This is a genomic window from Streptomyces sp. NPDC054047, from assembly GCF_055585065.1.
This window is the reverse complement of sequence record NZ_JBVJKV010000002.1, coordinates 964,106-1,019,702: the sequence shown is the minus strand read 5'-3', so window position 1 is coordinate 1,019,702 and position 55,597 is coordinate 964,106. Positions and strand designations below refer to the sequence as shown.

53 protein-coding genes, 1 tRNA gene and 3 pseudogenes (1 of these 57 only partly in view) are annotated in these 55,597 nt (G+C 70.3%); 26 read left to right on the top strand and 31 right to left on the bottom strand.

Features of this window, described 5'->3' with window-relative positions; genetic code table 11:
• Together ACZ6ZP_RS11075 and ACZ6ZP_RS11070 are read left to right on the top strand one after the other, a co-directional pair.
• A protein-coding gene (locus tag ACZ6ZP_RS11075) for an acyl-CoA synthetase (RefSeq protein WP_469406420.1) crosses the window boundary here: on the top strand, positions 1-885 show its 3' portion. 591 nt of this gene lie to the left of the window's left edge; only the last 885 of its 1,476 coding nucleotides appear in the window; its start codon lies beyond the left edge, outside the window; it ends in the stop codon at positions 883-885.
• Positions 878-2,248: a carboxyl transferase domain-containing protein gene (locus ACZ6ZP_RS11070; RefSeq protein WP_469406419.1), complete on the top strand. Its 1,371-nt coding sequence runs from the start codon at positions 878-880 to the stop codon at positions 2,246-2,248. Before ACZ6ZP_RS11075 ends, ACZ6ZP_RS11070 begins: the two co-directional genes overlap by 8 nt.
• 374 nt (positions 2,249-2,622) lie before the next feature.
• Here the strand turns inward: ACZ6ZP_RS11070 and ACZ6ZP_RS11065 are convergent, their stop codons facing one another.
• Positions 2,623-3,039, bottom strand: a complete 417-nt coding sequence (locus ACZ6ZP_RS11065) for a hypothetical protein (RefSeq protein ID WP_361461237.1) — start codon at positions 3,037-3,039, stop codon at positions 2,623-2,625.
• A gap of 26 nt (positions 3,040-3,065) precedes the next feature.
• Complete coding sequence (locus ACZ6ZP_RS11060) at positions 3,066-3,470, bottom strand: STAS domain-containing protein (protein WP_351161708.1); 405 nt, start codon at positions 3,468-3,470, stop codon at positions 3,066-3,068.
• 202 nt (positions 3,471-3,672) lie between these two features.
• Between ACZ6ZP_RS11060 and ACZ6ZP_RS11055 the strand changes: the two genes are divergently transcribed.
• On the top strand, positions 3,673-4,722 hold the full coding sequence (locus ACZ6ZP_RS11055; RefSeq protein ID WP_383823424.1) for an NAD-dependent epimerase/dehydratase family protein: 1,050 nt from the start codon (positions 3,673-3,675) through the stop codon (positions 4,720-4,722).
• A gap of 42 nt (positions 4,723-4,764) precedes the next feature.
• Here ACZ6ZP_RS11055 and ACZ6ZP_RS11050 read toward each other — a convergent pair whose 3' ends face one another.
• A complete protein-coding gene (locus ACZ6ZP_RS11050) occupies positions 4,765-5,877 on the bottom strand; it encodes a sensor histidine kinase (RefSeq protein WP_469406417.1) in 1,113 nt (370 codons plus the stop codon).
• 5 nt (positions 5,878-5,882) lie between these two features.
• Positions 5,883-6,737 carry a response regulator transcription factor gene (locus ACZ6ZP_RS11045; RefSeq protein WP_469406416.1) on the bottom strand — a complete coding sequence of 285 codons (855 nt, stop codon included), beginning with the start codon at positions 6,735-6,737 and terminating at the stop codon, positions 5,883-5,885.
• A 171-nt stretch (positions 6,738-6,908) separates the two neighbouring features.
• Here ACZ6ZP_RS11045 and ACZ6ZP_RS11040 point away from each other — a divergent pair, with 171 nt between their 5' ends.
• From ACZ6ZP_RS11040 to ACZ6ZP_RS11030, 3 genes are read left to right on the top strand one after another with little or no spacing between them, the layout of a single operon-like run.
• A complete protein-coding gene (locus ACZ6ZP_RS11040; protein ID WP_399974073.1) occupies positions 6,909-7,670 on the top strand; it encodes a glycosyltransferase family 2 protein in 762 nt (253 codons plus the stop codon).
• Positions 7,667-8,332 (top strand): TIGR04282 family arsenosugar biosynthesis glycosyltransferase, encoded by a 666-nt coding sequence (locus ACZ6ZP_RS11035; protein WP_469406415.1) that lies wholly within the window; start codon positions 7,667-7,669, stop codon positions 8,330-8,332. The genes ACZ6ZP_RS11040 and ACZ6ZP_RS11035 overlap by 4 nt, the downstream gene beginning before the upstream one ends.
• Positions 8,329-9,021 carry a class I SAM-dependent methyltransferase gene (locus ACZ6ZP_RS11030; RefSeq protein WP_361461255.1) on the top strand — a complete coding sequence of 231 codons (693 nt, stop codon included), beginning with the start codon at positions 8,329-8,331 and terminating at the stop codon, positions 9,019-9,021. The genes ACZ6ZP_RS11035 and ACZ6ZP_RS11030 overlap by 4 nt, the downstream gene beginning before the upstream one ends.
• Here the strand turns inward: ACZ6ZP_RS11030 and ACZ6ZP_RS11025 are convergent.
• The gene (locus tag ACZ6ZP_RS11025) at positions 8,964-9,449 is read right to left on the bottom strand and encodes a hypothetical protein (RefSeq protein ID WP_351161375.1); all 486 of its coding nucleotides are present in this window, start codon (positions 9,447-9,449) and stop codon (positions 8,964-8,966) included. The genes ACZ6ZP_RS11030 and ACZ6ZP_RS11025 overlap by 58 nt on opposite strands.
• Positions 9,449-10,747 (bottom strand): molybdopterin-dependent oxidoreductase, encoded by a 1,299-nt coding sequence (locus ACZ6ZP_RS11020; protein ID WP_469406414.1) that lies wholly within the window; start codon positions 10,745-10,747, stop codon positions 9,449-9,451. Before ACZ6ZP_RS11020 ends, ACZ6ZP_RS11025 begins: the two co-directional genes overlap by 1 nt.
• A 113-nt stretch (positions 10,748-10,860) precedes the next feature.
• On the opposite strand from ACZ6ZP_RS11020, the gene ACZ6ZP_RS11015 reads away from it, so the two are divergent.
• On the top strand, positions 10,861-12,219 hold the full coding sequence (locus tag ACZ6ZP_RS11015; protein WP_469406412.1) for a hypothetical protein: 1,359 nt from the start codon (positions 10,861-10,863) through the stop codon (positions 12,217-12,219).
• Positions 12,220-12,246: 27 nt separating this feature from the next.
• Here the strand turns inward: ACZ6ZP_RS11015 and ACZ6ZP_RS11010 are convergent, their stop codons facing one another.
• Both ACZ6ZP_RS11010 and ACZ6ZP_RS11005 read right to left on the bottom strand, forming a co-directional pair.
• The gene (locus tag ACZ6ZP_RS11010; protein WP_351161366.1) at positions 12,247-13,173 is read right to left on the bottom strand and encodes a hypothetical protein; all 927 of its coding nucleotides are present in this window, start codon (positions 13,171-13,173) and stop codon (positions 12,247-12,249) included.
• Between the two features lie 22 nt (positions 13,174-13,195).
• A complete protein-coding gene (locus tag ACZ6ZP_RS11005) occupies positions 13,196-13,588 on the bottom strand; it encodes a hypothetical protein (RefSeq protein WP_383823402.1) in 393 nt (130 codons plus the stop codon).
• 81 nt (positions 13,589-13,669) lie between these two features.
• On the opposite strand from ACZ6ZP_RS11005, the gene ACZ6ZP_RS11000 reads away from it, so the two are divergent.
• The gene (locus ACZ6ZP_RS11000) at positions 13,670-17,485 is read left to right on the top strand and encodes a CHAT domain-containing tetratricopeptide repeat protein (RefSeq protein WP_469406411.1); all 3,816 of its coding nucleotides are present in this window, start codon (positions 13,670-13,672) and stop codon (positions 17,483-17,485) included.
• 372 nt (positions 17,486-17,857) lie between these two features.
• On the opposite strand, the pseudogene ACZ6ZP_RS10995 reads toward ACZ6ZP_RS11000, so the two are convergent.
• The 3 genes and pseudogenes from ACZ6ZP_RS10995 to ACZ6ZP_RS10985 all read right to left on the bottom strand — a co-directional run bounded on the left by ACZ6ZP_RS10995 (position 17,858) and on the right by ACZ6ZP_RS10985 (position 20,660).
• A pseudogene (locus ACZ6ZP_RS10995) lies at positions 17,858-18,557 on the bottom strand (response regulator).
• 73 nt (positions 18,558-18,630) lie between these two features.
• A complete protein-coding gene (locus ACZ6ZP_RS10990) occupies positions 18,631-19,857 on the bottom strand; it encodes a sensor histidine kinase (RefSeq protein WP_469406409.1) in 1,227 nt (408 codons plus the stop codon).
• Positions 19,854-20,660 carry a hypothetical protein gene (locus ACZ6ZP_RS10985; protein WP_469406407.1) on the bottom strand — a complete coding sequence of 269 codons (807 nt, stop codon included), beginning with the start codon at positions 20,658-20,660 and terminating at the stop codon, positions 19,854-19,856. Before ACZ6ZP_RS10985 ends, ACZ6ZP_RS10990 begins: the two co-directional genes overlap by 4 nt.
• A 156-nt stretch (positions 20,661-20,816) precedes the next feature.
• On the opposite strand from ACZ6ZP_RS10985, the gene ACZ6ZP_RS10980 reads away from it, so the two are divergent.
• On the top strand, positions 20,817-21,155 hold the full coding sequence (locus ACZ6ZP_RS10980; protein WP_351161351.1) for a hypothetical protein: 339 nt from the start codon (positions 20,817-20,819) through the stop codon (positions 21,153-21,155).
• 119 nt (positions 21,156-21,274) lie between these two features.
• On the opposite strand, the gene ACZ6ZP_RS10975 is transcribed toward ACZ6ZP_RS10980, so the two are convergent.
• Positions 21,275-22,045 carry an NPP1 family protein gene (locus tag ACZ6ZP_RS10975; protein ID WP_399974046.1) on the bottom strand — a complete coding sequence of 257 codons (771 nt, stop codon included), beginning with the start codon at positions 22,043-22,045 and terminating at the stop codon, positions 21,275-21,277.
• Positions 22,046-23,136: 1,091 nt separating this feature from the next.
• Here ACZ6ZP_RS10975 and ACZ6ZP_RS10970 point away from each other — a divergent pair.
• From ACZ6ZP_RS10970 to ACZ6ZP_RS10950, 5 genes are all read left to right on the top strand, one after another.
• Complete coding sequence (locus tag ACZ6ZP_RS10970) at positions 23,137-23,466, top strand: hypothetical protein (RefSeq protein WP_351161621.1); 330 nt, start codon at positions 23,137-23,139, stop codon at positions 23,464-23,466.
• A 58-nt stretch (positions 23,467-23,524) separates the two neighbouring features.
• Positions 23,525-23,836 (top strand): pore-forming ESAT-6 family protein, encoded by a 312-nt coding sequence (locus ACZ6ZP_RS10965; RefSeq protein WP_190084597.1) that lies wholly within the window; start codon positions 23,525-23,527, stop codon positions 23,834-23,836.
• A gap of 165 nt (positions 23,837-24,001) precedes the next feature.
• Complete coding sequence (locus ACZ6ZP_RS10960) at positions 24,002-24,298, top strand: DUF6507 family protein (protein WP_469406404.1); 297 nt, start codon at positions 24,002-24,004, stop codon at positions 24,296-24,298.
• A complete protein-coding gene (locus ACZ6ZP_RS10955) occupies positions 24,295-26,772 on the top strand; it encodes a hypothetical protein (RefSeq protein WP_469406403.1) in 2,478 nt (825 codons plus the stop codon). Before ACZ6ZP_RS10960 ends, ACZ6ZP_RS10955 begins: the two co-directional genes overlap by 4 nt.
• 44 nt (positions 26,773-26,816) lie before the next feature.
• Complete coding sequence (locus ACZ6ZP_RS10950; protein WP_383823381.1) at positions 26,817-27,143, top strand: toxin-antitoxin system YwqK family antitoxin; 327 nt, start codon at positions 26,817-26,819, stop codon at positions 27,141-27,143.
• A gap of 1,050 nt (positions 27,144-28,193) precedes the next feature.
• On the opposite strand, the gene ACZ6ZP_RS10945 is transcribed toward ACZ6ZP_RS10950, so the two are convergent.
• On the bottom strand, positions 28,194-28,403 hold the full coding sequence (locus ACZ6ZP_RS10945; RefSeq protein ID WP_383823626.1) for an EF-hand domain-containing protein: 210 nt from the start codon (positions 28,401-28,403) through the stop codon (positions 28,194-28,196).
• 200 nt (positions 28,404-28,603) lie between these two features.
• Here ACZ6ZP_RS10945 and ACZ6ZP_RS10940 point away from each other — a divergent pair, with 200 nt between their 5' ends.
• On the top strand, positions 28,604-29,683 hold the full coding sequence (locus ACZ6ZP_RS10940; protein ID WP_361461285.1) for an integrase core domain-containing protein: 1,080 nt from the start codon (positions 28,604-28,606) through the stop codon (positions 29,681-29,683).
• Between the two features lie 73 nt (positions 29,684-29,756).
• Positions 29,757-29,927, top strand: a complete 171-nt coding sequence (locus ACZ6ZP_RS10935; RefSeq protein ID WP_351161346.1) for a hypothetical protein — start codon at positions 29,757-29,759, stop codon at positions 29,925-29,927.
• Between the two features lie 181 nt (positions 29,928-30,108).
• On the opposite strand, the gene ACZ6ZP_RS10930 is transcribed toward ACZ6ZP_RS10935, so the two are convergent.
• From ACZ6ZP_RS10930 to ACZ6ZP_RS10920, 3 genes are read right to left on the bottom strand one after another with little or no spacing between them, the layout of a single operon-like run.
• Positions 30,109-30,315, bottom strand: coding sequence for a hypothetical protein (locus ACZ6ZP_RS10930; protein ID WP_351161344.1), 207 nt, complete (start codon positions 30,313-30,315; stop codon positions 30,109-30,111).
• A 15-nt stretch (positions 30,316-30,330) separates the two neighbouring features.
• Complete coding sequence (locus ACZ6ZP_RS10925) at positions 30,331-30,480, bottom strand: hypothetical protein (RefSeq protein WP_351161341.1); 150 nt, start codon at positions 30,478-30,480, stop codon at positions 30,331-30,333.
• Positions 30,477-30,686 (bottom strand): hypothetical protein, encoded by a 210-nt coding sequence (locus ACZ6ZP_RS10920; RefSeq protein ID WP_351161339.1) that lies wholly within the window; start codon positions 30,684-30,686, stop codon positions 30,477-30,479. Before ACZ6ZP_RS10920 ends, ACZ6ZP_RS10925 begins: the two co-directional genes overlap by 4 nt.
• A gap of 405 nt (positions 30,687-31,091) precedes the next feature.
• Between ACZ6ZP_RS10920 and ACZ6ZP_RS10915 the strand changes: the two genes are divergently transcribed.
• Positions 31,092-31,475, top strand: coding sequence for a nuclear transport factor 2 family protein (locus ACZ6ZP_RS10915; RefSeq protein WP_361461290.1), 384 nt, complete (start codon positions 31,092-31,094; stop codon positions 31,473-31,475).
• 20 nt (positions 31,476-31,495) lie between these two features.
• Here the strand turns inward: ACZ6ZP_RS10915 and ACZ6ZP_RS10910 are convergent, their stop codons facing one another.
• Entirely contained in the window at positions 31,496-31,861 is a 366-nt protein-coding gene (locus ACZ6ZP_RS10910; protein ID WP_351161333.1) for a PH domain-containing protein, read from the bottom strand.
• A gap of 177 nt (positions 31,862-32,038) precedes the next feature.
• Here ACZ6ZP_RS10910 and ACZ6ZP_RS10905 point away from each other — a divergent pair, with 177 nt between their 5' ends.
• The 4 genes from ACZ6ZP_RS10905 (at position 32,039) to ACZ6ZP_RS10890 (ending at position 34,730) form a co-directional block, all read left to right on the top strand.
• Positions 32,039-33,538 (top strand): FG-GAP-like repeat-containing protein, encoded by a 1,500-nt coding sequence (locus ACZ6ZP_RS10905; protein ID WP_469406400.1) that lies wholly within the window; start codon positions 32,039-32,041, stop codon positions 33,536-33,538.
• A 33-nt stretch (positions 33,539-33,571) separates the two neighbouring features.
• Positions 33,572-33,964 (top strand): hypothetical protein, encoded by a 393-nt coding sequence (locus tag ACZ6ZP_RS10900; RefSeq protein WP_351161328.1) that lies wholly within the window; start codon positions 33,572-33,574, stop codon positions 33,962-33,964.
• A gap of 152 nt (positions 33,965-34,116) precedes the next feature.
• Positions 34,117-34,341 carry a hypothetical protein gene (locus ACZ6ZP_RS10895; RefSeq protein WP_351161326.1) on the top strand — a complete coding sequence of 75 codons (225 nt, stop codon included), beginning with the start codon at positions 34,117-34,119 and terminating at the stop codon, positions 34,339-34,341.
• Positions 34,341-34,730, top strand: a complete 390-nt coding sequence (locus tag ACZ6ZP_RS10890) for a hypothetical protein (RefSeq protein WP_351161323.1) — start codon at positions 34,341-34,343, stop codon at positions 34,728-34,730. Before ACZ6ZP_RS10895 ends, ACZ6ZP_RS10890 begins: the two co-directional genes overlap by 1 nt.
• A gap of 70 nt (positions 34,731-34,800) precedes the next feature.
• Here ACZ6ZP_RS10890 and ACZ6ZP_RS10885 read toward each other — a convergent pair whose 3' ends face one another.
• On the bottom strand, positions 34,801-35,610 hold the full coding sequence (locus ACZ6ZP_RS10885; RefSeq protein WP_469406399.1) for a hypothetical protein: 810 nt from the start codon (positions 35,608-35,610) through the stop codon (positions 34,801-34,803).
• 140 nt (positions 35,611-35,750) lie between these two features.
• On the opposite strand from ACZ6ZP_RS10885, the pseudogene ACZ6ZP_RS10880 reads away from it, so the two are divergent.
• A pseudogene (locus ACZ6ZP_RS10880) lies at positions 35,751-36,837 on the top strand (integrase core domain-containing protein).
• 332 nt (positions 36,838-37,169) lie between these two features.
• On the opposite strand, the gene ACZ6ZP_RS10875 reads toward ACZ6ZP_RS10880, so the two are convergent.
• From ACZ6ZP_RS10875 to ACZ6ZP_RS10860, 4 genes and pseudogenes are all read right to left on the bottom strand, one after another.
• Positions 37,170-37,243: transfer RNA gene (locus tag ACZ6ZP_RS10875), tRNA-Pro, on the bottom strand.
• A gap of 414 nt (positions 37,244-37,657) precedes the next feature.
• Positions 37,658-38,095 (bottom strand): annotated as a pseudogene (locus ACZ6ZP_RS10870) (transposase); the annotation flags it as partial.
• Positions 38,096-38,169: 74 nt separating this feature from the next.
• Positions 38,170-38,826: a class I SAM-dependent DNA methyltransferase gene (locus ACZ6ZP_RS10865; protein ID WP_469406398.1), complete on the bottom strand. Its 657-nt coding sequence runs from the start codon at positions 38,824-38,826 to the stop codon at positions 38,170-38,172.
• 66 nt (positions 38,827-38,892) lie between these two features.
• Positions 38,893-39,405, bottom strand: coding sequence for a hypothetical protein (locus ACZ6ZP_RS10860; RefSeq protein WP_351161310.1), 513 nt, complete (start codon positions 39,403-39,405; stop codon positions 38,893-38,895).
• 991 nt (positions 39,406-40,396) lie between these two features.
• Between ACZ6ZP_RS10860 and ACZ6ZP_RS10855 the strand changes: the two genes are divergently transcribed.
• Positions 40,397-41,149 carry a DUF6879 family protein gene (locus tag ACZ6ZP_RS10855; protein ID WP_469406397.1) on the top strand — a complete coding sequence of 251 codons (753 nt, stop codon included), beginning with the start codon at positions 40,397-40,399 and terminating at the stop codon, positions 41,147-41,149.
• 15 nt (positions 41,150-41,164) lie between these two features.
• Positions 41,165-42,016 carry a helix-turn-helix domain-containing protein gene (locus tag ACZ6ZP_RS10850; protein ID WP_469406396.1) on the top strand — a complete coding sequence of 284 codons (852 nt, stop codon included), beginning with the start codon at positions 41,165-41,167 and terminating at the stop codon, positions 42,014-42,016.
• Between the two features lie 2 nt (positions 42,017-42,018).
• On the opposite strand, the gene ACZ6ZP_RS10845 is transcribed toward ACZ6ZP_RS10850, so the two are convergent.
• From ACZ6ZP_RS10845 to ACZ6ZP_RS10830, 4 genes are all read right to left on the bottom strand, one after another.
• Entirely contained in the window at positions 42,019-42,171 is a 153-nt protein-coding gene (locus ACZ6ZP_RS10845; protein ID WP_366462841.1) for a bromodomain-containing protein, read from the bottom strand.
• Positions 42,172-42,418: 247 nt separating this feature from the next.
• The gene (locus ACZ6ZP_RS10840; protein WP_366462842.1) at positions 42,419-43,765 is read right to left on the bottom strand and encodes an MFS transporter; all 1,347 of its coding nucleotides are present in this window, start codon (positions 43,763-43,765) and stop codon (positions 42,419-42,421) included.
• A gap of 433 nt (positions 43,766-44,198) precedes the next feature.
• The gene (locus tag ACZ6ZP_RS10835; protein WP_351161293.1) at positions 44,199-44,579 is read right to left on the bottom strand and encodes an MmcQ/YjbR family DNA-binding protein; all 381 of its coding nucleotides are present in this window, start codon (positions 44,577-44,579) and stop codon (positions 44,199-44,201) included.
• A gap of 573 nt (positions 44,580-45,152) precedes the next feature.
• Positions 45,153-46,139, bottom strand: a complete 987-nt coding sequence (locus ACZ6ZP_RS10830) for an alpha/beta fold hydrolase (RefSeq protein WP_469406394.1) — start codon at positions 46,137-46,139, stop codon at positions 45,153-45,155.
• 376 nt (positions 46,140-46,515) lie between these two features.
• Between ACZ6ZP_RS10830 and ACZ6ZP_RS10825 the strand changes: the two genes are divergently transcribed.
• Together ACZ6ZP_RS10825 and ACZ6ZP_RS10820 are read left to right on the top strand one after the other, a co-directional pair.
• Complete coding sequence (locus ACZ6ZP_RS10825) at positions 46,516-50,028, top strand: ThuA domain-containing protein (RefSeq protein ID WP_469406392.1); 3,513 nt, start codon at positions 46,516-46,518, stop codon at positions 50,026-50,028.
• Between the two features lie 82 nt (positions 50,029-50,110).
• The gene (locus ACZ6ZP_RS10820) at positions 50,111-50,929 is read left to right on the top strand and encodes a sugar phosphate isomerase/epimerase family protein (RefSeq protein WP_469406391.1); all 819 of its coding nucleotides are present in this window, start codon (positions 50,111-50,113) and stop codon (positions 50,927-50,929) included.
• On the opposite strand, the gene ACZ6ZP_RS10815 is transcribed toward ACZ6ZP_RS10820, so the two are convergent.
• The 5 genes from ACZ6ZP_RS10815 to ACZ6ZP_RS10795 all read right to left on the bottom strand — a co-directional run bounded on the left by ACZ6ZP_RS10815 (position 50,905) and on the right by ACZ6ZP_RS10795 (position 54,962).
• Positions 50,905-51,495, bottom strand: coding sequence for a GNAT family N-acetyltransferase (locus tag ACZ6ZP_RS10815; RefSeq protein ID WP_469406390.1), 591 nt, complete (start codon positions 51,493-51,495; stop codon positions 50,905-50,907). The two genes, ACZ6ZP_RS10820 and ACZ6ZP_RS10815, sit on opposite strands and share 25 nt — an antisense overlap.
• Positions 51,492-52,055, bottom strand: coding sequence for a helix-turn-helix domain-containing protein (locus tag ACZ6ZP_RS10810; RefSeq protein ID WP_469406389.1), 564 nt, complete (start codon positions 52,053-52,055; stop codon positions 51,492-51,494). Before ACZ6ZP_RS10810 ends, ACZ6ZP_RS10815 begins: the two co-directional genes overlap by 4 nt.
• A 61-nt stretch (positions 52,056-52,116) precedes the next feature.
• Entirely contained in the window at positions 52,117-52,926 is an 810-nt protein-coding gene (locus tag ACZ6ZP_RS10805; protein ID WP_469406386.1) for an ABC transporter ATP-binding protein, read from the bottom strand.
• Between the two features lie 38 nt (positions 52,927-52,964).
• Positions 52,965-53,993 (bottom strand): ABC transporter substrate-binding protein, encoded by a 1,029-nt coding sequence (locus tag ACZ6ZP_RS10800; RefSeq protein ID WP_351161704.1) that lies wholly within the window; start codon positions 53,991-53,993, stop codon positions 52,965-52,967.
• A gap of 87 nt (positions 53,994-54,080) precedes the next feature.
• Positions 54,081-54,962, bottom strand: a complete 882-nt coding sequence (locus tag ACZ6ZP_RS10795; RefSeq protein WP_361461332.1) for an ABC transporter permease — start codon at positions 54,960-54,962, stop codon at positions 54,081-54,083.
• Between the last annotated feature and the right edge of the window lie 635 nt (positions 54,963-55,597).

Genomic DNA, 55,597 nt, shown 5'->3' with positions numbered 1-55,597 from the left:
CACGGGCTCATCCTCGGCATCCTCGGGCCGCTGCGCCGTGGCGGTTCGGTACGGCATCTGGGGCGGTTCTCCATCGAGGGCGTACGGCAGGAACTGGCCGACGGGGCCACGATGCTGTTCGGCGTGCCCACCATGTACCACCGCATCGCGGAGGCGCTGCCCACCGACCCGGGGCTCGCCAAGGCCCTGTCCGGCGCGCGGCTCCTGGTCTCCGGGTCGGCCGCGCTGCCCGTGCACGACCACGAGCGGATCGCGGCGGCCACCGGGCGCCGGGTGATCGAGCGGTACGGCATGACGGAGACCCTGATGAACACGAGCGTGCGGGCCGACGGCGAACCGCGCGCCGGAACCGTCGGGGTGCCGCTGGGCGGTGTGGAGCTGCGGCTCGTGGACGAGGCGGGCGCAGAGACCTCGGACCGCCAGGAGGTCGGCGAGATCGAGGTGCGCGGCCCGAACCTGTTCACCGAGTATCTGAACCGGCCCGACGCCACCGCCGCGGCCTTCACCGCCGACGGGTGGTTCCGCACCGGCGACATGGCGGTGCGCGACGAGGACGGCTACGTACGCATCGTCGGCCGCAAGGCCACCGACCTCATCAAGAGCGGCGGATACAAGATCGGCGCGGGCGAGATCGAGAACGCCCTGCTGGAGCACCCGGGGGTGCGGGAGGCAGCGGTCACCGGCGAGCCGGACGACGACCTGGGCGAGCGCATCGTCGCCTGGATCGTGCCGTCCGACCCCGCACAGCCGCCGCCGCAGGCCGACTTGGCGGACCACGTGGCCGCCCAGCTCGCCCCGCACAAGCGGCCACGGACCGTGCACTATCTGTCGGAGCTCCCCCGCAACGACATGGGGAAGATCATGAAGCGGTCCCTCCATGCCTGAGTCCGCACCCGCTCGCCCGTCCGCCCGCCAGTCCGCCCGCGCGGCCATCGCCTCCGTGGCCGACCAGGACAGCTTCCGCGAACTCGCCCTTCCAGAACAGGGGTTGAGGGAGGAGCGGCTGGACGGCCCGCTCGCCTGGCAGGGGTACGCCGATTCCCGCGCCCGGGCCGAGGCACGCACCGGCGAGCGGGAATCGGTGGTGTGCGGCACCGCCACCGTCGGCGGGACCCGGGCGGTGATCGCCTCTTTCGAGTTCGGCTTCCTGGGCGGCTCCCTCGGTGAGCGCACCGGGGACCGTCTGGAGGCCGCGCACCGGCACGCCCGGGAACACCGGCTGCCCTTCGTCTCGCTGATCGCGACGGGCGGCAGCCGTATGCAGGAAGGCATGCGCGCCCTGGTCCAACTACAGCGCGTGGCACGGCAGTCCGAGCTCACGGGCGCCGCGGGCCTCCCCCGGATCGCGGTCCTGCGCGATCCGACCACGGGCGGCGGCTGGGCCACCCTGGGAGCGGGCGCCGACCTGATCCTGGCGCTGCCCGGCAGCCAGGTCGGCTTCGCCGGGTCCCGGGTGCGCCCGGCGGACTCGGACCCGGCGGCGTACACCGCCGAGGCGCAGCTGGCGGCGGGCGCGATCGACGACGTCGTAAGCCCCGAGGAGTTGCGCGACGCGCTGGGGCTGCGCCTCAGGCTGCTGTCCGCGCCCGCTTCGACGACCACACCGCCCGAGCCCCCCGCCGCCCTCGGCCGCACCGACCTGCCGGCCACCGGCTGGGAAGCCGTGAGCCGCGCCCGCGCCCCCGAACGACCGCGGGCCGCCGCCTACTTGGACGCCCACTTCACGGAGCGCGCACCCCTGCGCGGCGACCGGTGCGGGGGCACGGACCCGGGGATGCTCTGCGGGTTCGGGCTGCGCCAGGGGCGTACGGTCGCGTACGCGGCGCAGTGCGGGACGGCGACGACGCCAGCCGGGTACCGCACCGCGGCCCGCCTCGTCCGGCTCGCGGGGCGGCTCGGTCTTCCCGTGCTCACGCTCGTGGACACGCCGGGGGCCGCGAACGGGGCGGAGGCCGAACGGGCGGGAGCCGGTGCGGCGATCGCCGATCTCTTCGCCGCCGTCGCCTCCGCGCCGGTGCCGGTCACCTCGCTGGTCATCGGCGAGGGCGGCTCCGGCGGCGCACTCGCTCTCGCGGCGCCGGGCAACCTCTGGGCGACACCGGACAGCTACTTCTCGGTGATCGCCCCTGAGCTGGCCACCGCGATCCTCAAACGGGGCGGCGACGAGACCCGGTCGACGGCGGAGCAGCTGCGACTGCGCCCCCAGGATCTGGTCGAACTCGGCGTCGCACGCGGCATGGTGACCTGACGTCACCTCATGGGACACAGGAGTGGGTCAGCCCCTGTTCCGATCAACCCGGCACGCTCCTACCATCCAAACGAGGCAGCAGGACGCGAGCCGTGGTCCGCATGAGCTCTCCGGCCGCTGCCCTCCCCGTCCGAGGGTGGGGTACTCCCGCGACCCCACTGCCGGGGAGGGCATCCCGCGCGCGGGGGCGATGACGGGGAACCTCGCCCCTCGCGCGCCCGACGGCCGCCGCCCTTGTGAGCAGGCGGCGGCCGTCCCTCGCGCACGAGCGCACGAGGGACGGGGCGGGAGGGACAGCGCCGAGGCCGCCCGGCAACTCGCATATCCGGCGCACTCGTTGCCGTCAGGCCCCGGCATCCATCGCCTCGACACGGTCAGGACCCGGCATCCGTCCCCTCGACGACCTGAGCGGCCATGCGCAGACAGATCTCGGGGAGCTCCGGGGCGCTTCGGATCCAGTCCTCGGTGTCGATGCCGGCGACGACGCCCGCTGTCCACAAGGTGGCGAGCAGACGGGTCGCCAGGTCACGCTCCGCACCCCTGGCCTCGGGAGCCGCACGGCGGACGGCGACCGTCGCCCGCTCGATCAGGGACGGTTCGAGCAGCCAGCGAATCCCCGCTCCGGCCTCCACGAGGAAGCCGGAATAGATCGCCATGAAGATCCGCGCGGTCTCGGTCTCCTTCTCCAGGCCGACCCGCGCCTGCTCGGTGAACTGGGTGATCAGACCCAGGTGGTCGCCCAGATGACTCGACGGGGTCCCGTGGCTTCGCCGACGTTCGCCATTCGTCATGTCCGCACCCTCCCGTCCGCCCCCGGTCAGGAACTCTTCCCCATCTCGGGCCGGCCCCGTCCTTCACCAGAGGCTTTGCCGGCGGTCAGTGCCTGTTCCACGGTGTCGTGGATCGCCAGCACGTCGGCCAGCCCCACGATGCGCAGCACCGCACGCACCACTCTGCGCGAGGCCACCACCCGCACCACGACTCCGCGTTCGACCAGACGCTGCCGGAGGTCGTCGAGGACGGCCACCCCGGCCATGGTCAGGAAGGGAGCGGCGGCCCAGTCCACGACCACTGCCGACACCCCGTCGCGCGCGGCGCGGTCCAGCCGGGTCCGGCACATCTCACCCAGCTCCCACCGCAGCGGTTCGGCATTGCCGATATCCACTTCCGGGGGCATTTCCACCACCAGGCAGCCCTGCCTGACGGATGTATGAAGCATCATCCAGACCACCCCCATAGGGCCGTCTCGACTACAGAAGGGGTCGCTTCAACTCACAGCAGAAGTATGCCAATCCACTGTCCGGACTTCAGCCGGGTCAGCTCAAAGCTTCAGGGTGAATCCTTCTCCGCACGGTTCTTACGGACCCGTGACGAAGCCCCGTCGGTGATCGTCACCCCGGCTCGGCGCGCCTAGCGTGGGCCGCATGCGCGTACTTGTCACCGGCGGCGCCGGGTTCATCGGATCGCACGTGGTCGAAGCCCTCACGGAACGCGGGCACGAAGTGGCGGTGCTCGACGCCCTGTTGCCCTCCGCCCACGCCGTACCACCGCGGCCACCCGCCGGACAGCGCTGGACCGTCGCCGACGTCCGGGACCGGGACGCCGTGCGGGACGCGTTGCACGGGGTGGACGCGGTCTGCCATCAGGCGGCGATGGTGGGGCTCGGCAAGGATTTCGCGGACGCCCCCGAGTACGTCGGCTGCAACGACCTGGGCACGGCCGTCCTGCTCGCCGCGATGGCCGAGACCGGGGTACGGGATCTGGTGCTCGCCGGTTCGATGGTGGTGTACGGGGAGGGGCGGTACGAGTGCGTACACCACGGGGTGGTCCGGCCGGGTCCGCGCGCGGCGGACGACCTGGACGCCGGGCGCTTCGAGCCGCTCTGCCCCGACTGCGCGGCCGAGTTGGCCCCCGGCCTGGTGGGGGAGGACGCACCCGCCGATCCCCGCAATGTGTACGCGTCGACCAAACTGGCGCAGGAGCATCTGGCCGCCGCCTGGGCGCGGGCAGGCGGCGGCCGCGCCGTGTCGTTGCGCTACCACAACGTGTACGGTCCCGGCATGCCCCGCGACACCCCGTACGCGGGTGTGGCCTCGTTCTTCCGTTCCTCGCTGGAGCGGGGCGAGGCGCCCCAGGTCTTCGAGGACGGCCGTCAGCGGCGGGACTTCGTGCATGTACACGATGTGGCGGCGGCCAACGTGATGGCGCTGGAGGCGGTGCGCGAGCGTGAGGCGGGGGCGTTCACGGCGTACAACACCGGCAGCGGGGAGCCGCACACCGTCGGTGAGATGGCCCGCGAGCTGGCGCGGGCGTTCGGCGGCCCGGCCCCGGCGGTGACGGGTGAGTACCGCCTTGGGGACGTACGGCATGTCACGGCGGACTCAAGGCGGTTGCGGGCGGAGCTGGGGTGGCGTGCCGAGATGGGCTTCGCCGAGGGGATGGCTTCCTTCGCGAAGGCTCCGCTGCGGGGGTAGCCCGGCCGGAAGCTTCAGACGAAGGCCTCAGTGCGAGGGCCGCTACGCCCGCGCCGTCGGCAGCGTGACCTCGAAGCAGCAGCCGCCCGCCACGTTGCGGACGGCCGCCCGGCCTTGGTGGGCCTCGACGATGCCGCGCACGATCGCGAGGCCGAGCCCCGCGCCCGCCGGGGGTGTGCGGGACTGGCTGCCGCGCCAGCCGGTGTCGAAGACGCGGGACAGGTCCTCCTCGGGGATGCCGCCGCACCCGTCGGTCACGGACAGGACCACGCCGTCGGGGGAGCGCTCCGCGGCCACCGCGACGGTTCCGTCGGCGGGTGTACGGCGAATCGCGTTGATCAGGAGATTGCCCAGGACGCGGCTCATCTCCTTGCTGTCGACCACCACCGGGACGGCATCGACGCGGTCGCCGACGAGACGCACTCGGTGCTCGCGGGCGAGGGGGTCGACGCCCGCGAGCGCGTCGCCCACCAGGTCGTAGACGGAGATCCGCGCCGGAGACAGCGCCAGCGCGCCTGCGTGGATGCGGGAGAGCTCGAAGAGGTCGCCGACCATGGAGTTGAGGCGTTCGACCTCGGTGCGGATCTGGCGCAGATAGCGGTCGGGATCGGCCGCCATGCCGTCCTCGAGCGCCTCGGACATGGCCCGCAGGCCTGCCAGCGGGGTGCGCAGGTCGTGCGAGATCCAGGCGACCAGTTCGCGGCGTGAGCGCTCAAGGGCCCGCTCGCGCTCGCGGGACTCGGAGAGCTTGGCGCTGGTCGACTCCAATTCCCTGGTGAGTGACGCGAGTTCGGCGCTCACGGGCTCGGGAGGGGCGGCGAAGCTGCCGCCGTCGCCGAACGAACGGGCCGCCAGGGTCAGTGCCTTGCTGCGGGCGACCACCCAGCGGCCGAGCAGCAGCGCGGTGGCGAGCGAGACCACGGCGGCCATCGCCACGACGATGGTCACCACCTTCAGGTCGTGCGGTGACAGGAACATCTCCCAGGCCACCGCGAGCGTCCCGGCCAGCATCGCGAGCACCGCGACGGCCGCCACGACGCTCATCGCCACCGTGACGGAGCGGTGGCGCAGCAGGCGCAGCGTCAGGGCGCCGAGGAGCCCCGCGCTCGCGGCACCGAGGAAGGCGAACAGGGCGATGACGAGGATGTCCCGCATGGAGGTCAGCCTTCGGCTCGGGGCGGCACGCGCCCGCCCTGGGGGTCCAGGGGATCGTGAACGGAGGGCACGGTGCGGACGGCCGGGTCACCGGCGCCGCTCGCCGCCTCTTCCTCGTCCTGTACATCGAGCTCGTCCGGTACGTCCGGTACGTCCGGTACGTCGAGACGGTACCCCACACCCCACACCGTCTGGATCAGTCGCGGTGCGGCCGGGTCGTCCTCGACCTTGCCGCGGAGTCTGCGGATGTGGACCGTGACCGTGGACAGGTCGCCGAACTCCCAGCCCCACACCTCCCGCATCAGCTCCTCCCGCCCGAACGCCTGCCCCGGATGGCGCAGCAGGAAGGCGAGGAGGTCGAACTCGCGGAGAGTCAGGGCAAGTTCGACCCCGCCCTTCGTCGCCCTGCGTGCCGCCGGGTCCACCCACAGGCCCGCGGCCGCCAGTGTGGCGACGGCCCCGGGGGCGCGGGCGGCGCGGCTGCGCCGCAGTACCGACTCCACCCGCAGGACCAGTTCGCGCGGACTGAACGGCTTGGTGACGTAGTCGTCGGCCCCCACCTCAAGGCCCATGATCCGGTCGTCCTCGTCGCCACGGGCGGTGAGCATGATGACGGGCACCGGGCCCTTGGCACGCAGACGGCGGCACACCTCCAGACCGTCCATGCCGGGCAGCATGAGATCGAGGACGACCAGGTCGGGCCGGAGAGCCCCGGCGCGCTCCAGGGCTCCGGGGCCGTCTCCTGCGCGGTCGACCGTGTAGCCGCCGCGCTCCAGGTAGCCCGCGACGACCTCGGCGACGGTCGGATCGTCGTCGACGACGAGCACCCTGGATGCGTGATCCTGCGGTGGTGGCTGCATACCGCCAGCCTCGCACCCGCGGGGCCAGAACCTGCCGGTCGAGCCTGCTCCCGGTCGCCGACGTTCCCGTTTCGTAAGACTCTGCCGTCCCCGTTCGCAAGACTCCGACGTCCCCGTTTCGTAAGAACCTGAAGTCCGATATGCCGGGTTCGGATTCATAGGGTGAACCACATGACCCCCTCCCCCTCCGCCGAACCCGACGCGCCGGACACACCCGATGCGCGCACCGTTCGGGTCGATGTCGTCCTGCCCTGCCTCGACGAGGCCGCCGCACTGCCCTGGGTCCTGGAACGCGTCCCCGAGGACTGGCGGGCCGTCGTCGTCGACAACGGCTCCACCGACGGCTCGCCGGACATCGCCCGCGCCCTGGGCGCCACCGTCGTGCACGAGCCGCGGCGCGGCTTCGGCGCCGCCTGCCATGCGGGCCTCACGGCGTCCGACGCCGACATCGTGTGCTTCTGCGACTGCGACGCATCCCTCGACCCAGGGCTGCTGCGGACCTTCGTACGCCGGGTGGCGGACGGCGAAGCCGATCTGGTCGTCGGACGGCGGCGCCCCCAGGGACGCGGCGCCTGGCCGCCGCACGCGCGCGCGGGCAACCTGGCGCTCGCCCGGATGCTGCGGCGGCGGACCGGCGTACGCCTGCACGACCTGGGCCCGATGCGTGCGGCGCGGCGCGAGGGGCTGCTCGGGCTCGACATGACCGACCGGCGCAGCGGCTACCCGCTGCAGATGGTCGTGCGGGCGGCCGACGCCGGATGGCGGATCGAGGAGCGGGACGTGCCGTATCTGCCGCGCGCCGGGAAGTCGAAGGTCACGGGGACGTGGCGCGGGACGTGGCACGCCGTGCGCGACATGCGGGCCGTGCTCGCGGAGCCACCGCGGGCCGCCTCCGTCGGCCACGCAGGGCGAGCGTCGGGTGGTGCCCGGTGACCGCGTGTGCGACGACCCTGCTCGTCATCGCCAAGGAGCCCCTGCCGGGACGGGTGAAGACCCGCCTCACTCCGCCCTACACCCCCAAGGAGGCAGCCGAGCTGGCCGCGGCCTCCCTCGCCGACACCCTCGACGCCGTGCTCGCGGCGCCCGCACGCCGACGCGTCCTGGTGCTCGATGGCCGGCCGGGCCCCTGGCTGCCTTCCGGCATCGAGGTGGTGCCGCAGTGCGCGGGCGACCTGGACGAACGGCTCGCCGCGGCATTCGCCGCCTGCTCGGGGCCGGCCCTCCTGGTCGGCATGGACACTCCCCAGATCACCCCCGGGCTCCTCGCCCCCGCGCTCGGCCCCGACGCCTGGCAGGACTGCGACGCCTGGTTCGGCCCCGCCGTCGACGGCGGCTTCTGGGCGCTCGGCCTGGCCGAGCCCGATCCGCGGCTGCTGCGCGGCGTCCCCATGTCGAGGCCCGACACCGGCGCCCTGCAGCGGGCCCGGCTCGCCGACGCCGGCCTGACGGTGCGCGACCTGCCGCCGCTGCGTGACGTCGACACGGCCGACGACGCGGGGAAGGTCGCCGGCACCGCACCGGAGAGCCGGTTCGCCGCCACGCTCGCACGCCTCGCGACGGCGGCCGGCCACGCGGGACCGGGCGGTGGCCGATGAGCACAGCGCCGCCGGACACCGCCCAGCGCAGGACCGGCCCAGGAGCCACGCCCTGGCGTGCGGATCCGTACACCAACGCCCTGCGCAACGGCCACGGCCCGCTGTTCCTGCGCCGCAGCGACGGCTGGCTGCTGCCCCTGGACGTCGAGCGCTGGTGCGCGGGTGCCGACGCCGCGGACCTCTCCGCGCTGCGCCGCTGCGAGGGCAGTGTCCTCGACATCGGCTGCGGCCCCGGCCGCCTGGTGGCCGGGGCCGCGGCCCGGGGCCATCGAGTCCTGGGGGTCGACGTCAGCCAGGCAGCCGTCGACCACACACTCCGGCTCGGCGGCACCGCGCTGCTGCGCTCCGTCTTCGACGCGCTGCCGGGCGAGGGGCGCTGGGGGACCGCCCTGCTCATCGACGGCAATGTGGGGATCGGCGGCGACCCCACCGCACTGCTCCGGCGTGTTGCCCAACTCCTCTCCCCCGGCGGCCTGTTGATCGCGGAGACGGTCCAGTTGGATGTCGACGAACGCGTCGAGGTGCACGTCGACGACGGGCGCGGCGCACCGGGCGAGCTGTTCCCCTGGGCCCGTCTCGGCACCCCCGCCCTGCTGCGTCACGCCCGTCCGCTCGGCTGGCAAGCCGCCGATCAGTGGAGCAGCGGCGGCCGTTCCTTCCTGGCGCTGCGCCGCGCGCGGCGCACCTGAAGCACCCGGCACCCGGCGGCTCCCGCGAACAGCACGGCCGTGACGGCCAGCCAGCGGGCGAGGAAGACGCCGGCGTGCAGCCCGGTGGCGGACTCATAGCGTTCCGCCCGGCCGGTGACGAGCGGGAACCACACCAGCAGCAACAGTCCGGACAGGAAAGCCGGAACGCGCACGTAGTTGATCCACTCCCGACGGCCCCACCGCCCCACGCCAGCCCGCAGCGTCCGGTCGGCCAGCGCGTACGCGGGCACGAACAGCAGGTCGTGCACCAGCGCCGCACCGACGAACCAGCCGGCGATCAGCAGCCACCGGCCGTCCAGGAGGCGCATCCCCGCATACCCGGCGAGCGCGAACGAGGCCAGCAGCACGAGAAGCTGGAATGGGCCCTCGCCGTACCACCGGCCCAAGCGGTGCGTGAAACCGGTCATCACAGCTCCCCGAAGGTCAGACGGGACACCCACTTGGTGTTGAGCACGCCGGGAGCGGCCGGAACGATGATCCGTGCCGGGTAGCCGTGGTCCGGCGACAGGTCCTCCCCGTTGACGTGCAGCGCGAGGAGGGATCGCGGGTCGCGGACCTGGTTGTCGCGCAACGCCGCCCTACGGAAGGCCCCGTGCCGCTGCAGGGATTCCACCAGGACGCCCGGAGGATCAGCGTCGAACCCGGCAAGGGCCGCGAGGTCGCGCAGCCGCACGCCGCGCCAATACTGATCCGACGTCGACCAGCCCTCCACGCAGGCGATCGGCAACGCGGCACTGTGCGAGGGGAGTTGGAGCAGCTCACCCCGGGACAGCCTGACGTCTCCCCGTGGGCCGCTGATGACCAGCCGCCACGCCTCACCGGTGTCGCGCGGCTCGACGCCCACCTTCCCGGCCGTCTTGTTGATCTGAAAGCCGTTCGGCCCGCTCCCCGGATCGCCACCGCCGTGCGGGGCGAACAACGCGGTGCGGCGCAGTGGCCCGTCCACGGTCTGCCCCGCCGTCGTCACGAACAGCAGGGCGGAGCCCGCGCCGACCATGCCGAGCGCTCCCCGCCGCGAAACGGTCGGCTCCGCGGGCCGTCTCGCCACGAGCCCCGCCTCGTCGGCTTCACCGGCTTCGTCGGCCTCGTCGGCCGGTTCGGGGCGCGGGTCCCGCAGCCGCTCGCGCCATCCCCGCTTCCGCAGGAGGCGGACGACCTGGGGCAGGCGCAGCACGACATGGGTCACGAACGCGCCGAAGAACACCCAGGCTCCGTAGAAGTGCAGTGGATAGAACGAGCCGGGAAAGAGGTACTCCAGCTGGACGTTGAGGACCCCGGTGACGAACTCGAACAGCGCACCGCCGACCAGCAGGAGCAGCGAGACCCGTTCCAGGGCGTGCCCGGGCGACCTCGCCGGAGGGAGCGTGAAGAGCTTCGGGATCACCGACCACAGCTTCGCGAGCAGCACCGGGATCAGCGTGATGCCGACGGTGACGTGCAGGCCCTGGTTGAGGCGGTAGAGCCAGTGCGGGTCGGTCGGCCAGTCGAAGAGGTAGAAGCCGAGGAGACCCTTGTCCGGTGTCTTGTCGTTGACGGGCGACAGGTTCGGGTTGTACGCGGCGTACGACAGCAGGCCGGTCACGAACAGCACCGTGACACCGGCCAGCAGAACGACGCCGAGAACCGAGGTGAGCCATGGTCCGCGCAGCGGGCTGCGCCAGAATCCGGGGTCGACAGGAGAGGTCACACGTGGTGCGGGGGGCATGGACCGACCGTATGCCGGGCCCTGCCCCGGGCGGGGTCCACGACTCATGACGAAACGCTGACGTCGCCCCTCGGACCCGCGTCGCCCGCTCCACCTGTGCCTACCGTGCAGACGTGAGCACCACAGACCACACCGGGCACCGCCGTGACCTGGCCGCGGCCTGCGGCGCGGCGCTGCTCGTCGCCGCGGCCGTCGTCGTCGGCGCCTCGATCGAGCACGCGGACGGCACGCTGCACCTCAACTGGCCACCCCTGTATGCCCAATGGGACCCGCACATCGGACCGGGCTCCCCCGCCGCGCTCGCGGTCGCCGTCGCCGTGATCGCGTACGCCCCCGCCCTCACCGCCCGGCTCTCCTGGCGGCCCCTGCTCCTCACCGCGTGGGCCGCTTCCATGGCCTGGATCTGGTCGCTCGCGCTGATCGACGGCCCGCAACGGGGCGTGGCGCGGCGGCTCACCACCAAGTACGAATACCTCCAGGTCATCGACCGCTTCGAGGACATCCCCGCGGCGTTGCGGGACTTCACCCGGCACATCCTGATCGACTCCCCCGGCCACTGGCCCGCCCACACCGCGGGCCATCCACCGGGCGCCACCCTCACCTTCGTCCTGCTCGACCGCGTCGGCCTGGGCGGCGGTGCCTGGGCCGGGGCCTTCTGCATCACCGCGGGCAGCACCGCCGTGGCTGCCGTCCTGATCACCCTGCGCGCGCTGGCCGACGAGGCGAGCGCCCGCCGGGCCGCGCCCTTCCTCGTCCTGGCCCCGGCCGCGATCTGGGTCGGCGCCTCCGCCGACGGCTACTTCGCCGCCGTCACGGCCTGGATGATCGCCCTGCTCGCGCTGGCGGCGACGCGCACGGTCCGCTTCCCCGCCGCCGCGGCCCTCGGCTCAGGCCTGCTGTTCGGCCTCACCTGCTACCTCTCGTACGGCCTGACCCTGTTCGCGCTCGTCGCCGCCGCCGTCCTGCTGATCACCCGTACCCGGCGCCCGCTCCCGCTGTTCCTTGCCGGTGCGGTCGTCGTCCCGCTCGTCTTCACCCTGGCGGGCTTCAACTGGTGGGAGGCGTACCGCCTGCTCGTCGAGCGCTACCACCAGGGGGCGGGCGGCATCAGACCGTACGGCTACTTCGTCTGGGCCAACCTCGCCTGCACGGTGCTGGTCGTCGGCCTCGCCACGGTGGCCGGCCTGCGCAGGACGGCGTCGGCCGCCCCCGGCGCGATCGGCCGCCTGCGCACCGGGCGGACGACACCCGCCGACCGCCTGACGGTCCTGGTCCTGACCGCCCTGCTCGCGCTGCTCGCCGCCGACCTGTCCGGGATGAGCAAGGCGGAGACGGAGCGCATCTGGCTGCCGTTCGCCACGTTCCTGCCGATGGCGACGGCGTTCCTGCCGACGGCGGGGCGGCGCCACTGGCTCACCGCACAGGCCGTACTCGCGCTCGCCGTCAATCACTTGCTGTTGACGGGGTGGTGAGGGTCTCCGAGGTGCTGAGGGACGCCATCAGTCGGCCTTGCGGAACACCTCCGACATCCCGTCCCCCGTGTCCTGGGCCAGCAGCCCCGTCGCGTCCGGCCCGAGCAGGCCGACGCGCGTGGCCAGTTCCCGTACGTGGACGTCGACGGCCGCCTCGGTGAGGCCCGCCAACGCGTCGAGCGCGGCCCGGGAACGGGAGCGGGCCACGGCCCCGCAGCCGACGGCGACCAGCGCGGCCGGCCACCACCAGCAGGCGAGCAGGGCATAGCCCACGGCCCAGGCGGCGAGACGGGCCGCGGCGCTGAAGGAGTCACGGGCCGCCTGGACCTGCCGCACGGCGGGTTCGGGGAGGATCAGCCACAGGCGTGGCCACAGGGCGGCGAGGTCCACGCCGTAGGCGCCCTCGACGCGGTCGGCGGTCGCCTGCATGCGGTCGCCGTACCAGGTGGGGCGGGTCGGCGCGCACAGCGAGATGCGGTCCCGGGCCTCGTTGCGTGCCTGGATCAGCGCCCACGCGCTCCTCGGGACCGTCACCGCGCCGTCCGCCCCGGCGCCGGTCGGGGTGGCGTGCGCGACGGCGTCCGCGAGCCTCGCGTCCGCTTCCCGCCAGCGCCGTTCGCGCCGTGCGGTGAGGGCACGCGAGAGCGGGTCCCGGCCGAAGCGCAGCCAGTGGTTCTCGATCGCGCCGCCGAGGAACTGCGCGGCCAGTGAGGCCGCGGCCGCGGTGAGCAGGGCGAGCGCCACCAGGAGTGCGGCGGTGCCGGTCCTGTCGAGCGCGGGGCGTGCGGCCAGGTCGTCCAGGGTGGCGCGCAGCCGGTCGGCGTCGTGCCAGTGGCGGTGCCCCAGCTCGACGCCGACGGCCGTGACGGCGAGGAAGAGCGCGCCGGGCAGCACCAGCAGGTTCAGCCAGCGTTCGGTGAGCTTGCCGCCCAGGGTGGCGAGGAGGGGGTTCATGAGGCCGGGAGCCCGGAGGCGGTCACTGCCCGGGGCCCAGTCGGGCCTTGCGCATGCGTGCGCCGTTGACCGCGCACTGGGGGGCGGGCAGCAGGTCCCTGGCCCGCTCGAGCCGGCTGCAGCGGGCCGGGCCCGGGCACACGGCCACCCTGATGTGCGGCGCGAGGCCGGGCGTCGTGGCGCCCCGGGAGCCGTTGACCAGACCGCCCGCGGCCCCGGCCCGGCGCAGCGCGTCGTCGAGGGACTCGTAGCACTCCGCGATCTCGTCGGCGCCCGCGCCGGACCGCAGCAGCTCCCTCGCCCGCTCGGCCGGCTCCCGGACACCGGGCTCCGCCATGTCGTCCGGCGAGCCGAGCAGCGAACACAACGCCGCTGTGCCGGAGGCGAGTTCGGGATGGTCGGGCGATACGGTCATGCTCCAAGTGTGCCGGAAAGCAGGCAGAGTCGATGGTGGATCGTCGTGCTGCCGGAGTCGACCACAGGGGGGAGACACGAGGTGAGGGACGACCGGGACCGGCTCGTACAGGCGATCCGCGCGCGCGTCGCACGGGCCGGGACCCCGGACGGGGGTGTGCACAGGGACGTGGTGTGCGGTCCCGAGGCCGATGCCGAACTCCGGGGCCTGCTCCGGAGCACCGACACCAGGGTCGACCTGGAGGCCCGGCACGTGGCCGGCTGGCTCTGCGCCGCCCGCGCGGCGGCCTCCTGCGACGCGCAGGGCAGTGTGCACGGCGCCATGGCCGGCACGCTGCTCTTCCCTGTGTGGGTGGCCGATCCCGGTCTCGTGCCACCGCAGTTGGCGGCCGGTTACGAAGCCACCGACCCCGCGGATCGCCCCGACCCGGCGAACGCGGACGGCCCCGCCGAGTGGTCGGCCGAGTGCGCCGCGGCCGTGATCGCGGCCGAGGGCCGACAGCACCGCCCGCCGCCGGACGCCACCAAGGACGACCTCCGGCTGTACGAACTGGCCGTACGGGTGGGCTCATCGGTACCCACCCGTGAGGTGCTGGTGGGCCTCGCGGTCGCGATGGCCGGCCTCGCCGTCCTCGCGACGCCGGAGCACGACCCCGCGTACGCGACCCGGGTCGCCGATCTGGCCTACGCGCAGTCCCTGGCCGGACGGCACCCGGGCACCGACGAAGGCCCGGACGCGGCGCTGTGTCTCACCCACCGCACCCTCAAGCGCCTTCCTGCCGAGGCCCCTGAACGGCTGCTCACGCTCAGCAACCTGGGCGTCCAGTTCCTGGAGCGGTACCAGCGGTCGTACGACGTGGACGACCTGCACGAGGCGGTCGGCACGGCCCGTGACGTGCTGGCCCAACTGCCCCCGCACAGCCAGCATCTGGCCCACTGCCTCAGCACCCTGGGCGGCGCGCTGCTGGCGCTGCGGCAGCGGGAGGGCAGTACGCCCGAGGAGTGCGACGAGGTGGTGGACCTGTTCCGCCGTGCCGCTCCCGGCGATCCGAAGGGCCCGGCGGCGGCAGGCATCAACCTGGGCCTCGGGCTGATCCTGCGCCACCAACGCAGCGGCAGGCCGCACGACCTGCACGAGGCGGTCGACGTACTGACCGGGGCGCTGGAGGCGTCACAGGACCCGGACCAGCGCACCGGCGTCCGCGGCGTCCTGGGCAACGCGCTGCGCGCCCGGTACGCGCTCACCGGCGATCCCGCCGACCTGGACGCGGCGATCACCCACCTGTCCGCCGTGGTGGCCGCGTCCGGCGAGCCGACGCCCCGCACCGCGGTGCGGCTGATCGCCCCCGCGATGGCCCTGCACGCGCGGTACGGCCTCGACCCGGAGGCCAACAGCGCGGACCTCGCCGAAGCCCTGCGGCTCCTGCGCCGGGCCGAGAAGCTCCTGCCGCCGGGCCACCCGGAGCGGCCCGTGACCCTCAGCGACCTCGGGATGGTCCTGAGCACCGGCTACCAGCACACCGGAAACCCGGCGGAGTTGAACGATGCCATCCAGGCCCTCCGGGAGGCGGTGGCGCTCACCTCCGAGGCGCACGAGATCCTCGGCGTACGGCTGCTCAACCTCGGCATGGCCCTGGGCCTGCGCCACCGCCTCACCGAGGACGGCGAGGACCTGCGGGAGGCCCAGGAGTGCCGGCGCCGGGCCGCGCAGCTGCCCGGCCTGGGGCCCGCGCACCGGGCCGCGCTGGTCGGCTCGACGGCGATCAGCCGGCTGTCGGGATACGAGCGTGCCGCCGACCCGCCCGCCCAACTCGACGAGGCGATCGGGCTCTTCAGGCAGGCCCTCGCCCTCACCCCGGCGGACGATCCCCGGTTGCCGCACCGGCGCCACAACCTGGCCATGGCCCTGATGACCCGCTGCCGGGCGGCACACCAGCTCGGCGACGCGCGGGAGGCACGCGCTCTGGCCGACGCGGTGATCGCCGCGCTGCCCGCGGACTCCCCCGAGCTTCCCGGCGCCCTTGCGGTGGCCGCCGGCGCCCGCCTCTCCAGCCTGGGCGCCCTGATGTCGTCGACGCTCAGGAACGAGGCGATCGCGCTGTTCCGCCGCGCGGTCGAGGTCACCCCGCCCGGCCACGCGCGGCGCACGCTGCGCCTGACGAACCTCGGCAACGCCCTGCGGGACCAGGCGGCCCGCCGCGACCGCCGGGCGGCTGTCGCCGAGGCGGCCGACGTGTTCCGGGCCGCGGCCCTGGAGGAGCAGTGCGCGCCCTCCGAGCGCCTGGACGCCGCACGGTCCTGGGGCGACGCCTGGGCGGAGCTCGGTGTCTGGGACCGCGCCCTCGACGGGTACGTGGTGGCGGTCGACCTGCTGCATTCCGTCGCCCCGCGCCATCTGGTCCGCGACGACCAGGAGTTCCTGCTGAGCCGGACCATCGGGTTGGGTGCCGCCGCGGCGGCGTGCGCCGTGCGCTGCGGCCGTCCCCAGCTGGCGGTGGGGCTCCTCGAACAAGCCAGAGGCGTGCTGCTGTCCCACGCCTTCGACGCCGACAGCGATCTGACCCGGCTCCGGGAGGCCGCCCCGGACCTCGCCGACCGCTTCGAGGAACTGCGCGAGGCCCTCGACACGGCGACCGGCGGCGGGCAGTCGCTCAGCGCCGAACCGCTGGGCCAGGCCCCCGTGGCCGCGCGGGCGTCCGCCGCCCGAGCCGACCGACGCCAGCAACTGGCCGCCGAATGGCGGGAGCTCACCATCCAGATCCGTGCCGCGCACCCCGAGCTCGGCCTGCTGCGCCCGGTGCGGGAGTGGCACGAGCACGAACTGCGCGCGACCGCCTCCGCGGGACCGGTGGTCCTGGTCAACGTGTCCCCGTACGGCAGCGACGCGCTGGTCGTCGGCGAGCACTCCATAGCCGCCGTACCGCTCCCGGGACTCGATCCGGGGACGACGACCGCACGCCGGACGGCCTTTCAGGACGCGCTGCACCGCATCGACGCACCCGACACTTCCCGAAAGCAGTCGCAGCGCGCCCAGCAGGTCGTACGGGAAACGCTCGGCTGGCTGTGGCAGGCGGTGGTCGCCCCCGTCCTGGGCAGCTTGGCAATCGATGCCTTGCCCGCCGACCGGCTCCCCCGGGTCTGGTGGTCCCCCGCCGGAGCCCTGGGCACGATGCCGCTGCACGCGGCCGCCCCCGCCGACGGCGCGTCCGGCGCGCTGGACCGGGTCATCTCCTCGTACACGCCGACCCTGCGGGCGCTGCACCACGCCAGGCAGCGGGCCGCGCGCCCGGCGGGCACCGGTGCGCTCGTCGTCGCCGTCGGCGAGGCCGCGGACTTCGCACCGCTGCCCGCCGCGCACCGCGAGGCCGAACACCTGGCACGGCTGCTGCCCGCCCCCGAGGTGCTCACCGGCGCGTCGGCCACCCACTCGGCGGTGGTCTCCGCCCTGCACCGGCACGCGTACGCGCACTTCGCCTGCCATGCCGTGGGAGATCTCGACCGGCCGTCCGGCAGCCGACTCGTCCTGCACGACCACACCGAACGCCCGCTGACCGTACGCGACCTCGCCCGGCTCCGGCTGCCATCGGTGCGGCTCGTCTACCTCTCGGCCTGCGACACCCTGCGGACCAGCCCCGAACTGGCCGACGAGGCCGTCCACATCGTCAGCGCCTTCCAGATCGCAGGCTTCCCCCATGTCGTCGGCTCGCTGTGGCACGTCGACGACACGATCGGCGCGCGGGTCGCCCAGGGCGTGTACGAGGCCTTGAGCACGGGTGACGACGGCACCCTGGCAGTCGACCGAACAGCCGAGGCCCTGCACTCAACCGTGCGAGCACTGCGCGACACGTATCCCCAGACCCCAAGCCTGTGGGCCTGCCAGGTGCATGCGGGGCCCTAGGGCCGACTGCGGTGCGGGTTGGACTGGTGCGGGCCGGGCCGGGTGCGGAATGGGCCGGGTGCGGAATGGGCTGGTGCGGGCCGGGCCGGGTGCGGAATGGGCCGGGTGCGGGCCGGGCGTGTCCGGCGCAGGCCGACGCGGTGCGGGATGGCGCGGTGCGGGCTGGGCCCGTTCGGGCTGGTGCGGCGCGGTCCGCGCAGGCGTAAGCCGATGCGGCGCGGGATGGCTCGGTGGGGGATGGCTCGGTGGGGCGTCGCTCGGTGGGGGATGGCTCGGTGGGGCGTAGCTCGGCACGGGGCAGCGCGACTCGGGACAGGGCAGCGTGGCCCGGGACAGACCAGCGCGGGCCCGGCACAGGGCAGCCCGCCCTCATCAGGGCAGCGGCGGGGAGGAGCCCGGTGCGACGAGCCCGCTCTGGTAGGCGGCGGCGATCGCCTGGGCCCGGTCGCGCATTCCCAGCTTCAGGAGAATCCGCCCGAGGTGTGTCTTGACCGTCGCCTCGCCGATGAACAGATGGGCGGCGATCTCGGCGTTGGAGAATCCGTGCGCGACCAGGACGAGGACCTCGCGCTCCCGGCCGGTGAGCGCCGCCAGTTCCTCCGGGGCCGGTCTGATCCTCTCCGGCCTCGCGGCGAACTCGGCCAGCAGGTCAGCGATCACGGCCGGATCCAACCAGCCATCCCCCGCCGCCAACGCCCGTACTGCCCCGGCCAGTTCGCCGGGAGCCGCGTCCTTGAGCAGAAAGCCGGAGGCCCCGGCGCGCAGCGCCTGGTAGACGGCCTCACTGACGTTGTACGTCGTCAGCACGAGCACCCGCGCCTCGCCGGGAAAGGCGTCGGCGGTGATCTGCCGGGTCGGCGGTGATCTGCCGGGTCGCGTCGACGCCGTCCATGCCGGGCATGCGCACATCCATGACGACGACGGTGGGGCGCAGTTCGGCCGCGAGGGCCACGGCCTCGACCCCGTCGGCGGCCTCGCCCACCACCTCGATGCCGTCCTCGCCGGTGAGCAGCATGGCGAGCGCGGAGCGCACCATGGCCTGGTCGTCCGCGAGCAGCACCCGGATCACCACGCTCCTCCTGCCCCGGTGCGACCGTTAGTGACGCGAGTCGTGACCCGACTCATGACGCATCTCATGACGCATCTCATGACGCGGCCTCCTGCCGAAAGTGTTCCTCCGCGGGCAAGGTGGCGGCGACCCGGAAGCCACCCTCCCTGATGGGACCGGCGTCGAACGTGCCGCCGCAGACGGCCACCCGCTCGCGGAGCCCGATCAGGCCGTGCCCGGTGGACAGTTCGGAGCCGGCTGCGGCCGGGGTGCCCCGCCCGTCGTCGGCGACCTCGACCCTCAGCCGCCCGTCGGCCCGGGACCAGTCGAGGCGTACGACCGTGGCGGCTCCGGGGCCCGCGTGCTTGGCCGCGTTGGTCAGCGCCTCCTGCACCAGCCGGTAAGCGGTCAGGTCGACGCTCCTGGCGAGCGCGGCGGGGGCACCGGTCACCTCCAGGCGGGCGCGCAGGCCTGCCTGGCGGGCCCCGTTCAGAAGCGGGTCCAGATCGGCGAGCCCGAAGCTCGACCCCTCGGCGGCGAGCCGCTCGCCGTCGGTGCGCAGCACCAGGAGCATGTGCCGCAGCTCGGCGACGGCGGTCTTGCCGCTGGACTCGATCTGGTCGAGCGCGTGCTCGACCCGGTCCGGGTCGGCCCGCAGCACATGGCGGGCACCCCCGGCCTGGAGCACCATGACGGTGACCGCGTTGGCGACGATGTCGTGCAACTCCCGTGCCGTGCGCGCACGTTCGGCCAGGGTCGCGTCCTGGGCACGCGCCAACGCCAGCCGGTCCCGGGCTGCCGCCGCACGCCCCGCCCGCACACCCCGGCCGACGGCCCACACCTCCAGGTTGAGCATCCCGTAGAAGCAGGCCACCCCGATCAGGGAGGTGAGCCGCTCCGCGGCGGGTACGTCGGCGAGCGCCGCCCGCACCGAGAGCGCCACCGGCACCGTCACGGAGGCCAGCGCGAGCGCGGACAGACGGGCGCTCCGGAGTGCGGCGACGGTGTAGAGCGCGGCGAGCAGGGCCAGGGTCGGGCTGTAGTCGAACACCCCGGCGGCGGTGAGGAGTTCACCGCCGAGAGCGTGCGCCCACAGGTAGCCGAACACCGCCCGGGGCGCCCGCCGCCGCGCCGCGAGCGCCGCATAGCCGAGGACGGCGTACCCGACCGTGAACAGCCGGTCGGCCAGGCCGACGTTCGGGAGGGCGAAGTCCGAGAAGAGGAACAGGTCGGGCAGCAACAGGGCGACGGCGAGCACCGAGTCCTGAACGGCGGGAGCCGCCCGATACAGCCGGCCGAGGGCGGCTCCGGGTCTGGCGGTCATGGTCGGGTCGGTGGGCGCGGATCGCTGGGGCGCGGCGGGCGCGGGTCACCGGGGCGCGGCGGACGCGGGTCACCCGGGCGCGGCGGACGCGGGTCACCCGGGCGCGGCGGGCGCGGGCCATCAGGACTCGGCGGGTCATCGGGGCGAGGCGGGTGGGGGAAGCAGGTGCGGATGACCCGGCACGGCCCGGCGGCGAACGCGTCGAGCTCATCCTCGCTCGCCCCGGCCCCGGCCCCGACCCTGGCCCCGGCCCCGCTCAGGCCCACCCTTCCGGGCCGGTCAGGCGGCACCGGCGAGTCGTAGCCGAGCGTGCGCATCGCCGCCCACAGGTCGCCGCCCTCGGCGAGCAGCGCCTCGGTCAGCCGCCGCTGGGTGAAGGACTCGGCACGCACCACGTAACGGGACCGCCCGGCGAGCCGCACCACGCTCGCCGCCGCACCCCACACGCCCGGCCCGTCCGGCGCTTCCGGCACGTCCGGCACGTCCGGCACGTCCGGCACGCCCGTTGTACCCATCGCACCCATCGCACCCGTCGCCCCCGTCGCACCCGTCGCGGATACATCGGAGCCGAGACGCTCCACACCGACCACGGCGATCCGCTCCACGGGCCCGCTGTCGGCGGGCACCGGTGTGATCACGGCGACCAACTCCCCCTGCGGCTCGGCGAGGAGAGGCGGCGGATCCGGGGCCAAGAGGGCGTCCCTGTCGACGAGCAGGGCCCTGGCGCCGATCGGTTCGAGGGTGACGTCCGCGGCCGTGACCAGCACGGTTGTCTCATCCATGGGGTCGCGCGAGTCGCTCATGGCTCCATGAAACTGCCTAGGCGCGACGCAGAAACGTACACCCTGGGTCGTACACCGCTAATCCACTCCAGAGTGGACGCGAGGGTACCCCCGATGCGCGCATTCTCATGGGTGTCGGAAACACGTCCGACGGCCGGAACGAACCGGGAGCAACTCATGGGACACCAAGTCAAGTTCTACCAACTGCGATGCATCGAGACCCAGGACGACGGCGAGGACGAGCTGTGGGTGGACTTCCGCGGCCAGCGTGTCTGGGGTCGCGGCGACATCAACAACGGAAACGTCATCAACGTCAACAACGGGCCGTTCTCACTGGTCAACAGCGGGGCCGACGTCGTCTCCATGTGGGACAAGGACGACTTCGACCCGGACGACCACCTGGGCGACTTCCACATCAGCCCGTCCGTCTCGGGCCGCGGCGAACAGGTCGCCGTGTTCCGCAAGGACGGCGCCCACTACACACTCACCTACGAGGTGCGGCCGGACAATTGGTAGACCGTTCCTCGCGTACGGCACTCGCGTACGACACTTCAGGCGTCCGGGACCGCCACGGCGACCCCGGACGCCGCCGGGCACCGGCAACCCCGGCAACCCCGCCAACCCCCAGCCGCCCGTCAGGCGTTGGGGTCGAACGGGATGCCGGCCGGCTTGGCCTTCTCGAGGTGGTAGTTGAAATTGCCGTCCTTGAGCCCGAAGACGGCACTGCCGAAATCCGCCTGGCTCAGTTTGTCCCGCACGCCCGCGGGATAGCCGTTCCAGCCGACGAGGCCGGGGAACTGCCATGTCCGCTTGTGGTTCTCCGGCGGCTCGTCGTTGGAACCGGCAGGGCGGAAGCAGTGCGTACTCACGCCGTCCTTGTGGTACACGATCTTGGGATGCGTCCCGTCCCAGCGGATCTGGTCACGACCGTGGACGTCGAAGTTGCCGTGGGCCGAGGTGGAGACGTAGCGCGCTTCGTTGCCCTGCACCCACACCACCACGTGTTCCCAGTCGTGACGGTGCCCACCGAGGCCGCTTCCCGCGACGGCCTGGTCCTTCTCGAAGTACAGGCCGTACATGATGGCGCACCAGTCGTTGTTGCACTTGTACCGGGCGTACCCGTTGGTGTTGTCGAGATCCCAGGAGTCACGGCACTGACCGTTGACGGCACCCGACGGCTTCAGCCCTCCGTTGACGCTGCCGTCGGGACCGATGGCGGGCGTCGGATAGCAGCCGTCGGTGTCGTAGTCGTAGGCCGGCTGAAAGCTCTGCTCCAGCCCGTCAGCGTTGGCGGGCAACGACCTGGGCGGTTCCGCGAGCGCACTCCCCGGAAGAGCGACGACCAGCACAACGGCACTACCGAGAACGAACGAGACTCTGCGAGCACGCGAGCTCTTCTTCACCATGTCCTCCTGATCCGTCGCGGTGTGGGGCCCACGACCAGGAATGACATGCCCAGAACAAGCGCATCACACGCACTTCCCCCCGAACACGAAGTAGGGGCCATCCGAAGATGGCCCCTACCTGCGACGTTTCCGTCGGGACGACAGGATTTGAACCTGCGACCCCTTGACCCCCAGTCAGGCGCGCGATCCTGGTTCGGAGTCCTGACGGCCTGTTGGCGCCCGTACGCCACTGTACGCAGAAGTACGGCGCCAAAGAGTTGCGTCAGATCGCCGCCTCACTCCCCCGGCACCAATGCTGGTGCCAGCCTGCCACCCAGCAGGCCGTCCGTCACGATCTCCCGAACGGCACCCGATCGCCGGTACGTCACGGCGAGCGCCGTACAAGCCGGCGATGTCGGCCTTTCGGCCTCACAGGACAATCACCCGATCCAGCACACGGCCGTACGTCATCCTGTGGCGTTGGGGAACTCATCGGCGGCGGGCGGGCCGCCCCGCCGCCGCCAGGCAGGCAGGCAGGCAGGCAGCAAACGTCTGCACCCGCGAGCGCCCTCGCTGCATCGGCGACAGCGACGCTGCCCACCGCAGAATTGCCGCCCCCTGCCCGCCACTGCACCAGCACCCGCCGGTCGACAAGCCAACGAATGACTCGAACCACTCGCCCCTCGGCCGTCCACGCTGGGCGTCGAGAACGCCTTGACTCGACGACCATGTGTACAGGCACTTATCCGCAGGCAGCGCTTCTGACTGCGTCGACCGCCGGTTGCGTCCTGCATCAGGCCTCGTCGCGCCCTGCCCGTGACGCAAGGTCCCGGCCACGTAACTCCCCTCAGTACCTGCCCGCGCGGCCCGATCCCTGTGATGCCGAACTGACACGCTACTGGTGAGCACGGAGTTGGTTGCTCACGCCAGGACACCGCCACTGACGCCATGCGACAGATCACGCCACTTCAGTCCAAACGACGTTGCGTATGCAACGCGTGATGGGAGAGGATGTTCGATACGCTACGGGGCGTGAGTGATGTGTGCGGCTGCTGTGACTGACAGACAACGAGCGGCGCACACCATAGTTGGCGAGTTACGGGGGTGGACTCATGAAGTTCGACATGGGAGACACGACTCTCGCGGTGCTGGGGAAGAACACCGTGGGGTCCAGCGACGATCTGGGGACGCTGATCAGCTTGCTGGTCCAGGCGGCCGAGCCGCTGGAGGGCAAGTTCAACGGGGCGGGCAAGGCGACCTTCGACTCGTTCAAGCTGCGCGCTGACGAGATCACTTCGGATCTGAACGGGGCACTGTCCTCGATCCTGGGCGGCCAGGCGGGCATGGACACCGCGTTCGGCTCCGGTGACCAGGAGCAGTCCGACAACGCCCACCAGAACATGGGCGCGGCCAACTTCGACGGCGCCCGCTTCTCCGCCTGAGCCTGACGAGTTGACTGGCTCGCACACCCAACACTTCACACACAGGGGGAACTTCGCCATGGCTGGAACCCAGGACCGCCGCTCCTACGACACCGGCGCCTCGGCCGACGTACAGGGCGGCCTGCAGATCATCATCGGCCAGCTCGAGCGGGTACTCGGCGACCGCGACCGCGCGGTGAAGGCCGCGATGGCCGACTACCAGGCCGACGGCGTCTCGGACGACTACCACGGCAAGGAAGTCCGCTGGAACAAGGCGGCCAACGAGGTGCGGGAAATCATCCGCCTCGTGCGCACCACGCTGGAGCAGAACGACGGCACCGCACAGTCGACGCTCGCGCGGGCGCGGGCGGCGGTGGACAACATCGGCTGATCGACCGACCGCTGCGAGCCGACGCAGAAACGGGGACACGGGGCTGAAGTAGGGGGTAGGCATGCCGAAATGGGATATTGAGCCGGGCGGGGTGAGTCGCGTCCTGTCGCAGGTGAACGATGTACTGGGCGCCCTGGACCGACACGTCGGTGGGTACGGCGAGACTTGGGGGGCGCAGCGAAGTGGTCCGGAGCCCTCGTATCAGGGGAAGCCGGCGGCGGAGGCCAGAGTCCGGTCGGGGGCCTGGTCGCCTCTGCACTTGTCCAGTTCGCCGAAGGCACAGCCGAGGAAGTGCAGTTCATCGGCGCGCGGGCCGGCCAGTCGGTCAGCGGCGCGGCGCTGGCCACAGCTGCCTACGAGGCGGGCGACCTGGAGATCGCGGCCGAGATACAGCAGTCCGCGGCCAGCGTCGTCGACCCGATCCTGGAGCGTCCCATACCCCTTACGCGAGGCTCTCTGTGATCAGCGCGAAGGACATCCCCCACTTCACCGGCGATCTGGAACAGTTGGAGCAGCACGCCTCCGGACTGCGGAACCACGCCGGCGCCCTGCGCCAGGCGGGCAGTGCGGCACACACCAAGTTCCAGGGACTCGGGGCCTTCTACCATGCACCCGAGGCGGAGAGACTGTTCGCCTCTACGGCTCCGGTGCGTGATCGTTCGGACCTGTTCGCCTCAAAGATCGAAACTGTCGCCGGAGCGCTGGACGACTACGCCGGCGCGGTCCGGCCCATCATCGCCCGCCTGGACCGTCTCCGGACCCGCGTGGCCGACTTCGCGGCGAGCCTGAAGACCGACAGCGGCGAGATCGATGACGAGTGGACCCAGGACCAGGAAAAGATCGACCAGCACGATGCCCTGTGGGCCGAAGTCAACCAGGCCCAGGCCGACTTCACCACCGCTGAGATCGCCGCCAACAACAAGATCACGGCACTGGTGGACGGTCCCCAGTACGTCCAGCAGGGCTACGAGGGCACCTTGGTCCCACTCGGTGCGCAGATCTACGGCTACACCGCTGAAGCGCTCAAGCACGCCGACAAGCTGCCCTGGGGCACCCCGGAGGCCCTCACCTACGACAAGTTCGACCTCTCCCACCACATGGACGAGGCCCGTGTGAGCGTCAAGGACAACGTCGTCGGCACCGTCACCGGCTTCATCGACCTCTTCAGCCCCGGAGCGGACGGCAACGCGGCCCGCAAGGGACTGGGCATGACGGTCCTCGGCCTGGAGTCCTACCTCTTCGACCCGCTCAACCAGAAAGACTCGCCCTGGAAGGAACAGGTTGCCGAGGGCCGCCCGTACACCAAGGCTTTTGCCAAGGGCCTGGTCGGCTGGGACGACTGGGAAGATCACCCGGCCAAAGCCGGTGCCACTGTCGCCTTCAACGGCCTGACCATCACCTCGGGACCACTGGCCGCCGTCTCGCGAATGGCCAAGGGCGGCACCGTCGCCAAAACCGCCGGCGCCCTGGCCAAGGTCGGCGAGGCCATCGACCCCATCAGCGCGACAGCCAAGACCGTCGGCGCCACCACCCGCGCCGTGCCAAAGATCGCAGAAGTCACCGCCCATGCCCGCGCCGGGTTCGGCAACGCGCCCGGCACCGGATCCACCAGCACCGTGCTAAGACTCTCGGCCAACACTGAACTGCACTTGACCAACGGCGAGTTCATCATCCTCAAGGATGGCGTTCCCGACACCACACCGGCGCCGGTCGAACTCCCCGCCAACAGACACACCACATCCCCGGCGCCGCCGCGTGAGCACCAGCTCGTCGGTGCGGGCGTGCGGGGGCCTGAAGCCTCCCCGCACGCAGGGGAGAACTTTCCTCCGCAAGCAAGCCATGGCTCCAACAACGGATCGTCCGCGCATAATCGTTCAAACTCTGGCGGCCAGGCCGAAACGCTCGCCCCGCGCGACCCGGTTCGTGAACCGGCGATGGCCGGTACTCGCGCCGGAGATGGGGCGGCTGGGGCCGTTGGCCGGGCTGGGGATGAACTGCCCGGTGGCGCAGTCAGTCGTCCACCGTCCGGGTCGGCCGGCGATCTGCCGGGCCGGGCGGATCACCATATGACAGGTGGCCCTGCTGATCGCCCGGGACGCGACCCATCAGCCAACCACGAATCGCCCAGTGGATCGCTACGTGACGGCTCCACACCTGTGCACGTGGACCACGGCGCGCGGGGGAACTCGCACGATTCGAGTGCCGCACACCAGGGAGCCGAGCCAACCACTCCCGGACACTCGGAGACAGAGGCAGGTCACGGCCAACCGGAAGGTAACGCGCACGGATCAGGAGACGACGGCCAGCCCCACAACCAGCCAGGCGGTCACGATTCGCCTGCGCCAGGTCCAGGTGAGAAGGTTCTCGATCAATTGGATGACAGCCGGGTGGTCCGCACAAACGGTCTGATCACCCGCGTCGACGGCCGTCCGGTGGCTGACTACCTGGACGACGTTGCCCGTGATCGTGGCGCCGCCTATCGCGCTGCGAAGGAAGCCGGAACCTTCCCTCGGAAACAAACGGGAGCCTGCGTAGGCGCTGTGGTTGATCTGCGGACCGGCACGATCATTGAGGGTATTAACGGCAAGGCTGATGCCGTCATCCCCATCGATGAACTGCACCCGACTCTTGCGGAACGCTACAACTCCATCGGTACGCCGCCTCCTCACAACGACCATCCTCTCGGGCACGCCGAAGTAAAAGCTGCAAACGAGCTACTCTGGGCGCGTACGAAACAAGGATTACCTGATGGAGATGCCGCGCTCGCCGAGATGCGGGCCGCTGTGGAATTTCCGTACCTGTCAGACAAGGCTACGGGCGCCCCTGGGCGTCCAGCCCCCTTCTGCGCGAACTGTAACCACATGCTCCATGGTGTACCGAGTAGTCACGGACGATTCACGGGGTATCCGCCGAGCGATGAGAACTGGATCCAATAATGCCTCCCACAGAGCGAATCGACATCGATGATCCAGAAGTAGACATGGACGAAGCGCAGCACCTTCTTTACCGGGGGGAGCCTTTCACCGGTGAGGTAGTGGAATATCTCAGCGGAAAATTGGTTAGCCTGGATCATTACACCGAAGGGACGCAGGACGGCGTATCGCGCGAGTGGTACCAAGACGGGACTCTGCGCTCCGAGGGCACTGTGCGCATGGGGCTTCCTTGCGGAGAGTTCCGGGAATGGCACCCCAACGGTACGCTGGCGTCTCGGAAAGTGTTTGACAGTGATGGCCTGACGCTACGCGAAGATTTGCAGTGGGATGAGAATGGCCAGCCGACCAAGAGTTGGCGCCTTGGTGATGCTTAGTTCGACTCGTGCACCGGTTCAGCACACCTCGCCGGTGCACGAGTCAGCTAGGCATGCAGTGATCACGACGGTACCTTTTGGTTGACCCTGGGAGACCATGGCTGATCCTCCCTACGAGCACATCACGGCCCGAGGTGCACACTGGTGACTCGCAGTCAGTTTCCATCGTGCCTGGTTGTCGAAGACCGCGACGCCCCTGGACGTGATAGATGCAAGGCGGAGCGGTAGAAGGTAGCTGTGGCAGCCCAGGATTACGACAGCCAGTTGCTCGAGCCGGTGTCTGTTCGACGCCGACGGCTGTGAAATGCCCTCTTGTTCGGGGCTCAGCGGGACAGACAGCAACGGCCACGTGCACCGCGCCAAGGGGACCCACAGGAGCAGGCGCCCCCAGCCGACACCCCCCTCCGACCTGCACCGCATCTCGCCACAGCGTTCAACCTCTGGATGACGTGCGCACCGCGACATGGAGTTCGCGCAGACATGGGGTCGCTGAAACCGTCAAGGGGACGAGTGGGAGCACGACCCCGTGACGAGTATTCGGACAAGGGGGCGAACAGTACGACCCCTTGCCTCAGACACCGGACCCGGCAGCGGAGACGCTCCGTGGGAGCGACCGGATCAGGTGACCAGCCGTCCACCCCCGGTTGTCGTCGCTCCCAGACTCCCGCCCCCAGGGAGCGGCTCCCCGCTCCCAGAATTGCTCCAGAACACGAAGTAGGGGCCATCCGAAGATGGCCCCTACCTGCGACGTTTCCGTCGGGACGACAGGATTTGAACCTGCGACCCCTTGCCCCCCAGTCAGGCGCGCGATTCCGGTTCGGAGCTCTGAAGCGCCATTGACGGTCGTACGACGCCGTACGCGGAACTACGGCGACGCCGAGACACCTGAAGCGGCAAGTCCGCAGCATGCCGCTTGAACTGCGCGGATGGGATTTTCGGCAGGGGCAGTGCTCCCGCTTCGCACTGCCACTCGAGAGCGCCCGGAGAACGGAAAGAGGCCGTCCGCAAACGGCCTCTCATCTCTGCGCCCATGACCTCGGCCGAGCGCTGTCAGGCGTCCTGCATCGGTGCCCAGAACTCTTCGAAGGACATGGTGCCGTCGCCGTCCGTGTCCAGCACGTCGATGAACCGCTGCGCCTGCTCGTCGGTGAGGTGCTCGCCGTTCAGCTCTGCGACGACCTGCCGGTACTCCTTGGCCGTGATCTGACCGTCGCCGTCGAGGTCATACCGGTCGAAGACCTTGCGTGCGGCCGCTTGCATGTCCACCACGTGAGTTCGCCTTTCCTTGTGATGTTCGGAGCGCCCAGGCTAGCGGTCACGCCAGCCTGGGGCGTACGAGATGTTCGCACGCTGCTGCGCGCCTGTCGGTGCCGGAAACTGCGTCACCCGAGATGACCTGCGGGTTCGGATCTACCCGAGCGCGGGAGGCTGGCGGGTACTGTGCGGCATCATGCTGGGTCGTGGCGATACGTCTGATCTATCAACTAGCGTGCCAGCTCTTGGGATGGCTTGTGCTGCTTGCCCGGTCGAGTGCGGCGAAGGACGTCGAGATCTTGACGCTCCGGCACCAGCTCGCTGTCGCGCAACGCATCCAGCCACGGCCTCGGTTTTCCTGGAGCGATCGGGCTGTCATGGCAGCGCTGCTCCGGATGGTGAACAAGAAGCAGCGTGCCCGGCTGGCATTGCTGGTGACACCGCGGTCGGTCCTACGCTGGCACGCACGTCTCGTCGCCCGGAAGTGGACCTATCCACACCGCCGCCCGGGCCGACCTCCGAAGCCGGAAGCACTGCGGCACCTGGTCCTGCGCCTCGCGCGGGAGAACCCGGGGTGGGGATATCGACGGATCCACGGCGAACTGCTTGGTCTGGGACGCAAGGTCGGCGCCTCGACCGTCTGGGAGGTACTGAAGAAGGCTGGGATAGACCCATCACCGCAACGCGCGGACCGCTCATGGGCTGCTTTCCTCAAAGCGCAGGCCTCCGCAATCGTGGCCACCGACCTCTTCCACATCGACACCGTCCTCTTGCGGCGCTGGTTCGTGCTGTTCTTCATCGACCATGGCGCCCGCCGCGTGCACATCGCCGGCATCACTCGACACCCGACCGGCCCCTGGATCACCCAGCAAGCGCGGAACTACCTCATGGACCTGGGTGACCGCGCAGAGTCGGTCAAGTTCCTCATCCGGGACCGCGGCGCCTACTTCACCGACAGCTTTGACGCCGTCTTCCAAGCAGCCGGCGTACGCGTCATCCCCACACTGCCCGCTGTGCCACGGATGAACGGGATCGCCGAACGCTGGATCGGATCATGTCGACGCGAGTCCACCGACCGCATCCTGATCACCGGCGAGCGCCACCTCCGACTCGTCCTCGACGAGTACACGGAGCACTACAACAGTCACCGGCCGCATCGATCCCTCGGACAACGGGCGCCAGGCCGACTCACCGAGTCCGAACCAACTACCGCCACTGGCAAAACCCGCATCTCCCGACGCGATCGACTCAGCGGCCTCATCCACGAATACTCGCAGGTCGCTTAGGGGTGTCATAGCTTCCGGCACGCACAGGCTGCGTCCGACACTGCACGCGTTCAAAAGCGACTACGTCGACGGTGTGCGTGACGGCCTCGAGCGTGTGCTGCGCACACGGGAGCTTTCCGTCGGCGACTACGAACGGCTGACCAACATCGCCTTCGATGACGAGAACTCCCTGTACGGCTATCTGCAGCAGATGCACGAGTACCTCTTTGCAGGCGGGGACGAGCAGCCTGTCCCTCCTGCATAGAGCGCACCCGCAGAGGGCCCGCCGCGCGACGTGTACGCCGATACAGGACCAACCGAGTGCAGTGTTGGACCGCATCCCCCACGGAATGCACCGTTGGCCCGGCTCTTCACCGCCTTAAAACCGGGCTGATCCATCTTCCTGGACCGGCTTGGCCGCCCGTCCTTCCGGGCGGGCGTGGGTCTCAGCCGGCGGACCAGGCGCGCAGCTGCGCAGCGACCTCTTGAGCGTGGGCGCCCTTGTCCTTGGCGCGCATGACGAGCGCGAGTGCGTCCTCCGGCTCGTAGTCCAGCGTGACCCCGTTGGTGTTGAGGAAGGTCTCGGCGACCAGCCAGGCGAAGAACTCGTTCTTCGCCTCCAGCGGCTCGTGCAGCGCGATGCTCTCCAGCATGGCCGCGGCCTTGAGCTAGTCGCTCGCGTACACGTCGCGGCCCATGTAGTGGGCCTGGACTCGGGCGCAGGTTCCGTCGAGCACGCCCAGGTCGAGACAGGCCGGGTCACCCGGGAGGGTCTGCGCGATCTGCAGGAGCTCTTGCGGGGTGAGGAACCGGGTCACGCGGCGTGACCGTGCCGCTGGGGCTCGTGCAGGTCGCGGCTGCCCATGGGCGCGGGGTCGGGCCACGGAGCTGTGCTGATGTCGGCGGCGTGGGTGTCCTGGGCAGCGAAGACCTCGGCGAGCTGCGGGACGCGGTCGCGGGTCTTGCCGAGGGCCTTGAGGAACGGGTCCTCGGCAGCCCCACCCGGCGCCGTGAGCGCTAGCAATAGAGCGGGTGCGGGTCGTCTCTCCGGTCGCAGGACCGAGACCTAGGAGGGCGAGGCCGGGGGCGCGGAGGGATTGGCCCGTGCGCTGCCGGAGTCGGTGGGTGCCTTGGGGACGGTCTCCGGGGCACTCTCACCCCCGGAGGCCCCGGGGTCACCGCACGCTCCAAGGAGCAGCACAGCGGCGAGCACCCCACCGATCCACGGCTTGCGCATACGCCAACTCCCGTTCAGGCGGCCGAAAGAGCCCCTTTGGCAAGCACAGTCGCACGCGCGTGAGAAGACGGCGGGTGGCGCTTTCGGCCCCCGCATTACCCCGGACGTAATCGACCCCCTGCGGCAGCCACGGCAAGCTCAAGCCATCGAAGGCACCACCCCGATACCCCCGATCCGCAGGAGGCACCCGCCATGTCCGCACACGACACTTCCGCGTACGAGACCGCCGTCGCCCGCTACTTCGAGGCCTGGAACACGGAGGGCGCCGACGCCCTGGCCAAGGCCGTGGCCGCCGCCTGGAGCGAGGACGGCAGTTACACGGACCCGCAGTCCGACGTCTACGGGTACGAGTCCATCGCCGCCGTGATCGCGGGAACCCACGAGCAGTTCCCGGGCTTCGAGTTCCGGCTGACCGGGACGGTCGACGGCCACCACCACGTCGCGCGCTTCGGCTGGGAGCTGGTGTCGGTCGCGGACGGCTCCGCCCCCGTCGCCGGTTCCGACGTCATCGTGCTCGCGGACGACGGCCGGATCCGCACGGTGCACGGATTCTTCGACCGGGTGCCCCAGGCCTGAGAGGTCCGCGGGCCTACCGCCTAGCGCGCCACGTACTGCGTGAGGATCGCCTGCACCTCGTAGATGTCGACGCCCTTGGTGAAGGTCTTCTGGATCGGCTCGGGGGTCCCGGAGATCCAGATCTTGAGCTCGGCATCGAGGTCGAAGTGCCCGGCGGTCTCCACCGAGAAGTGCGTGATGCTGCGGTACGGAACGGAGTGGTACTCGACCTTCTTGCCGGATATCCCCTGCTTGTCGACGAGCACGAGACGGCGGTCCGTGAAGAGCATCGTGTCGCGGATCAGCAGGAACGCCGCCTGCACCTGCTCACCGTGGCCCAGCAGACGCGCGTAGTCCTGCTGCGCGGTCATCGGATCGATCGTGTGCGCGTTGCCGAACAGTGCCATGAGAGACCCCCACTATCGAACTGCATTGCGCTTCCAAGAAGTTCCGACTGCAACGCGGGCGTCCCGCCAGGGGATTTGTGGCCGGGAGCACAACCATCGGCCGCATCCGCGTGTCTCGCAGATGAATCACATCCGCGCGCACGCGTCTCGACGTCGCTTGCGCTCTGAGGAGGAACCGTGGGCATACGCCGACCCGCCATTTCGACCGCCGTGGCCGCCGCCCTGATCGGGTCGCTCGGCGTGCCGATCGTCGCCGGCACCGCTGCCGCGAAGGACGGCGCGAAGGACGGGGGCGCCGCAGCCGTGGGCACCGTGCGCGAGGACTTCGACGGTGACGGCTACCAGGACGTCGCCGTCACCGCCCCCGGCGCAAAAGTCGGCGGCCATGCCTGGGCCGGCTACATCACGGTCAGCTATGGCTCGGCGCAGGGCATCGACCCCGCGCGCACCACGGTCATCACCCAGGACACCCCGGGCGTGCCCGGCGAATCGGGCGACGACAATGCCTTCGGCTACACGATGGTCTCCCGTGACCTGGACGGCGACGGCCTGGCCGACCTGGCGGTGAGGGCCCGCAGCTACCGGCCGGATGACAACGTCAACGGATCGGTCATCGTCCTGTGGGGCCGCAAGGGCGGCATCTCGGGCCAGGACGCCGTCCGCGTCCCCGCACCGGCGAACGCGGATGTCGGGGACCACCTCACCGCGGGCGACTTCGACGGTGACGGGCACCCGGACCTGTTCATGCGCAACGGCGACGACTACGACTACCACGACGTGCTCCACGGCCCCTTCGGCCGGGACGGCGTCCCCGCCCGCTCGCAGCAGCTGAAGGTGTACAGCACCGACAACTCCATCAACTCGACCGCCGCGGGCGACTTCAACGGCGACGGCATCGAGGACCTCGCGACCTTCTACGTCTACGAGAACCACGCCGAGGGCGGCAAGCTGTGGCTGGGCAGCAAGTCCGGCCTGTCCACCGCTCCGAAGGCCCTGAACTCCGCATCCAGCACCGCCGTCGCCGACTTCGACCAGGACGGCTACGCGGACCTCGCCACCCGGATCATCCCGAACGGCGACACGGAGGGCACCGAGAAGGACCCCGGCACCCTCAAGATCTACTACGGTTCGCCGTCCGGCCCCAGCCAGACCCGCACGCAGACGATCACGCAGAAGACGGCGGGTGTGCCCGGGGCGAGCGAGAAGGGCGACCAGTTCGGCGGCCGGCTGAGCGCGGGCGACGCGAACGGCGACGGATACCCCGACCTGGCCGTCGGCGTCCCCGGCGAGGCGATCGGTTCGAAGGCGAAGGCCGGTGCCGTGGTGCTGCTCAAGGGCGGCAAGGGCGGGCTCACCGGCAAGGGCGCGCAGGCGTTCCACCAGGACACGGCGGGCGTGCCGGGTGCCGCGGAGTCCGGCGACGTGTTCGGAGGTTCGCTGCGGCTGCTCGACGTGACCGGTGACGGCAAGGCGGACCTGACCGCGGGCGCGCCGGGCGAGAACCTGGGTACGGTCGTGAACGGCGGCGCGGTGTGGCTCCTGCGCGGCTCCGCCTCCGGAGTGACGGCCGCGAACTCGACCGCCCAGAACCCGACGGACATCGGAGCACCGGCGCCGAAGGCACTGTTCGGCGAGAACCTGAGCGCCGACAACGGCCCCGGAACAAGGATCCCCTAGGCCCCTGGGAACGACCTGCCGGAAGGGGCGAATGTGGCTGGCGATGTGACTGCTGACCTACGCCGCAGACTCGTCGAGCGGCACGAGAGACAGCAACTCGACCGCATGCAGCGCGCCGCCTCCGAGGTGATCACGTCACGCATACCGGCGTCCACGGAGGTGCCGGAGGCCGCTCTGGAAGCCGTACGGGAATTCTGGAACATATCCACGGAGCCCGCCGGGACACTGAGAGACGAGGCGGGTGAGGAACGTCTGGACTCCTGGACGGGGGAACTCCTCACCCGACCTGGATGCCGTGGTCGGAGCGGACTTGACCTTGACGCTGGGCTTGAGGACAGCGAGATCGGCCAGGCCCCGGCCGACTGGTTTACCCCGTTCGACTCCGCCCACGCCCGCGATTCTGCCCGCGGGTTCCGCCACGCCTGACCACTCCGCTGCCAGGGAGGAACACCCCATATGACCCGAGACGATCAGGCTCCCGTACCCGGGGTCTGGCAGCCCGGAGCGCGCCGCCCATCACAGGTGGGCGATCCCGTGTTCACTAGCATCCCATGCTAGCAATTGCTAGCATGGGATGTATGGACAGCGACCTGAAGCAGCTGAACGTCCGGGTACCGGCCAAAACGCACGATCTACTCAAGAAGCGGGCGGGCCGGAGCCACATGTCTGTCCAGGCGTACGTGTCCGGGCTGGTCGAGAAGGACATCGACCCCAGCCGTGAGGCGTTCGTGGCCGGTCTGGTCAGTGACATGGCCGATCTGGTGGCTGAGTTCGACGAGGCGTTCGAGGCGGGCAACCGCTGATGTTCCTGCGTGTCGACGCCGGCTGGATCGAGGAATCGCTCCAGCAGTTCGAGCAGCAGACGGGCCGGGAGACCGGCATAGATGACTGGGGTGCACTCGCGGCCGCCTTGTACCGCCACGCGTACGAACTGCACGCGGGCGAGCCCTTCTATGTGGAGACGCCGGTCCGGGCGGCGATCCTGCTGCAGATGTTCGTGACCACCCGTCCCCTACAGGACTACAACGGCCTGGCCGGCAGCGCGCTCGCACTGCGCTACATGCGCGAATCCGGCGAGCCCGTCAAGGCCCCCGCCGGCGGCCTGCCCGAGCTCGTGACCGGACTGCGTACTGGCACTCTCACCCTGCGCACCGTCGCCGGAAGGCTGCGCTCGTGGGCCACACCCACCTGAGCCGCGGAGGAAGGCGTCTTGCCTTGGTCCGCCAATGCGCCACCGGTTACCGCGCGTGGTGATGACCAGGTCAGGATCTGTTGAATCCCAGGAAAGGTGATGCTGCCACGGGATGGCGCCTGGCCGCGGGTCCGGTAGGAGCGGGTGTAGGTGTCAGCGTCAGGGCTGTACGTGTGCGGTGGCGTTTGAGGTAGTAGGCCATGCGCGTGTCCGCCGAGGTGGCGGCGGTTGCCTTCTCCCAGCAGACGGCGACTGCTTCTTTGAAGAACCGGCGTACGGATGCGCCTTCGTAGTCCTCGGTGGTGACCTTGACCAGCAGCCGCTCGGGTTCCTGCGTCCGGCTGCGGGCCGGGGAGAGCTCGGCTGCTGGGGCCGGCTGGGGCCGGTTGGGCAGTTCCGCAGTCTGCAGGGTGCTGGTGGCGTGCGGCATGAATGCTGCGGCGGCGAGGATCAGACGGTCGACAAAGTGCGCTCCGGGCAGCGGTAGTTCGAGGTCGGGGTGGCGGTCGTAGCCGGTAGCCACAGCGCTGGCGACGTATTCGATGACGGCCTGAGCCGCGGGTGTGTGCCTGTGGGCGGTGAACCGGCTGAGCCGGCTCAGGACCCGCAGGAGTGTGGTGAGGCTGGTGTCGGCGGTCAGCACCTGAAAGGCGAGGGTGCCTTCGCCGGACTGTGCGGTCTCGGTTTCCTGTGTGGCCTGGCGCTGCCATAGGGCGGCGGCGTGAGTGTCACCGCGGGCGAGGTGTTGCAGGTAGAGGCAGTAGGAGGCGGGCGCGTCGTCGGCTCCGGCGGCGTACTGCCACCAGAAGCGGGCGCCGTCGTCCAAGCCGGCGAGCTGGAGGGTGCAGCCGAGGATCCACGCGGCCCGGGGCTGGGGCACTTGCTCGGTGAGGAAGTCGGCGATCTGTTCGATGGTGCAGTGACGGACGACCTGTCCCGCTCGGAAATAGGATTCCGGCTCTGGCCTGCAGCTTCTCCACGCGGGGCAACAGCCTCGATGGCGCCTGGGATGCTCCTTCGATGTCGCTGTCGATCGTCACCACCCTGGTCCGGAACCTGATAAAGCTGCCGTATGCCGTGCTCCGCAGCCGCGTGGCCAAGGACGCAGAGGTCCTCGCGTTACGGCATGAGAACGCGGTGCTGCGCCGTCAGATCGCCCGCGTCCGCTACGAGCCCGCAGACCGAATCTGGCTTGCCGCGCTCTCGCGGTTCGTCCCGCGCGAGCGCTGGCGCCAGGCCTTCGCGGTCACCCCCACCACACTGCTGGCCTGGCACCGCCAACTCATAGCCAGGAAATGGACGTTCACGCGGCACCGCCGCCCCGGCAGACCCTCCACCGCGCCCGCCGTTAAACAGCTCATCCTGCGCATGGCCCGGGAGAACAGCAGCTGGGGCCACCGCCGGATACAGGGCGAACTCGCCCGCCTCGGCTACCCGATCGCCCCGTCCACAGTCTGGGAGATCCTCCACGCAGCCGGCATCGACCCCGCGCCGCAGCGCTCCGGCCCCACCTGGCGGCAGTTCCTGACCGCACAGGCCCACGGCATCATCGCCGCCGACTTCCTGCACCTGGACACCATCTCGCTCGAGCGCCTGTACGCCCTGATCTTCATCGAACATGGCACCCGCCGCGTCCACCTCGCCGGCATCACCGCCCACCCCACCGTTGCGTGGACCGTTCAGCAGGCAAGGAACCTTGCCATGGCGCAGGGGCACCGGTTGGAGTCCGCTGCGCTTCCTCCTCCGGGACCGGGACAGCAAGTACACCCGTTCCTTTGACGCCGTCTTCGAGGCCGATGACATGGAGATCCTGCTCAGCCCGCCGCAGGCGCCCAAAGCGAACGCGATCTGCGAGAGAGTCGTGGGAACCCTCCGCCGCGAGCTCCTCGACCGCATGCTGATCTACAACGAGGCCCACGCTCGCGCAGTCCTGGTCGAATACATCAGGCACTACAACGGGCACCGTCCCCACCAGTCCCGGCAGCAACTACCCCCAGACAGCACCGAACCAGCCGCCCCGGCCCATGTCACCAACCTCCAGGCCCACCGGATCCGGCGCCAACGCCTCCTCGGAGGCCTGATCAACCACTACGAAAGAACCGCCTGACCGAACGGACTCGCCGCAGCTCACAACACCGAATCGTATTTTCGAGCGGCATACGGTGAAAGCCGTCAAAGGGTCGAATGGGAGCACGGCCCCATGACGAGTATTCGGACAAGGGGGCGGACAGTGCGACCCCTTGCCTCGTACACCAGACCAAGCAGCAGAGATGTTCCCTGGGAGCGACCGGATCGGGTGACCAGCCGTCGACCCCCGGTTGACGTGGCTCCCAGACTTTCGCTCCCAGGGAGCGCGGGAAGCCGCTTCCCGCTCCCAGAATTGCTCCCAAAAACGAAGTAGGGGCCATCCGAAGATGGCCCCTACCTGCGACGTTTCCGTCGGGACGACAGGATTTGAACCTGCGACCCCTTGACCCCCAGTCAAGTGCGCTACCAAGCTGCGCCACGTCCCGATGCCCGTGTGACCTGGGGTTTCCCCTGGCCGAACGCGCACCGAAACAATACCGCACTCCAAGCCGTGATCGCTCACGCCTTTTGAGGCCTCTTGACCTCAAGTTAACTTGAGGTTGCACGCTCGGTGGCATCACGATGACGACGGAACGCCTGCACGGATACGCAGACCTGGTCCCCCTCATGGGGCGGATGGCCGGGGACGAGAAGCACGGAAGGCGCTCCTCACTCCTGTGACGGTCCGTGCTCTCACCCTCCCGATGGACCAGGCGGCGCGTGGCCGAGATCACCATCCTCGTCCAGGTGTTTCGGCGCGAGCCGGGGATGACCTCCATGGTCATCTCCACTTCGGGGACCGGGACGCCCCCCGCCGGTGGATCTTCGGGTGATCCTTCGAGCAAGGTCATGACCTGTTTCCATGTCCCAGCGGCCAGCCAGCGCCGCCACCGTGCATACAGGGTGCCGTTCCCGCGGTCTGCGGGAAGCTCGCGGAACAGGATCCCCGTACGAGCCTTGATCAGGAACGAATCGAGCACATCATGTGACGGCACGATCTCCGTCCCCACGTGGCGCGAGTGGCAGACCGGCTCGCCCCGGTCCCACGCCCCATCTGTCAGCGCCGGGACGGTGCGTCCGTGATCACGGAACCACCGGCCCACGGGACAGCCCTTGCCATGGGACACAGCCGCCACCGGTTCAATGATCTTGAGCTGCACCTTCAGGAGATTGAACACGATCGCCTTGTCCGTCAGCGAAACTTCCGGGCTCAGTCGCTCGTGAGCCAACGCGGCGAGACGCTCCAGAGCCCGCGCCTTCTGCGCCGCCACAGCTGCCAGATGAACCCGGCGTGCCATACGAGAGATGTCCACGACAGACGACAATGCCCCCCACCCCCGCAGCATGGGGAACGGGGGCACGACAGATCACTTCACGTGACTGCAGCTCGCGCGATCAACGTGCCGATGTGACCGGGTGTCGGCGCCTCGATCACGTGCACCGCGGCGCTCCCGAATCCGGCCCGCAGGAGCAGCCGCTCCCAGATCGCGGGCTTGTAGCTGTAGCGGTAGGTGAACATCGCCTTCCCGGCGAAGCCGCCCTTGTACATCCCTTGCGGGCCGTAGGCTCCGGGGATCGCGGGTGGCTGGCTGAACACGAACACGCCGCCGGGCACGAGGCGTTCGCGCACGAGTGGGAAGAGTCTGCCCGGATCGACGAACCAGGCGGCGCCGAAGATCGAGTACACAGCGTCGTAGGTGCGGGTGTCCTCGCGCAGGAAATCGAGTACCTCGCCGCACGTGAACTCCGCCCCCGTCTCGGCCCATCGCTCACTGGTCTTCTTGACCATGCCGGGCGAGAGGTCGACGCCACGGGCGGCGATGCCCTGGCCGGCGAGATGGGCGAGCGCGCGGCCGGTGCCGCATCCGATCTCCAAGACGCCCGCGGGCTCACCGAGCAGTTCGAGACCGGGACCATGTCCGGCGTACTGCGTCCAGTTGAGAACGGGCTCGGCACTCGCACTGAACGCCGACTCCGCATAGGTGTCCCACAGTTCGGTCTCTGCGGCGATGTCGTGAGGTACAGGCACGGGGTTCCTTCGTCGTGGCGGAAGCCTGCCCCCGCTCGGGAACGTGGGGGCAGGCGGTCCTACTGATCAGTGACTGTCGGGCACCTTGTCGTCGCACGGCGAGCAGCTGGTGCCGTCGATGGCCCACAGCTCTTCGTCCGCAGCGAAACCCTGCTCACGGATCACATCGGCGGTGCGGATGACCAGGCCGTCGCTGCGGCGCCGGACCAGCGGCGCATGGTGCTTGTACCGACCGCCGTTGTAGACCTCACAGAACGCAAAGTACACGGGCGTGTCCAGGATGATCTGATGCACGCCGATGTCGACGACCTTGCCGATACCGATGTGCAGATCGGGACGCTCCATGGCGGTGATCAGGTACATCACAGCGTTGCCAAGGATGCGTTCAGCCATGTCCTTGACCATGATGTTGTCGCGCATGAGCAGCGCGATCTCCCGGTCCCACAAGCACCCTTCGTTGCCGGGGGCGTCGAAGACGTTGTAAGTGCACTCCTTCACGTACGGGCGCACCGCATTGAGCAGCTCCCGCGGTTCCCGGCAGAGTGTGACAACCGGGCTATCGGCGAGTTGGATCACCATGGCACTTCCTTCTTTCATGGAGGAGTTGTCCCGCTCCGGTCGCCTTGCTCGGAGGCGGACGACCGGAGCGGGATGGGCGAACGGCGGCGGGGACCCTGACGGGGTGCCGTCATCACCCGCCGCCGCCCGGCACAGTGGGCAGAGGTAGACGACGCGTCCGGCGCCGGATGCCACGTGTTCCAGGGCGACGGGGACCGGTTCGTCCGTGTCCTCGTTGCACTCGCGGCAGGTCTTGGTCATCGCCTGCCACCCGCACACTCCGGGCACACGCCCACAACTCGGCTTTGACCTTCCGGCCGTAGAGGTCCCGGTACGTGACGGTGCCGAGCAGCCGGTCACGGTAGAGCCGCGCGCCGCACAGGGCGCAGGCCTGCTGGGTGAGCTGAAGATTGCTCAGCGTCGCAGGGTCGGGCAGGAGCACCGTCTTCATGCCCCGCCCCCTCGGGGTCGGTGCCGCGGACACGCGCAGGGCGGGTACTTGGGCCCGTCGTCCAGCGCCAGGGCGCCGTCACTGTAGACCTGACGCATCCCGGTATCGCTGGTCACGGCCCCATCCGGGGCCACTCGGTACACCCGCAGCGTCAGCCTGCCTGGGGGCTCACCGGCGCCCCCTGTCGGACGATCTGTCATCTCTCGCGGCCCCCTCGCCGGAGTTGATCAGCAAGCCGTATGGCCACCTCGGGACGGACACGCCCAAGATTCACCGACCCGTAGTCGACCCCCAGGGAGGGGTAGACGATCCCCACATCCGCGAGGGCATCGCGCGCCGCTTCGGTCGCTGCGTACGGATCGACGTCCTGCGATTCTTGTGTGACGGCCATGAACTGGACGCTAGGGACGACGTGTTCGCAGGAAAAGCGAATGTTCTCGGATGTTCTCGCGCATTGGCTGAGTGTTCCCTGGTGTTCTCACACAGGCAGCGAGAGTCTGTGGTGCACGGCCCGAAGCGTCGCCATCCTGGAATGATCACCGTCCCTGAAAGGACACGATCGTGACTCGACGCCTGCGCTTCACGGGTACCGACAGCAAGAACGGCGGCTGCCCGGCCCTGCACGAGGACTTGGACAGCCGCGAGATCATCGTCCAGGGCACACCGTTCACCGACCCCGACGGCGTGGCGCAGCTGAAGCACTTCGGTGCCGGGGACGTCGCCGTCGTCGTACCGCGCCAACTGCTCGTCAACTGGGCACCGAAGGAGATGGAGCGCGTGCCGCAGATGATCAGCCCGGAGGAGTTCGGCCGTCTCTTCGAGACGTTCGAGCACACGGCCTGGCACCTGGAGACTCGCTCCGGCTATGCGTCCGACCGTGAAGACCTGGACTTCGGGGCATTCCTGAGGACCGGCAAGGTGACCTGGGATCTCGACAGCACGTGGAACCAGAACATCCGCGGCCAGGTCGACCAGGGCAAGCGCGTGGGTCGCGTCCGCGTCCTCGACGACCCGCCGACCGACGGGCAGCGGTTTCTGCTGGCCTATGGCGCCGTCAACGTGGCGGCCGGCGAAGATGTCGGCTGCCTGTGGCGCAGCGAGGCGCAGCGGATCGGCCCGCTCGACGAAGACTTCTGGATCTTCGACTCACGGCTCGTCGCCATCCTGCACTTCGACGACACGGACGTACTGACCAGCATCGAGACCATCACGGAGCCCGCCGAAGTCGTGCGGTACTCCATGGCGCGTGACGCCGCAGTGCATCACGCCATCCCGTACGCGGACTTCGTAGACCAGGCGTCCACGACTGAGTAGTAGCGAGCGTGACCGGTGAGCACCGACTATCAGCAGGCGCGGACGGCTCTTGGGGCACGGCTCCGGGAGCTTCGGGTCCAACGGCCTGGAGGAAAGCTCACCGGTCCCCAGCTCGCCGCCCGACTCGGCTGGCCGCACTCCAAGATCTACAAACTCGAAGGCGGCAAGCAGACGGCCACGCGCGACGATCTGCGCGCCCTCGCGGCTGCCGTCGGCAACCCTGAAGCGTTCGATGAACTAGCCGCGCGCCTTGCAGGGTTCGAAACCCATATCCAGTCGTGGCGGCGGCAGCTGGCGGACGGACACCGGCCTGTGCAGGAGCGATGGAACGCGGAAATCGACCGCGCCACAGTTGTCCACGCCTGGGAAGAGGCGGTCATCCCCGGCATGCTCCAGACCACCGACTACGCGCGGCACGCCCTCAGCCGCTACGCCGACCTGCACGGATCTGCCCACGATGTCGAAGACGCCGTACGCGCAAGGGCGCGGCGGCAGGAATGGTTGTCCGAGCGAGACCACCGGTTCCGCGTACTGATCTGGGAAGCAGCGCTGCGCTCTTTGATCTGCCCGCCCTCCGTCCTGGCGATTCAGCTGGACAGGCTGACCGCGATGATCGGGATGGACACCGTCGACCTGGGGATCATCCCGTTCACGGCTTCCGTGAAGGTCGCCCCCGCCAATGGCTTCTGGGTGCTCGATGAGCGGCTCGTCATCGCTGAAGACTGGCACGCAGAGCTGTGGCTGGACGACGCGGACAGCATCACGCTGTACGCGAAGGTCTGGAACACGCTTCGCGAGTCGGCCGTCTACGGCGCCGACGCGCACAACGTCATCAACAACGCTCGGCGGGCACTTACGGCGCGGTGATGTCATTCCCCCCGCGATGGCACCCGCGCTACCAGCTCGCACAGCAGCCGCGCATCTTCGGCCCGCTGATCTCCCGCCGTCGCGGCGTGCGCCACGACGTCCATCACGTCGTGCGCTTCGTCCAGGGTCAGCGCGAGGCACATCTCTTGATCCATGCCGGGCACCGTAGGACACGGCCTGCGGGAACGTGTGTGCCTGTGGACAACTACACCGGATGGTAGGCGCGCGAGCGCAGGCCCGTGCGCACCACCTCGCCGATTTCGGCCAGGGTCGGGGGCGCCGTGCGCGGATACCCATTCCCGCAGGCAGCGAAGGATCTGCTCCTGCCGCTCGGTCTGGTAGTCGACGACGTACATACGACTCAGTTCTATTTCCTGGGCAGCCGCGCCACCGCCGAGCTGATCACCTGTCCGCGCGGCGCGCCGCCGCTTCGTGCCGAGGTCCATCGGCAGCGGTCTTGCGAACCGGCTTTCCGGGCCCCGCTCCCCCGCCCGATACCGGCGCCCTCCCGTCCACCCGCACCAACCCGCGTATCGCGGGCACCGAGAGCATGGCCAGGCAGACGACGACCGTCGTCACGGCGCCCGTGATCAACACCTGCTCCGCGCCGAAGGTGCTCGCGGCCGGTCCCGCGAGGGCCTGGCCGACCGGCAGCAGGGCGATCGATCCGGCGACGTCGTAGGCATGGATGCGGTTGAGGACGTCGGGCGGCACCTGGGTCTGGACGCTCGTCGCCCACATGACGCCCCAGAAGGAGAGCCCGGCGCCCGCGACCGCGGCGCCCGCCGCCATCAGCGGGACGCCGAGCTGGGCGCCGACGGCGGCCGGGAAAGCGCAGTAGCCGACCAGGGCGAGGGAACCGGCCCGGAGCATGCGGCGGGGCCGCAGCCGCAGGGCGACCAGGCCGCCTAGTACGGTGCCGGCGCCCAGGGCGGAGTTCACCAGGCCGTACGCACCCGAGCCGTGCTCCTGTACGACGAGAGTGGCAACGAGTGGTGTCAGCGGGCCCGTGGTCGTGATCATCAGGACGCAGAAGATGGCGATGACGCCCCACAGCCAGGTGCGGGACCTGAACTCCCGCCAGCCCTGCACCAGATCGGCCCGGAAGCCGTTGCTGTGCGGGAGCGAGCCGGGGAGTGCGGGCGGCAGCCGGAGCAGCACCAGGCACAGGGCGCTCAGGCCGTACGTCCCCGCGTGCGCGGCGAAGACGGCGCCGGGCGAGGCGAAGGCCACGAGGACGCCCGCGACGGCCGGTCCTGCCAGGGCCGCGGCCGACTCGGCCACGCGTATCGCGCCGTTGGCCTTCTGGACGTCGGTGGCCAGGCGCGGGACCGTGCTGGCGACGCCGGGCTGGAAGAGGGCGCCCGCCGCGCCGTTGACCGCGCCGATCACGCAGATCTGCCAGAGGACGACGTGATCGGTGAAGAAGAGGACCGCCGCGACCGCCTGCGTGCCGAGCCGGACCACGTCCGCGCCGATCATCAGCAGGCGGGTGCTGAACCGGTCGGCGAAGACCCCGCCGAAGATCACCAGACCCGCGAAGCAGACCGTCGTGGCGGCCATCGCGAGACCGACGGCGCCCGCTCCGTGCCCGTGCTGGAGCAGGCCCGCGGCCAGCGCGACGGGCAGCATGGTGTCGCCGAGCTTGGCCACGGTCCGTGCGCCGAAGAAGAACCCGAAGTCCCGCGACCAGATGCCCTCGCGGTCCGCGGTCAGCCGCAGGGTCTTGCGGTCAGGGGTCACTCGCACGGCCTCGCGGTCAGCGCTCCCCCGCAGGGCCTCGCGGTCAGCGCTCCCCCGCAGGGCCTCGCGGTCAGCGGTCACCCGCAGGCCCTTGCGGCCGGGCGCGGTGCGCTTGCCCCGCACCTCAGTCGCCGGATCCCGCGCGCGCTTGTCCTGCTCCTCTGCCGCCGGACCTCCCACGCGCTCGCCCCGCCCCTCTGCCGCCGGACCCCCCACACGCTCGCCCCGCACCTCCGCCGCCGGACCCCCCACACGCTCGCCCCGCACCTCCGCCGCCGGACCCCGCGCACGCCCACGCCCGGCGCCCTCGTCCACCCCGTCCCCTGACGGCACCCCTGTCCCCTCCCCTGGCGACAGCGCCGGCCCCGCCGTCCCGCGAGTCCTCGCCCTCCACCCTGCCTGGATCATGCCACGGGGCACTGACAACGGCCGGTCCCGCTCAGCTCTTCGGCGGAAGCCCCAACTCCGGGTAGGCCTCCAGGAGTCGGGTGGGGGCGGCCTGGCGCCAGGAGTCGGCGAGGATGTCCTTCAGCTCGGCCGTGTCCAGGGCCGAGAGCCGTGCGCGCACCCAGGCGAACATCGCCTCGTGGTCGGCGATCCAGAACTTGTCCGGCTCCGCGAGGACCAACTCGTCGCGCTCCTCCTTCGGGCACCGCACGGCGATGGACGTCTCGTCCTCGGGCAGCGTGGCGAACATCTTTCCTGCCACCCGGAAGGTGGGCATGCTCCAGGCGATCTTCTCCGTCGTATCCGGCAGGGCCAGTGCGACACGGCGGACATCGTCACCCGTGACCTGGGCTTTGGCATGAGCTCGAGACATGCCCTGAACGGTAGCCAACGCCACTGACAGCGACCCCCCCGGACGCCGTTCACGACACGGCGGCACGGCGGCACGGCGACTCCGCGAGACGGCGAGACGGCGAGACGGCAGAACGACGAAGCGGCGGGCCCGCCACACTGGAGGTGGCAGGCCCGCCGCGTTACGGCGAAGAGGAGGGGTCAGGACGCGAGGGCCCAGGCCTTCCGGTGGCTCGGCATGCCGTCGGCCGTGCTTCGATCCTCGCACTGCTCACAGATGGCGTGCTGCGCACAAGCCCGCGGTTGAGCGGGCTCGCCCTGAGCAGTGCGTGCGGCCAAGTAGACCGCGATGTAGGCAGGACCGGCCGTAATCACAGCTACGGCGATCTCGGTGAAGGCCATCGGTCTCACCCCCCAGTCTCACTGTCGTGTCCGTATCACCATAGGGGCACGGGGTGTTGACGGTAAGCAGCTCGCCGAGAAGGAGCAACTGAGGCCGGATCAAGGCCTGTGCGTGGCTGGATGCGGCTGCCGATGCGGGGCGTCCCATGCCGGGCGACCCATGCCGGGCGTCCGATACTGGGCGCTCCCGCCCTCACAGCACCCGCTTGTCCAGCCAGTTCCGCAGGTCCTCCTGGACCTCGTCCCTGTTCGTCTCGTTGAGGATCTCGTGGCGCGCCCCCTCGTACCCCCTCCACGTGAGGTCGTCCAGGCCCACGTACCGGTAGTCCTCAAGGAGTTCGTGGACCAGCGTCATGCCCTGGTTGCAGGGGTCCTCGGTGCCGACGGCGATGTGGACGGGCAGGTCCGCCGGGACCCGGGCCAGGTTCCGCGGGTCGTTCATCTTGCGCACCGCGCGCACCCAGTCCAGGCAGAGCCCGGCGGAGAAGGGGAATCCGCAGCGCTCGTCGGCGACGTACACATCGACCTCGGCCTCGTCGCGGGAGAGCCACTCGAAGCCGGTGCGGTGGGGGTACGGGTCGTTGAAGGCGGCGAACAGTTCGGGGAGGTAGGAGGAGAGCGCCTCGCGGCCGTCCTCGGCGATCTCGCGCTCCAGGCGGGCGATCGACTCCTCGATCCCGACGCCGGGCAGCGAGCGGAACGTTCCGGAGAGGATCAGTCCCGCGAGGCCGTCCGGGTACTCCTGGGCGTAGTCCCTGGCCAGGTGCGAACCCATGCTGTGGCCGAGCAGGAAGAGCGGGGTCCCGGGGTTCAGGGTGCGGACCTGGTCGCCGATGACCTTGAGGTCGTCGACGATCGCGCGCCAGCTGTCGGCGGCCTCCGCGTCCGAAGGTGTGTCGGCGGAGGTGCCCGTCACTCCGTACCCACCGGTCGCCTGCGCCGTCGCGCCATGGCCACGGTGGTCGGAGGCGATCACACCGTAGCCGTGTGCCGTCAGGTGGCGGGCGAACCGGTCGTAGCGCAGGCCGTGTTCGCCCGCGCCGTGCGCGATCTGCACGTAGGCGCGCGGCCGGCCGCCTTCGGGCAGCCAGGTGTACGTGGCGACGGGTACGCCGTCCACCGCGTTCACGAGTCCGGCGGTGTACGCGGCGGGGGCGGGCGTCGAGGCGTGGTCAGACATTGCGGAAGGCTCCCCTTGTACGGCTTCGGTTCTGTGCACGGTGCACGGTGCACGGCTCGGTCCCGTGCCCGCGTACGGCTTCGGTCTGCGTACGACATCGGTACGGCTTCATTTCCTGGTCCTGGAACCCTCCCCCGCACACGCGACCTCATACCAACACCTCGCGCCCACTGCCCGGTGACTCCCTTCTCACGCCAGGCCCTCCCGACCCATTGACCCCCCGTCAGAGCGGAACCTACGCTGAACAACGCGCAGGAGAAAGCGCTTTCTAGCACACTCTCCCCGCGCACTCCGCGCCACTCGCACACCGCGCCACTCGCACTCACCGCACACCCGGCTACCGGCAGCCGTCCACCCGCCCAGCCCAGGGAGCGCCATGAGTTCCACGAGTCCCACCGCGCCCAGACGCGGCCCCGTCCGGCCGAGACCGGGCCCCACCACGCCGAGCCCCTGGCTCGCGATCATCGCCCTGCTGGCCCTGGTCATCGGCCTCGGCCTCACCGCGACGCCCCGCGCGCAAGCGGAGGCGAAGGCCGGCCCCTTCCGCGTGCTGGTCTTCTCCAAGGTCACGAACTTCCCCCACGACTCGATCCCCGCGGGCGTCGAGGCCATCAAGAAGCTCGGTACCGAGAACGGCTTCGAGGTGGAGGCCACGGACGACGCCGCCGCCTTCACCGACGCCAATCTCGCCCGCTTCCAGGCCATCGTCTTCAACAACACCAACTCCACCCCGGAGAAGGGCGACCTGCTCGACGCCGAACAGCGCGCGGCCTTCCAGAAGTACGTCCGCGCGGGCGGCGGCTGGGTCGGGCTGCACGCGGCATCGGCCAGCGAGCGGGACTGGACCTGGTACGAGGGTCTGGTCGGCGCGATCTTCGACAAGCACCCCGAGGTGCAGACCGGGCGGGTCAAGGTGCTCGACCACGCGCACCCCTCCACCAAGGGGCTTCCGGAGCTCTGGGAGCGCACGGAGGAGTGGTACAACTGGCGCACCAATCCGACCGGGAAGGTGCACACGCTCGCGCAGGTCAAGGTGCGCGACGGCGTCACCGGGCTCGACGAGGGCGTCGACCAGCCGTGGTCCTGGTGCCAGAACTACGACGGCGGCCGCTCCTGGTACACGGCGGGCGGGCACGACAAGTCGGCCTTCCAGGAGGAGGGTTTCCTCAAGCACGTCCTCGGCGGCATCGAGTGGGCCGCGGGCGACAAGCCCGGTGACTGCACGGCCACCAAGACCGGCGCCTTCCAGCGCACGCCGCTCGCCACGAACGACCTGGCCGACCCCTTCGAGCTGGCCGTCGCCCCCGACCGCCGGGTGTTCTTCATCCAGCGCACCGGGAAGCTGAAGATCATCGACCAGGAGTCGCTGAAGGTCTCCACGGCGCTCGACTTCGACTACACCCCCGAGATGACGAGCCAGTCGGACGGGCTGCTCGGCCTCGCGCTCGACCCGAAGTTCCAGGACAACCACTGGGTCTATCTCCTGAACTCCGACAAGACCGAGAAGCGCATCAACCTCTCCCGCTTCACCGAAGCGGGCGGAAAGGTCGATCCGGCGACGGAGAAACGGATTCTGACCATTCCCACCTTCCGTGGCGAAGGCCGGGCGAACTCGCACATGGCAGGCTCGATCGCCTTCGACAAGAAGGGCGACCTGTACATCGCGACGGGTGACAACACCGACCCCTTCGCATCGGACGGATTCAGCCCGATCGACGAGCGCGAGGGCCGCCGCGCCTGGGACGCGCAGGGCACCTCCGGCAATACGAACGACCTGCGGGGCAAGGTCCTGCGCGTCACGCCCGAGGACGACGGGACCTATTCCGTGCCCGAGGGCAATCTCTTCGCGCCGGGGACCGACAAGACCCGCTCCGAGATCTACGCCATGGGCATGCGCAATCCCTTCCGCATCACCACGGACCCGCTGAGCGGCGCCCTGCTGATGGCCGACTACGGTCCCGACGCGAAGGCCGCCGTCGCCGACCGCGGGCCGGAGGGGACGGTCGAGTACAACCGCATCACCAAGGCGGGCAACTACGGCTGGCCCTACTGCATCGGCGACAACACCCCGTTCAACGACTACGACTTCGCGACGAAGAAGTCGGGGGCGAAATTCGACTGCTCGAAGATCGTGAACGATTCGCCGAACAACACGGGCCTGCGCGACCTGCCCCCGGCCCAGCCCGCGAAGGTCTGGTACGCCTACTCGGCCTCCGAGAAGTTCCCCGAGCTCGGTACGGGCGGCGGCGGCCCGATGAGCGGCCCCGTCTACGACTACGACGCGGACAACACGTACAAGACCAAATTCCCCGAGTACTTCGAGGGGAAGTGGTTCAACTACGAGCTGACGCGGCAGTGGTTCAAGGTCTTCTCGATGCAGGAGAAGGACCAGACGTTCACCGATCCGCGCTTCGAGCCCGCCAAGGCGGGCGACCTGAATTCGATCAACTCCATTTTCCCTGACATGAAATGGAACCAGCCCTTCGACGCCGATTTCGGGCCTGACGGCGCGATGTACGTCATCGACTTCGGGCTCGGCAGCGGCACGGGCCGCGGCGGCAGCAACGAAGGCGCGGGCATCTACCGCATCGACTACGTGGCCGACGGGCGGCTGCCGGACGCCCGCGTCACGGCCACTCCGGACAACGGCGGCGTCCCCCTCAAGGTCAAGTTCTCCAGCGCGGGGTCGGGGCTGCCCGGCGGCAAGCCCGTCACGTACGCGTGGGACTTCGACGGCGACGGCACGACCGACTCGACCGAGGCGAACCCGACGTACACCTACACCAAGAAGGGGCAGTTCAGCGCGCGCCTGAAGGTGACGGGCCCGGACGAGCTGAGCGGTCTGGCCGTGCAGGAGATCACCGTCGGGAACACCCGGCCCGTGGTGACGATCCAGCAGCCGCCCAACGGCGGCACGTTCAGCTTCGGGGACACGATTCCGTTCAAGATCAAGGTGACGGACAAGGAGGACGGGCCGATCGACTGCAAGCGGGTCGTCGTCCAGTCCCAGCTCGGGCACGACACGCATCTGCATCCGCTGGACAACTACACCGGCTGCGCGGGCGAGATCGTGACGGACGCGGGCGACAGCCATGGCGCCGGTCAGAATCTCTACTACGGGATCACCGCCCAGTACGAGGACAAGGGCGCGTCCGGGGTGCCCGCCCTGACGGGTTCCTCCTCGCTGACCCTGCGGACCTCCTTCCGCGAGGGCGAGCACCGCACCTCCACCGGCGGCGCGCACGAAGGCGCGACCATCGGTGACCGGGCCGACGCGTCGGGCGGCAAGCGGCTCATCGAGATCGAGGACGGGGACTGGGTCTCCTTCGACCCGGTGCATCTCAAGGGCGTCGACTCCGTGACGGTGGGCGCGTCCTCGGGCGGGCTCGGCGGTGACATCGAGTTCCGCGCCGGCTCTCCCACGGGCAAGCTGCTCGGCAAGGTGAACGTGCCGAACACGGGCGGCTGGGGCAACTTCGTCTCGCCGACCACCGCGCTGGCCGTCCACGACGGCACGACGAAGCTGTACGCCGTCTTCACCAACCCCGAGTGGGCGCCCGACAAGGCCGACCTCCTCTCGGTCGACTGGCTGCGCTTCAACGGCCCCGGAGTCGAGAAGAAGGCCGGCGCCAAGGTGACGCCCAAGGCGGCACCGGCCGACGGCACCGCGCCCCTCGCCGTGAAGCTCACCAGCACGGTGAAGCTCCCGGAGGGCCGCACCGCGGCCTCGTACCACTGGGACTTCGGCGACAACGCCAAGCCGAGCGGCACGGAGAGCGGCAGCGCCGAGCACACGTACGCGCGCAAGGGCTCGTACACGGCGCATCTGACCGTCACCGACGACAAGGGCGACACGACGACCGGCGCGGTCAAGATCACGGCGAAGTGAGGGGGCAGCCATGTCAGCGATGAAGAGAACCGGCAGGAGAACCGGTCTGAACGGAACCAGACGAGCCTTTCTCGGTACGTCGATGGGGCTCGCGGCAGCGCTCGGCACCGCACTGCCCGCGCGCGCGGGTGAGTCGTCCGGGTGCCGGCGCATCCCGCGCGGCGGCATCGGCATGCACCTCTACACGATGCGCGCCGCCCTCGCGCAGGACTTCGCGGGCACCCTGGAGCAACTCGCGGACATCGGCTACGCGACCGTGGGTGTCAGCGGGCGGCACGGGAACGGCGCGGCGGACATCCGGCGGATGCTCGACGCGGTGGACCTGAAGGCGGTCCTGGAGCACGTCGCGTACGACACGCTCAAGGGCAGCGGTCTGCCGCAGGCCCTGGAGGATCTGCACACCCTCGGCGCGAAGTGGCCGGTCGTGCCGAGTCTGCCCGGCGCGCTGCACACCCCGGACGGATTCCGGGAGGCGGCACGGCAGTTCAACCGCATCGGGCAGGCATCGCGCGACGCGGGCCTCGGCCCGGTCCTCTTCCACAACCATGGCACGGACCATGTGGTGGTGGACGGCACGAGCCTGTACGACATCCTCGTCGAGGAGACCGACCCGCATCTGGTCGGCTTCGAACTGGACGTCTACTGGGCGGCGAAGGGCGGCGCCGATCCGGCGACGTACTTCGTACGGCATCGGCGGCGGTTCCCCGCGCTCCATGTGAAGGACATGGCGCCGGACGGCGGCTTCGCCGACGTCGGCTCGGGGACGCTGGACTTCGCCGCGATGTTCGACCACGCGCGCGAAGGCGGCGTCAAGCAGTGGCTGGTGGAGCACGACAGCCCCACCGATCCGTTCGCCACGGCGCGCAACAGCTACGCCTACCTGGCGGCGCTGCGGTACTGACGTGCGGGGTCCGGCTGGGGCGCGCCCGAACTACCCACCTTCTTGAAGAAGAGGGTCGTCGGGTGGAGCGCCCCGGCCGGATCGGCCGCGTAGTCCGGAATGACTCCGGCTGCCGTCCAACCCCCGGACCGGTAGAGGGACTCGGCGGGGCTGCCCGTCTCGGTGTCCAGGACCAGGAGGGTCACGCCAGCGTCGGCCGCCGCCTGTTCCGCCGTGGCCAGGAGGGCGCGGGCGAGGCCCTGGCCGCGCGCGGAGCTGTGCACCATCAGCTTGAGGATCTCGGCGCGGTGCCTGCCGTTGGGCTTGTCCACGAAGCCGACGCCGACGGTGCCGGTGATCCGCTCGGCGTCGCGCGCGGCCCAGACGGCGAGCCGTCCGTCCGCCACTGCCGGGGCCAGGCCCCGCCACCAGTCGGCGGCGGCCACCCGGTCGAGGGGCGCCAGGAAGCCGAGTGAGGAACCGCCGTCCACGACGTCGGCGAGCAGGGCGCCCAAGTCGTCGGCGAAATCGATGAGTTGATCAGGGTTCAGGCGTGTCGGCGTCGCGGTGGGCCGTCCCGCCCTCATCGCGCGACCACCACCAGGGCGTACCGCACGGCATGCTCCCCCACGCACCGGAAGCGCGTCGGCCCCCAGAGCCGGAAGCGCAGGCAGTCCCCGACGTCCAGGGAGTGCGCCTCGCCCTGCACGGTGATCTCCAGCGTCCCGTCGAGCACCCAGATGTGCTGTTCGATGCCGGGCACGGGAGGCCGGTCGTACGCGACGTCCGCGCCCGGTTCCAGGCGGCCCTCGACGAGTTCGCCGCGCAGCCCCGCGTGGGGCGGCGACACCGAGCGCCGCACGAAGCCGGACGCGCTGTCCGTCCACACGCTCTGGTCGGCCGCGCGCACCAGTTGCGCGGGCTCGGCCTCCACCTCGCTCAGGAGCTGCGACATGGTGCGTTCGTAGACGGCGCAGAGCCGGTTCAGGAGGGAAGCGGTGGGGCTGATCTCCGAGCGTTCGGCACGGGAGAGGGTGGAGCGGCTCACGCCGCTGCGGTCCGCCAACTCCCCCAAGGACCAGCCTCGTTCGGCGCGCAGCTCGGACAGGCGGGCGGCGAGCCGTTCGTCGACACCATCATGTTCCATATTCGGGACACTATCCCGAATATGAGACGGACGGCAATCGTCGGCGCCCGTGACTCAGGCCTCACTCGTGCGCCGACACCGCCCCGAGGAGCTCGCGGATGCGCCCGGTGGCGTCGCGGAACTCGGCCGTCGCCAGCGTCGTCGCGTACGAACGCTCGGCGGGCAGACCGACGTCGATGATCTCCTCCACCGTGCCGGGGCGCGGGCTCATCACGACCACGCGGTCCGCGAGGTAGACGGCCTCCGGGATCGAGTGGGTCACCAGGAGCACGGTGGTCCCGGTCTCGCGCCAGATCCGGTTCAGCTCGACGTTCATCTGCTCGCGCGTGAGCGCGTCGAGCGCTCCGAAGGGCTCGTCCATGAGCAGTACGGGCGGCTTGTGCAGGAGAGCGCGGCAGAGCGCGACGCGCTGCTGCATGCCGCCGGACAGCTCGTGCGGATAGGCGTCCTCGAAGCCGTCGAGTCCGGTCATGCGGATCAGTTCGTCGGCACGCGCGCGTGCCTCGGCGCCGGGGATGCCGCGCATCTCCGCCTGGAGCAGGATGTTGCGGCGTGCCGTGCGCCAGTCCAGGAGCGCGGCCCGCTGGAAGACGTAACCGATGTCGCGCCGGGGCCCGCGCACCTGCTCGCCGCCGAGCAGCACGTCGCCCGACGAGGGCGCGAGCAGTCCGGCGATCAGTTTCAGGAGGGTGGACTTGCCGCAGCCCGAAGGCCCGACGATCGCCACGAACTCGCCGGCGCCGACGTTCAGGGTGACGTCCCGCAAGGCGGTGACGTCCTTCTTCTTCGTACGGAAGCGGACGGCGACGTCACCGAGGCACACCGCGGACGGTCTCGCTTCCCGCGCCGGCACGGGCGGCTGGTCGCTCATCTTGAGAGTCGCATCCTTCGTCATCGCGCTGCCGCCCCTCAGCCCTTGATCCCCTGGGCCGAATCCCAGTAGTCGGCGACGGGCTTGGCCTTCTTGACCAGGCCCGCCTCCGAGAAGACGTCGATGGTCTGCTGCCAGTCCGCCTCGGTGTTGGCGCCCGGCGCCTTCCCCTGTGTCGCGTCGGTGTGCAGGAGGGTCAGCGTCGTCTTGAACTGCTCGGACAGGACGTCCTTGGGCGGCAGTTGCTCGGAGGCGCCGTCCATCGAGGCGACCGCGGGCTCCGGGCTCTTCTCGGCGGCCGCCCACGACTCGCTCACGGCGGCGGTCATGCGTTTGGCCAGGTCGCCCCTGCCCTGGAGGGTCTTGGGCCCGGCGATGAGGCCGTTGGAGTAGAAGTTGAGGCCGTTCTCGGAGAAGCGCAGATACGAGACGCCCTTCTTGGCCTTGTTCTGCATGGTGGGGCCCTGGTCGCTCGCGTACCCGAGCAGTGCGTCCGTCTTGCCGGAGATCACCGCGGCGATCTTGCCCGCCGGGTCCGTGTTCTGGACCTTGACGTCGGAGAGTTCCATGTCGTTCTTCGCCAGGAAGATCGGGAAGGTCTTGGTGAGCGCGTCGCCCGCCGTGCCCGCGATCGTCTTGCCCTTGAGGTCGGCGGGCGACTTGATGCCCTGCGCCTCGAAGTACTGCACGGACGCCGGCGTCGTCTGGAGGAAGACCCCGAGGCTCTTCACCTTGACGCCCTGGTCGACGCCCGCGAGCACCGCCGGGGTGTCCGCCCAGCCGAAGTCGGTCTGCCCGGCGCCGGTGGCCTGCACGGTCTTCTGCGAGCCCTGGCCCGCCCTGATGTCCAGGTCGATGCCGTGCTTCTCGAAGATCTTCTGCTGCTTGCCGTAGTAGAACGGCGCGTGTTCGCCGTACGGGTACCAGTTGAGCGTCAACGTCACCTTGTCCAGCTTCTTGCCGGAGTCGCTGGTGCTCGTCTTGTCGTCATCGCCGCCGCAGGCCGTCGCGGTCACCGCGACGAGGGTCAGGGGGACGAGGCCGGTGAGCAGTCTGCGCGCGTGCATGGGGCGGCCCTTCTCGCGTACGACGGACATGGGGATATGGGGACACGGCTGGGGGCGGGGCGTGGCGTGGCAGAGCGCGTGGCGGCGTCAGTACGACGTGGTGGCGGCCACGTCCCTGCGGCTCGCGTGCCACGGCAGGAGCAGCTTCTCGGCGATCTCGACGAGCACGAAGAGGACGACGCCGATCAGCGACATGACGAGCAGCCCCGCGAAGAGCATCGGGGTGTCGAGGTTTCCGTTGGCCTGGAGGATCACGTATCCGAGGCCTTCGTTCGCGCCGACGAACTCGCCCACGACCGCGCCGGTGACGGCGAGGGTGACGGCCACCTTCAGGCCGGAGAACAGGTGCGGCAGCGACGCCGGGAAGCGGATCTTGAGGAAGGTCTGCCAGGGCCGCGCGCCCATGGTGGCGGAGAGCTGGAGCATCTCCGGGTCGACGGCTTTGAGGCCGGTCACCATCGAGATGACGACGGGAAAGAAGGCGATGAGAACGGCGATGAGGATCTTCGGGGCGATGCCGAAACCGAGCCAGACGACGAACAGCGGGGCGATGGCGATCTTCGGCACGACTTGGGCGAAGAGGAGGATCGGGTAGAGCGTCTTCTCGACGGTCGTCGAGTAGACCATGAGGACCGCGGCGAGGATGCCGACGGCCACGGCGATGACGAAGCCGAGCAGGGTCTCGTAGGTGGTGACCCAGCTGTGCTGCCACAGGTAGTCGGGCTTGTCGAGGATCACGTCGAGGGTCGCGCCGGGCGAGGGCACGAGATACGCCTCGACCATCTCGGTGGCGGCGATGAGCCACCAGGCCCCGAAGCAGACGAGCAGCAGCACGAGCGGCCGCCAGCTCTTCTCGGCCGCGTCGGCGGTACGTTGCCGCAGAGTCGGGCGGCTTCGGTCGACAACGCCCGCCGTTTTGACGGCAGTTGCCTGCAGTGCGCTCTGGCTCACGGTGAACTCCCCTGGCATTCAGCGAACTTCGGAGTCAGTTGCGGAGGGGCGTGCGGGTGGCGCGGAGAGGTGCGGAGATGTCCGGGACGGTGCGGGAAGGTGCGAGAAGGTGCGGAAACCGCTTTCAGAAAGCGCTTTCTGATAAGGTGTCCGCCACGCTAATGACTGGCTGACCGCAGGGTCAATAGGTCGGCTCGAAGTTTCGCGGCGCGAGACGAAGGGGGCGCGGTGCGGGCGCTAGGGCGCGAGCAGGGAGCGGGTGCGGGGCGGGCGCCGGGGGGCGAGGGGGAGCCCGGGGCGGGGCGGTCCCGCCGCCGTGGGAAGGAACCCGGAGACGGGCCGGCCCGTGAGGAGCAACCCGGATCGGGGCGAACCGGCGAGCGGCAGCCCGAGGCTGATCTCGAACGCGCCCAGCGGGACGCGCCACGCGGACGGGGGCGCAAGCAGCAAGCCACGCCCTCACGCGGTCGCGGGCTGGGGCGCGGGGCAGAGCCTGGGGCTGGGCGCGGACGCGACGGGGACCCCGGAGCGGGGCGGGCCAGCGAACAGCAGCCTACGACCGGGCGCGGGCGTGGACGCGGACGTGAGGACGAACCCGGCGCTGGGCGCCGACGCGAAGAGCAACCCGGACCAAGGCCGACCCGCAAACAGCA

Bases quoted from the DNA above. Each gene is read 5' to 3' on its own strand.
- ACZ6ZP_RS10890 (WP_351161323.1), top strand. From the start codon at position 34,341: ATGTTCCTGCGTGTCGACGCCGGCTGGATCGAGGAATCGCTCCAGCAG.
- ACZ6ZP_RS10990 (WP_469406409.1), bottom strand. From the start codon at position 19,857: ATGACCGCCAGACCCGGAGCCGCCCTCGGCCGGCTGTATCGGGCGGCT.
- ACZ6ZP_RS10815 (WP_469406390.1), bottom strand. From the start codon at position 51,495: ATGAGGGCGGGACGGCCCACCGCGACGCCGACACGCCTGAACCCTGAT.
- ACZ6ZP_RS10980 (WP_351161351.1), top strand. From the start codon at position 20,817: ATGGGACACCAAGTCAAGTTCTACCAACTGCGATGCATCGAGACCCAG.
- ACZ6ZP_RS11030 (WP_361461255.1), top strand. From the start codon at position 8,329: ATGAGCACAGCGCCGCCGGACACCGCCCAGCGCAGGACCGGCCCAGGA.
- ACZ6ZP_RS11005 (WP_383823402.1), bottom strand. From the start codon at position 13,588: ATGACCGTATCGCCCGACCATCCCGAACTCGCCTCCGGCACAGCGGCG.
- ACZ6ZP_RS10810 (WP_469406389.1), bottom strand. From the start codon at position 52,055: ATGGAACATGATGGTGTCGACGAACGGCTCGCCGCCCGCCTGTCCGAG.
- ACZ6ZP_RS10910 (WP_351161333.1), bottom strand. From the start codon at position 31,861: ATGGCACTGTTCGGCAACGCGCACACGATCGATCCGATGACCGCGCAG.
- ACZ6ZP_RS10975 (WP_399974046.1), bottom strand. From the start codon at position 22,045: ATGGTGAAGAAGAGCTCGCGTGCTCGCAGAGTCTCGTTCGTTCTCGGT.
- ACZ6ZP_RS10845 (WP_366462841.1), bottom strand. From the start codon at position 42,171: ATGGATCAAGAGATGTGCCTCGCGCTGACCCTGGACGAAGCGCACGAC.
- ACZ6ZP_RS10820 (WP_469406391.1), top strand. From the start codon at position 50,111: ATGGGGCTCGCGGCAGCGCTCGGCACCGCACTGCCCGCGCGCGCGGGT.
- ACZ6ZP_RS11060 (WP_351161708.1), bottom strand. From the start codon at position 3,470: ATGATGCTTCATACATCCGTCAGGCAGGGCTGCCTGGTGGTGGAAATG.
- ACZ6ZP_RS11050 (WP_469406417.1), bottom strand. From the start codon at position 5,877: ATGCGGGACATCCTCGTCATCGCCCTGTTCGCCTTCCTCGGTGCCGCG.
- ACZ6ZP_RS10915 (WP_361461290.1), top strand. From the start codon at position 31,092: ATGTCCGCACACGACACTTCCGCGTACGAGACCGCCGTCGCCCGCTAC.
- ACZ6ZP_RS11065 (WP_361461237.1), bottom strand. From the start codon at position 3,039: ATGACGAATGGCGAACGTCGGCGAAGCCACGGGACCCCGTCGAGTCAT.
- ACZ6ZP_RS11010 (WP_351161366.1), bottom strand. From the start codon at position 13,173: ATGAACCCCCTCCTCGCCACCCTGGGCGGCAAGCTCACCGAACGCTGG.
- ACZ6ZP_RS10965 (WP_190084597.1), top strand. From the start codon at position 23,525: ATGGCTGGAACCCAGGACCGCCGCTCCTACGACACCGGCGCCTCGGCC.
- ACZ6ZP_RS10945 (WP_383823626.1), bottom strand. From the start codon at position 28,403: ATGCAAGCGGCCGCACGCAAGGTCTTCGACCGGTATGACCTCGACGGC.
- ACZ6ZP_RS10805 (WP_469406386.1), bottom strand. From the start codon at position 52,926: ATGAGCGACCAGCCGCCCGTGCCGGCGCGGGAAGCGAGACCGTCCGCG.
- ACZ6ZP_RS11045 (WP_469406416.1), bottom strand. From the start codon at position 6,737: ATGCAGCCACCACCGCAGGATCACGCATCCAGGGTGCTCGTCGTCGAC.
- ACZ6ZP_RS10895 (WP_351161326.1), top strand. From the start codon at position 34,117: ATGGACAGCGACCTGAAGCAGCTGAACGTCCGGGTACCGGCCAAAACG.
- ACZ6ZP_RS10830 (WP_469406394.1), bottom strand. From the start codon at position 46,139: ATGTCTGACCACGCCTCGACGCCCGCCCCCGCCGCGTACACCGCCGGA.
- ACZ6ZP_RS11020 (WP_469406414.1), bottom strand. From the start codon at position 10,747: ATGCCCCCCGCACCACGTGTGACCTCTCCTGTCGACCCCGGATTCTGG.
- ACZ6ZP_RS11070 (WP_469406419.1), top strand. From the start codon at position 878: ATGCCTGAGTCCGCACCCGCTCGCCCGTCCGCCCGCCAGTCCGCCCGC.
- ACZ6ZP_RS10835 (WP_351161293.1), bottom strand. From the start codon at position 44,579: ATGTCTCGAGCTCATGCCAAAGCCCAGGTCACGGGTGACGATGTCCGC.
- ACZ6ZP_RS11025 (WP_351161375.1), bottom strand. From the start codon at position 9,449: ATGACCGGTTTCACGCACCGCTTGGGCCGGTGGTACGGCGAGGGCCCA.
- ACZ6ZP_RS10825 (WP_469406392.1), top strand. From the start codon at position 46,516: ATGAGTTCCACGAGTCCCACCGCGCCCAGACGCGGCCCCGTCCGGCCG.
- ACZ6ZP_RS11040 (WP_399974073.1), top strand. From the start codon at position 6,909: ATGACCCCCTCCCCCTCCGCCGAACCCGACGCGCCGGACACACCCGAT.
- ACZ6ZP_RS10930 (WP_351161344.1), bottom strand. From the start codon at position 30,315: ATGCTGGAGAGCATCGCGCTGCACGAGCCGCTGGAGGCGAAGAACGAG.
- ACZ6ZP_RS11055 (WP_383823424.1), top strand. From the start codon at position 3,673: ATGCGCGTACTTGTCACCGGCGGCGCCGGGTTCATCGGATCGCACGTG.
- ACZ6ZP_RS10970 (WP_351161621.1), top strand. From the start codon at position 23,137: ATGAAGTTCGACATGGGAGACACGACTCTCGCGGTGCTGGGGAAGAAC.
- ACZ6ZP_RS10950 (WP_383823381.1), top strand. From the start codon at position 26,817: ATGGACGAAGCGCAGCACCTTCTTTACCGGGGGGAGCCTTTCACCGGT.
- ACZ6ZP_RS10985 (WP_469406407.1), bottom strand. From the start codon at position 20,660: ATGAGCGACTCGCGCGACCCCATGGATGAGACAACCGTGCTGGTCACG.
- ACZ6ZP_RS10795 (WP_361461332.1), bottom strand. From the start codon at position 54,962: ATGCCAGGGGAGTTCACCGTGAGCCAGAGCGCACTGCAGGCAACTGCC.
- ACZ6ZP_RS10860 (WP_351161310.1), bottom strand. From the start codon at position 39,405: ATGGTGATCCAACTCGCCGATAGCCCGGTTGTCACACTCTGCCGGGAA.
- ACZ6ZP_RS10800 (WP_351161704.1), bottom strand. From the start codon at position 53,993: ATGCACGCGCGCAGACTGCTCACCGGCCTCGTCCCCCTGACCCTCGTC.